Raw genomic sequence first — 54,988 nt, 5'->3', positions numbered from 1 at the left:
GGGCGCGGCCGAGCGCTACCGCGAGCTCGGCTACGCGGTGAGCCGCCTGGGCAGGCTTCCGCACACGGCCGTGTATCTCGACGGCGGCATCAAGGGCTGGCCCAGCCTCGTGGAGATCGCCGACCGGCTTCTGAAGGCCGGGGTGCGGCGAGCCGACGGCTTCTACCTGAACATGGCGGACTTCCAGGAGACCGACGAGCTCCTCGGCTATGGGGAAAGCCTGTCGCGCTGCCTCTACGTGAAGATGAACGACGGCACGAGCACCTGCACCGGCGCCGAGATCGACGCGGTGCCGGCCGGAGTGCCCCTGACCCACTTCGTCATCGACACCAGCAGGAACGGCAAGGGCGGGTGGCAGCCGCCGGAGGGCAAGTACGCCGACCCCCAGGCGTGGTGCAACCCCCCGGGCCGGGGCGTCGGCCGCCGCCCGACCACGGACACGGGCAGCGAGCTCGCCGACGCGTTCCTGTGGCTGCGCTCCCCCGAGCAGTCCAACGGCCAGTGCACGCGCGGCGGCAAGGGCCCCGAGGACCCCGTGTATCGCCAGGTCGATCCGATCGGCGGCACCTGGTGGCCGGTGCTCGCCCTCGACCGCGCCCGCAACGCCGTCCCCCCGCTGCGCTGAGTCCCTCGGCGGTCGGCCCGACATGGACAGGTCCCACTTCCCACACGAGGAGAGGCGAGGAAAGCCGTGGCAGAAATAATCCGCGAACTGCTCGATTGGCGCGAGATATTGAAATATCTGACCGGCATCGCGGACGTCGACGCGGAGTGGGAGCTGTACGAGATCGACAATGCCGGATGGGTCGCCACAGGCGACAACGGCATCGCGATCGATGAGGGCAGCGAAAGGTGTCTCATCAGATACGAGCTCTGGGATGGGCCGCCTCCTCCCCTGGACTCCTGGGACAGGTCCTGGTCCGGGAGCGTCCGGTTCACCTCCGGGAAGGTGTTCGCCGTGAGTGTTCATTCCGGCGATGCCTCCTACGGCGCGGAGTTCGACCTCGGCCGGCCGGACAGCGTCTGGCAGGTCAGAGTCCACCGCAAATCCCTCGGCCACGAAGAGTTCACGCCGGAAATCGTCGACTTCACTCTGCTCAAACTGCAATTCTGGCCGCAGCCGTAGCCGGCAGTGCGGTGATCGGTCCGAGACGGCGTTATGAGCACGCGCGATGCGAGACGCGATCAGCCGGAGTTGGCCTTGCGGAGGCGGCTGCGGACGGTGCGCCGTACGAGCGGGCCCATGTCCTCCAGCAGCGCGACCAGACCGGCGAGCTGCTCCAGGCTGTCGAACGCGCGCTCCGCACCGTCGCGGTCGACGCCCTCGTACAGTTCGAGGCCAACGAAGGCGGCCGCGGTGGCGCGGGCCAGTCCGGCGACGTCCACGAACTCCGCGAGGGGGGTGCCGGTCAGCACTCGATTGAGAACCTCCTCGACCTCGGCGACCCACAGGGCGAGCCCCCCGGCGGTCGCGGGCGCGAGCCGTTCGTCCGTCTGGCTCCCGGCGAGCATCTGGGCGAGCACCGTCAGGTTCCCCTCGGCGCGCTCCTCGGTGTGCAGGGAACGGCCGAGATCGAGCAGCTCCTTCAGAGAGGTCACGGACGCGAACCGGTCCCGGTAGACGGCGACCCGCTGCTCGGAGCCGTGCCGCATGGCCGCCGCGAGGAGCTCGTCGACGCTGCCGAAGTGGTAGAAGACGAGCGCCTGGTTGACCCCGGCGGCGGAGGCGATCGCCCGCGCCGAGGCCTTCGCGATGCCCTGAGTGCGCAGCGTCTCCAGCGCGCCTTCGAGCAGCCTCGTCCGGGTGTCGCCCATCGTCTCCCCTCTCAGCGGCGTACCTCTTCGCGCCGCGGCCTCACCGTAGCGGGCACGCCGTGCTCGGCGATGTCGACGTACTCGACCTGGAAGGCGCCTCGGTAGCCGAAGAACGGGCCCAACTTGGAGTGGGAAACCGTCACCTCGATGCGGAACTCCCCCGCCTCGTCGTCGTACGACTCCCGGACCAGGGCGCTTCCGGTGACGGCTTTCGGCAGCCGGCAGGAGAGCCACCTCTCGTGCAGCCGGAAGCCGCCGGTGCGGAAGGTCAGCCCGCCACGCTCGTCCACCTGGAGATCCAGGTCGACGGACACGTGCTGGTGCGACCCGACGTACTCGAGGATGCCGTTTCGAATGGGGTCGTACACCATCGTGGCGTCGAACCGTCTTCGGCGGCCCAGGTCGAAGGAGCGGACGAAGGTCACGGCCTCCCGCCCGTAGGAGTCGACGTACGGATAGTTCTCGATGGTGAACGGCACCTGCCGGCCCTGCTCGGGAACCAGGATGTTGCGCTGCGCGCCGAGCAGGAGGAACGGCCGGGTGAAGCCCGCGTGCCAGACGTGCGTCATCACCCCCGTGCCGACGCAGGCCCGGCCGTCGGTGACGCTCACGTCATAGCGACGCTGTAGTCGCGGGTGCATCCGGGAGAAGTCGCCGCCGAGGGCACGCTTGAAGATCGAGGTCATGGCGTCTCCAGTTCGGTCAGCTGATTGCCGTCGGGCGGGCTCAGAACGGCGTTTGGTGATCTCACAGGCGTGCCTCTTCGCGCCGCGGCCTGACGACGGCGGGCACGCCCTGCTCGGTGACGTCGACGTAGCGGGCCCGGAAGGCGCCCCAGTAGCCGAACATGGGGCCCAGCCTGGGGTGCGAGACCGTCACGCCGACGCGGAACTCCTCCGCGTCGTCGTCGTATGACTCCCTGACGACGGCCGTTCCCGTGATGGCCTTCGGGAGGCCGCACGAGAGCCGGCCCTCGTGGAAGCGGAACCCTTCGGAGCGGATGACGAGGCCGCCGAACTCGTCCACCTGGAAGCTCAGGTCAACGGCCAGATGCTGGTGCGAGCCCAGGTAGTCGACGATGCCTTTGGCGGGGTCGTACACCATCGTGGCGTCGAACCGCCTGGGACGGCCGGGCAGATCGAAGGTGCGCACGAACGTGACGGTTTCCCGCCCATAGGAGTCGACGTACGGGTAGTTCTCGATGGTGAACGGCACCTGCCGGCCCTGCTCGGGGACCAGGATGTTGCGGGTGCCGCCGAGGGCCAGGAACGGCCGGGTGAATCCGGCGTGCCAGATCTGCTCCATCACCCCCGTGCCCACGCAGGCCTGCCCGCCGCTGACGCTGACGCCGAAGCGGCGCTGCAGTTGCGGGTGCAGCCGGGCGAAGTCGGCGCCAAGGGCGCGTTCGAACATCGAGGTCATGGTGTCTCCAGGTGAGCGAGTGCGGCGGCCTTGCCTTGGTGTGGCGCGCGGCGCAGGCAGCGCCGGGCCGCCGGGGTCGACGGAAGCGGCGGCAGGAGGATCGCCGCCGCTCCTATCAGGCAGGCGACGGCAGTCGGGGTGGTGGTGACGGCGATGGCGGTCGTGAGGGTGCGCAGGCAGAGCTCGGCGAGGGCCTGCCACAGGGAGCGCTCGGGCGTCTGGCCTGTCTCCAGCCACAGGCGGAGCCGGTCGAAGGACCAGGCCGTCGCCCAGCCGATGAGCGGCCGGAACACGAGGTCGACGGCCTTGCCCCAGCCGGGGCGATAGCCGTACCGGGTGATGAAGCGGACGCCGTCGGGGGCCTGGACGTACCGCCAGTAGCCGGAGCCGGAGCGGATCAGCGAGAGCGGGTGATCGGAGGAGAAGCGCAGCGCCGACGTCCTGTCGTCGGTGTCGTGGCGGTCCCCCGCCGTGACGCCGGCGCCGGTGATGACAAGGCCGGGCAGGAGCCGGAAGGCGTACCGGAACCGCTGCGGCTCGCCGTTGGCCCGCGGCAGGTAGTCGATCTCCGTGAACCGCAGATCCCACCGCTGATGCAGCTCAGGCCGCTGCGTCCGCCGCCACAGCTCCTCGATGTCCGCCTTGATCAGGCACTCCACGTACACGAACCGCGCCATACGCATCTCCCACGTCTTGAGCGTTCGCTCAAAACCGAGAGTAGGCCGATTTGAGCGATCGCTCAAGCGCCCTAGTGAAGAGGTAGATTCCGGCGTCACTGCCGGGAGATGGGCACCACGCTCCGAGCCACTGACGGCGCCGAAAGGTGGGGCTTGGGTGGTGATGGCCGAGTCGGCCGCGTGTCACCCGAATCTCGGGGAGCGCGTACGTCGCGCTGATCCGCGATCGAAGCTTGGCGGGGGATCCGCACGACGCTGTCGCCTGCGGGCAGACGTTCAGATTCGTACCATCATCGTTTGACGAATCGAGTCAGAAAAGCGTGAAGCCGCACTGAATGGCGGCACTGTCATCGGCAAGTTTCCACATTTCACGAGTTGTCATCACTTGTCACTCTCCAACTGTCTCCCTGCTCCGGCCCTCACCCCTTCCGGCCGGAACCCTGACCGAAGGAGAAGACTCGTGACCCGAGTCCTCACTGCCGCCATCGCCATGGCGGCCGCGCTGGCCCTGTCCAGCGGAACGGCCCTGGCCTCTCCCCCCGATCCGGCGCCCGCCTCCTCGTCTCCCGCCGCCCGCGGCACGGTGGCCGCCGCCACCGACCGTCTCGCCGCACAGGTCGCAAGCGCCCTGGCCGACCGGGAGGTCCGCGACCGCGCCGTGTCGGCCACCGCCTCGGCGCCCGCGGACCTGCTGGCGCTCACCGCGAACACGGACCTCGCCCGGGCCGCCCTCACGGCCAACCAGGCCGTGCTCGCCGCCAAGGGTCTCCCCTCGAACAGCGGCTCACTCCTACAGCTGCGCGTCGCCACCGACGCGATGCGCGCCGGACTGACCCGCGGTGAGGTGCCGCTGGTAGCGGCGGCGCCCACGGACGACGAGGTCGCCTCGATCACCGCGTACGACCCGCTCGGCGGGAAGGTGACCCTCGACCCCGCCGTGGCGCCCACGCGGCCGGTGCTGGTGGTCGAGGTCGACGTGGCCAAGGCGTTACCCAAGGGGATCGACCTCATGCGCAAGACCCTGTCCCACAGCGGAGTCTCCGAGGCCAAGCCGCTCGCGAGCGTCCAGTCGTCAGGCGGATACTGGGCCACCAAGATCGGCGCAGTCCGCCTGTCGGACGACGAGGAGCCATGGATCAAGGGGGCCGCTGAGATCTACAGCATCGTCGGGGGTTTCGGCCTGGATGGTAAGGCGACCGTCACCATCGTCCAGATGCCCTACCTGGATCACGACGGCACGACCTACTCCCCCAACCAGCTCTTGGTCCACTTCAACGGCTACAAGTACAACCTTGCCGACGTCGTGATGATGGAGGACGACGGCGACACCAACTATCAGCAACTCGCCCAGGCGATCATCACCGCGCTGCTGACCATCGCCGACGCCGGCACCTACATCCCGCTGGTCGACCCGATCATCTCCGCCATCCCCACCTCCTGGTGGACCGACGACCCCGACTATGTGGACTCCTGGTACACGCTGTCCACCTCCAGCCGCGGCCGTCTGAACGGCGCGAGAGGGAACGGCTGGATGGACGTGGAACCGTACTGGGTCTCCGAGCTCTGACCCCTCCCCGGCCGGGTCGGGCACCCCCCGACCCGGCCGGGCCCCTCGATACCCGCCAACCAGCGGGCGAGGGCGACAGCGACTCTGTCCGACCCACAACCGTAACGAATTGGAGGACAATCCTATCCGACATTGTCCGATATGCCATGATGTTGCGACATGGGCATCCAGTTCGGACATATCCCGGGATACCCTGAAGGTTCTTCGTTCCGCAGGAGAGCAGAACTTCAGGCTGCAGGTCTACATTCGCAGAATATGGCAGGTATATCAGGTACCGCCAAAACAGGCGCAGACGCCATCGTAGTATCCGGTGGATATATAGATGACGCGGATTATGGAGATGTCATCGTTTATACCGGACACGGAGGGCGCGACCAGAGTTCAGAGCGCCAGGTTCGCGACCAAAAAATAACTGACTGGGGAAATGCCGCCCTCGTTCGCAGCCAGCTAGAGGGGTTTCCAGTACGCGTAATACGAGGACGCCATAAAAAGAAGCATCAACAGTCGCCGTACGCACCAATTTCCGGCTATCGATACGACGGCCTCTATCGAGTAGAAGACCACTGGTCGAAGTTGGGGGTGGACGGCTTTCGCGTCTGGCAATTCCGTCTCATCAAGCTACAGGACGACGAAATATCAACGCCGGAAGACTCTAGTCCTAAGCTCACCAGTCAGGGGGCCAACAAGCCCACACAAGTTGTCACCTCAGTCATACAACGCATCGTCCGAAACAGCATGGTCGCGCATATCGTTAAGTCCTGGTACTCCCATAAGTGCCAAATCTGCGGACTTGCCATAGAGGTGACTGGAGGACTCTACAGTGAAGGCGCTCACATCCGAGCCTTAGGGAAGCCTCATCATGGCCCCGATGTGCCAGAAAATGTCCTCTGCCTGTGCCCAAACGATCATGTACGTTTCGACAATGGAGCACTATATCTTACGGACGACTTAAGGGTTATTGACGCCCTGACTGGCCAAGCAGCTAGTCAACTTCACGTACATAAGGACCATAATATTGATCTGAGGCACGTTGCTTACCATCGGGACCACTGGAGCAAGAATTAAATTGATTGCCACCCCCTCTCGCTATGGCAATACTTCATTCCAATAAGGACTACATAACCCAATTCCCCATATCACACTCGACGAGGTTGTACGCATCACATCTGGGCGACAGATATATCCCCAGCAAGGCGTGCGTAATGCGGCGACTGAGCTCGAAGTTCTCAACAGTTGCCAGGTTTTCGCGTCGTGTGTTGACCACGAGACGGACTGCTGCCAGACAAGGAGGTGGTGAGCGACCTCCCGCGCGTTGGCGGCTACACGCATCGTCGTGTGGACGCTCGTGCGATACATGCTCGTAAACGTCAGGCGAAAGTGTCATCCTGACATTCCCACCCTGGTAGCTCCCTCAGGTGAGCGGCAATCGCTTCCTCGGGCAGCGACTGTGGGATTACTCTATTCCTTAGCCCATAGGGTCAGGCGAAGCGAGCGACGATATCGGCCGATGCAGGACCGAAGGCAATTGTTTGTCATCCCGCTATTTAATCCGACCAGATGTCGCGGCCAACTGACCACAACTCGTCCGCGTGATAGGCGAAGCGGTCGTAGAGGCCATCGTCTTGGTGGCGCTTTAGGTGCAGGAGCGGCGAGTCGTGGCCGACCAGCTTGGCCAAGTGCGGGGTGACCAGCATCTCGTCATCGAACTGGAACACCGACATGGCGATGTGCTCGTCCCCGAACCGCGCCTCGATGCCCGGCACGTCCTTGAGTTGGTCGAGCTCGGCCAGCGTGATTCGGATCCGAGTGGACACCGTGAGCGGGACGCCTTCAATCTCCTCACGTCGGCGGGTTACCTCGCTGTCGGGGTCCCCGATCAGGAAACGAATGCGGCATCCCTGCTCAGCTTTGTGCTTGAGCACCTTGGCGAGATTGGGGTGCTCAAGCCAGAGAAAGTAGTTCGTGTATCCAGCCAGGGTGATGTTCGACTTAGCTTCAGTGATGAGCGATCGCCATACGCTCTTGGGACAGGCGGACCGGTAAGGGTAGACCGACAAGACCTCTCGGTCAGGTCCGGTCTTAACCGTGTTGCGTATTGCCTCGGGCCATAACACGGACTCATCCACTCCCAACGCTGCGGCAGCGGCCCACCGATGACGGGGGTGCGGTACACGTGCCTCGTCAGTCAGCCAGCGGGACACCGTCTTCACGTCCACCTCGCATCGCAACGCGAGGTCCCTTTCGGTAAGTCTCGCACTACACATGGCTTGGCGTAGAGAGTGATTGGTCATCGGCAACCCCGTATCGGGAGGACCTTGAGGACGTATTCAGACGGTAACGCGAAACGTCCCGCACGTCCCGAGAACGCGGTGTGAATGCCCAGACACGATGAGTCACGCTGGCGCCATGCCCACGACGACAACCTTTGAGGACCTACAGGCGGCGTTCCCCACCTGGACGATCTGGCGGAGCTCAGCGGATCGCCTCTGGGCCACGCGCAATCAGCGGCTCACCGACGTGCAGTTGGATCACGGGTTGAGCCACACGGTCGACGGCGACGACGCGGAACAACTCATTGCACAGCTCCGCCACCAGGAGGAGCTCGCCGCCGGGTTGTCTCCCCGGTGAACACCCTCCGATCGTCCGCCGTCCGGGCGCTGGAGGCTGCGGCTCAGGCCGAGTCCGACTGTCCCGGGGTGCATGTAGCGCCCGAGCAGCCGGGGCATGTCGTGATCCGATGGATGCGCGAGACCAGGCGCACTGTTCGAGCCCGGGTCGTCGCCCACACCTGCGACCACTGCTCGCCACTGGCGTACGAACTCTGCGCGTCAGGCGGGCTGCTGTTCGTCCGCCGGACGGACCGGAGTGGCAACAAACCGGAGATCAGAGAGACCGAGCGGCTGCCGGACGCACGGGTGCTCCGGATGTGGCTTGACCTGCTGCTCGGTCGCGCCCGATAAAGCCCAGCCCAATGAAGCCCGGCCAAATGAAACCCAGCCCGATGAAGCCGCCCGCCCGCTGAACCCCACAAGACACCCGCACGGCAACCCGTCCGAGCGGGACCACCAACAGGAAAGGAACGCGATGGACCTGTACGACCACGACCTCGCCGGAGTGCGCTTCCGGCGGCTGTGTGGCGGCAACCAGCAGGAAGAAGACGTGGAGTCCTGCGTCGAGCTGGCCCCGATTCCGGGCGAGGCCGACGCCTTCGCCCTGCGTGACAGCAAGAACCCGGATGCCGGGACTCTCCGGTTCAGCGGTGCCGAGCTTCGCGCGGCCGGCCTGACCACACTGTAGGAGCACGGTGGCCCCTGCCCGGTGCTAGCAGGCAGGGGCCACCCCACTGTACGGAGCGCCATGCACCTGCACTGCTACCTGTGGAGCGGCATCGGGGCAGACCTGCGCAACGAGGCCGAGCGACGGCCGCCGCTGCCGCCCGCCGACCCCGGGCCGTTCACGAGTTCCCCGCTGCCGCCGATGCGTACCTGCGACTGGCTGCTGAAGCCGGCCCGCCGGATCGACGCCTCCCCTGCCGCACCGGACGACGCGCTCGCCTGGCTGGCCGAGCACTACCGGGCGACGCACAGAACCTTCCTCCGCCCGGCCGACGAGGCACGGCTCGGGCTGGACTTCCGGCTGGAGACCGCCCGCGAGGCGCTCTACAACGGCGTGGACGTGCAGTGGGGCATCTGGCTGACCGGCGGCCGGTTCCTCACGTGCGGCGTGGTCTGCTGCTCCCCCAACCGCCACGCCGCCTACCGCTGCCCCGCGTCCTGATCTCCTCAGGAAACCCTTGCTCGTCACCGGCGGAATGATCAGACTGATCGACATGCCGCGAATGACATCGAAAATCATCGACATCCAGCGGTGGGACGCACGTCTGTTCCGGAATCCCTCCACGGATGGTGCGCAGGGCAAGTGCAGCGCGCATGGCAAGAGCTCCTGTCACCGGCCGGCCGTCGCCTACGTCGCCCTCTCCGACGCGGGCACGGACCGCAAGGAGTGGGGCGCCTGCGACCAGTGGCTCGCCACGAACGAAGATGCGGTCGAGTACCTGAGGGCGCATCCCCTCGACTGAGAGCGTCCGGCAGGCCCACCATCGCGTCACGGTTCGGTGAGCCCTCATAGTGTCGGAGCGTCATGAGCGACTCTGCGTCATTCCTGGCCTACGTCGCCTCCGTACCGCGCCTGCGCGCCGGGGCGGGCGCATTGCTTCGAGACCAGGAGGGGCGGGTGCTGCTCGTGCACCCGGTCTACAAGGACGACTGGGAGATCCCCGGCGGGATCGTCGAGGCCGGGGAGTCTCCCGTCACTGCCGTGCTCCGTGAATTGCAGGAGGAGCTGGGCATCGCGCCGCCGGTGGTTCAGCTGGCATGCGTCGACTGGGTGCCACCGGCACCGCCGTGGGAGGCCGGGCTGATGTTCGTCTTCGACGCGGGCGTGCTCACCGACTCTCAAATCGCGGTGGTCCGCCTGCCGCCCGAGGAGCTCGACGACCATGTATTCGTTCCTCCCACCGACCTCGACACGTTCTTGCCGCCCGGCTTGGCACGGAGGATGAACGCGGCGATCTCGGCGGCGGACGCCGGCCGGACCGCCTACCTGGAGGACGGCCTCGTCCGCCTGCTCCCGTAGTCGCGATCCTCGCGGTCGGCGCGCATGGACGGCGCAGGCTCGAGCTCCCGGTCAGACCCCGCCGGTCACCTTGATGGCCTGGCCGGTGATGCCGGTGTTGGCGGTCGAGCCCAGGTAGACGACGGCGTTCGCGACCTCGGCCGCGTCGAGCAGGCGGCCGATCGGTGCCCGCGCGCTGTAGTGCCCGCCCCACTGCTCGGCCATCGCGACGTTGGTCTCGGTCCTGGTGAAGCCGGGCATGACGACGTTGGACAGGATGTCTCCGTCTTTCCCGAGCCCGAACGCGACGGACCTGCTGAAACCGTGCAGTGCCGCCTTGGCCGCGCCGTAGTACTCCCCACCGGGCATGCCGTCGACCGCGACGCTCGACGAGACGTGCACCATCCGGCCCCATCGGCGCTCCCGCATGGACGGCACGACCGCCCGGCTGAGCCGCAGCGCGCCCTCGACGTTGGCCCGGACGACCTTCTGCCACCTCTCGTCCGGCACCGCCTCGAAGGGGAGATTCGGCTCCGGCTCGGCGGCGCCCCAGTGCACGGCGTTGTTGACCAGCACGTCGATCCGGCCGGACCACTCCAGCACGGTCTCGACCAGGCCGCGGGCCGATCCTTCGTCGTCCAGCGCGTACGGCGCGACGAGCGAGCGTCCGTCGATTTCCTTGGCGAGCAGCTCCGCGCCCGCATGGGCCTGGTGATAGGTGAGCACCACGTCGGCCCCTTCGGCGGCGAAGCCACGGGCGATCTCGCGGCCGATGCCGCCGGAGGCCCCCGTCACGATGACCGTACGGCCGGTGAGTCCCAGATCCATGTCGACGCTCCTCGAATCAGTAAAACCGCGAACAGGACCGAGAATCCGGCGACGGGGACCGCTGCAGGGAGACCGGGCCGAGACTGGCCCCCGCAGGGCCACGATCGGGAACGAGGCCGCTCGGTAGCCTGCGAACCGTGAGCGACAACACTTTGGGCGAGTTCCTGCGGGCCCGCCGCGAGGCCGTCACCCCCGCCGAGGTCGGGCTGCCCGGCGGCGGACGGCGCCGCACCCCCGGCCTTCGCCGTTCCGAACTGGCCACGCTCGCCGGGATCAGCGTCGAATACCTCACCCGGCTGGAGCAGGGGCGTGACCGTCACCCCTCGGTGCCCGTGCTCGCCGCCCTCGCCGACGCGTTGCGCCTGTCCGCCGACGACCGCCTCCATCTGCTCCACCACTTCAAGGCGGCCGACGGCGCCGGTCGGCTCGTCGGCCCGTGCCAGGGACCGCCCACGCAGTCGGTCCGTCCCACCATCCGGGCACTGCTCGACCGGCTCGAGCCCGCCCCGGCGTTAGTGATCAACCGGCTCGGTGATGTGCTCGCTCACACGAACGGCTACGAACGGCTCGCCGGTCCCATCGGGGTGTTGGACATCCGGCCGGCCAACCTGGTGCGGTACGTCTTCGCCGATCCCCGGGCCAGAGCCGCCTATCCGGAGTGGGACCGCGTGGCCGACGAGCGGCTCGCCGGGCTGAAACTGGGCGTCTCCCGCGAGGATCCGCACATCGCGCATCTCGTCGACGAACTGACCCTCGCCGTCGGCGCTCCCTTCACCGACCGGCTGACGTCTCCGCCCGGCCCGTCCAGGCGTACCGGACTCGAACGGCTCGCGCATCCGGAGGCGGGCGAACTACGGCTGGCCTACGAGACCCTCGGCCTGTCCGGCGACGACAGCGAACTCCTGATCGTCTATCTCCCCGCGGACGACGTCACCGCCGCCAGGCTCGACCGTCTCACCGGCCGTCACCCCGGCTCCCTCCGCGCCGTCACCGGATGATGATCTTCGCGCTAGTGTCGAAGAGCATCGACGGGAGGCGGCACGGTGAGCGCACTTGAGGTACGACTACGGCCGGTGACAGAGGACGACCTCGTCATGTTCCGACGGTTCGTCACGGAGCCGGGATTGATCGGCCTCGACTGGGCGGCCTGGTGAGCTGGTCGGCGCGAGGCTTCGGCGTTTCCCGCTACTGGGAGATAGGGATCGGCCTGCTTCCGGACTGGCGCGGGCGTGGAATCGGCTGGCGCGCTCAGGCGATGCTGTGCGACTACCTGTTCACTCACACCCCTGTCGAGCGCATCGAGGCGGCCACCCATCCGGAGAACATCGCGGAGCAGAAGTCGCTGGAGAAGGCCGGCTTCACGCTGGAGGGCGTCCTGCGCGCGGTGGAGTTCCGTGCCGGTCAGTGGCGTGACGGCTGGATGTACAGCAGGCTGCGCAGCGATCCGTACCCGCTCAATCCGTGAGCGGACGGCGACCGCCGCCGTCCCGTCTCCTGATCGGGCTACGAGCCTTCCGACCAGAAGAGTTGGAGTCGTGCAAGAGCCTGGTCCTTCGACATCCCCGCGACCTCGGCGTCGGTAAGCCCCACCCGGTGAATGAGGAGGTGCACGAGATCCGCGGGAAGCGCCTTCGGTGGTATCTGAGAGCCGCCCCTGTCGGGCACGACCCCGTCTCGGACACAGCCCCAGAACTCCTCCTCGGAGACCTGGAGCTGGTCCCGCAGGATATGAGCCCAAAGGCTGGGCCCATAGGTCGTACGGTCAGGCGGATGTGAGATTCGCGTCCGCAGGATGCCGCCCGCAGGAAGGTCGAGCTCATACGTGACGTGATGGGTGCCCGTCCGTCCCCTGGCGTCCCGGATTCGCCGCCAGCCCTCGGCCTTGCAGAAGCGCTCGTGATCCTCTCGGGTCGGCTGGGGCCACGTCATGGAGCTACTCCGGTCAGCCACTCCCGTAGCTGGTCGTCGCTGCTCAGGCAGATCATCTGCACGAGACCCCAGTTGTCCCTGTGGTTGGCCGCGTTCAACAGGTGGTCCTGCCAGTCCTCGGCGTACTCCCGGAGGGCGTCGATCATCTCGTCGATGGCCTCGTCGAACGTCCGCCCGTCGGCAGCGACCGGCAATCCCGGAATGAACACCGACCATCCGCCATCCTCGGGCACCACTTGCGCATGGGATGGGCACACCCGGGTGAGGAAGTAACGGAGGCGCTCGCCGTCCACCACAGCAGCGGTCCGGTCATCACGGCTGACGGTCGCGCTGCGGCCTCGCTCCGCCGCGTCCAGAAGCTCCTTCAACTTCGCGCGAGCCTCGGTGTAGCTGGCGAAATGCACTCCCATACCAATCCCCTTCGCTCTCCCTCAGTATCCGATCCGCCGTCAGGTACGTCAAGTACGTGAAGTACTTAGCTCATGGCTTCGGCGTTCAGGCCGGGCGGTGCTCGTTCACCCGGTCGAGCCATTCGGTGATGAGCGCGGCGAACAGCCCGGACTGCTCGTGCGGCAGCGCGTGGCCGGCGCGGTCAAGGACGGCGTACGTGGCGCGCGGATACCGCTTCACCAGCTCCCACGCACCGGCGTACCCCACGGTGGCGTCCTGGCGCCCGGCGAGGATCAGAGCCGGGCCCGTGTACGGAGGGGTGTCCGCGGGAGCGTCGCTCAGCCGCCATCGTTCGAACACCCGCCCCAGGCCATCCCGGTCGACGAGGGGCAGGGCCGGAGCCACGTACTCCCGGAATCGCTCGACAGTGGCGGGCGTCTGCACCACGAAATAGTCCCGGAACTGGGCCTGCTCGGCAGGATCCAGCACATCGGCCACGTCGACCGAGGCATGTAGCACCGCGTGCGGGGGCACGTCGCGCGTCTCCTCGCCGAGTGGGCAGATCAGCGCCAGTCCCGCGACCTGGGCCGGCCGCCGGTCGGCGATGGCCGCGGCGAGATACCCGCCGAAGGAGTGGCCGACGACCGCGAACTCCTCGTCGCCGACGACGGCGTCGATCAGGCCGAGCAGGAGATCGAGGACGTCGTCGGAGCCACGCAACCAGTCCGGCACCGGAGTGCGTCCCATTCCCGGCAGGTCCGGGTAGACGCGCCGATAACCGGGCCGGTCGCGGAACACCGGCTCCAGCGCGCCGGCCATCTCGCGATGGTCGACCCCCGCGCCGTGCAACGCCACCACCGGGAGTCCGCTTCCGTGTTCGGCGTAATGCACCCTCACGCCGCCGACCTCTGCCTCCATTGCGACAACTATCGCGCTTTGGCAGCTCGGGAGGCGAGCCACTGCTCTCGGGTGATCGCGTACTCGACCTCACCGAGATCACTGCCGGGGAGCGGTTCTTCCCAGTCCGCGTGGAACGTGCGGACGTACCGCATGCCGATCGCGGTCATCGTGGCACGGGAAGCGGTGTTGACCGCCATGGTTTCAGCGAAGACGCGGGTCAGCCCGAGATCTTCGAATCCGTGGCGGAGAAGCTCGCGGGCTCCTTCACTGGCCAGGCCCTGACGCCAGTAGCGGCGCAGGAGCCGGTAGCCGAGCTCGGCCTGCCCTTCGACCGGGCCCTGGTCGGGACGCTCGGGCGGCTGCAGGATCCACCAGCCGACGAACTGCCCGTCCATGAAACCCGCCCAGAAGCCGAGCCCCGCAACGCGCTCCGCGGCGGCGAGCCGCCGGCGGTGAAAGTTGTCGACCTCCTCACGGCTGCGTGCCCGGCCGGCGAGGTAACGCATGACTTCGGGATCGGCGTCCAGCTCGACCTCGTGTTCCAGGTGCTCGTCGGACAGCGGGACGAGTGTGATGCGGTCGGTGCGCAGTGTCGCCTGAGACATGCGACGCATTATCGCGCTCCCGCCACCCGCCGGTCATTCGCTTTTCGGTCGGAAGGCGGCGGCAGTAATGGCCGCCGAGCGGCTCCGGAGAAATTCCGAATTTCCCGATTCCGACGCGATCACAGAATCATCCCAGGTGAGAAACGCGGACAATCGAATTCCGCTCCTTATTGGATGATGAATCGTCGGCCTATTTCGAGGAGTCTTTTGTGTATCCCACACCACCGTCCGCTCCCCTGCAACCCATAAGGGGCCTGGGCACGGCGGCCGTCGTGATGCTAGCCGTCGATTCCCTGATGTGCCTGATCGCCTCGGCCGTCGACGCGCAGCGGGTCGTGCTCGTCGACAGGTTCCAGGCCGACACGGATTCCGTCCCCCTCAGCGACCTCGAAGCCAATGACGCGCTTTACAGCCTGTCCGGCCTGGTGGGGACCGTCGTCTATCTCGCCACCGCCGTCATGTTCCTGGTCTGGCTGTTCCGCGCCCGCGCGAACGCCGAGACGCTGAGCCCGTGGCCGCACCGGCGGGCCAGGCCCTGGCTGATCTTCGGGTGGATAGTGCCGATCGTCAACTTCTGGTTTCCGAAACAAATCGTCGACGACATCTGGACATCGTCCGAGCCCTATGCGATCGAAGGGACCGGGAGTTTCGCGACCGCCCGCCGTTCCGGCCTCGTCTGGGCCTGGTGGCTGGCATGGCTGGTCGCCGTCATCATGGCGAGGATCGTGAGCCGGCAGTACGCGAATGCCGAGGAGCTGCCGGAGATCCGCGACGCCGCCGTTTTCGACATCGTCGCCAACGTCCTGACCATCGGCGCGGCCGCCCTGGCCGTCGCGGTCGTCCTGGCGATCACCCGCTTCCAGGAGGACCGCCGTCACACCGCGTCCTTGCCGTACACGGTGTGAGCCTCTAGAGCCAGCCCTGCTCCTCGGCTATCAGGGCGGCCTCGGCGCGGGTGCCGGCGCCGGTCTTGCCGATGGCCGCCGACAGGTGGTTGCGTACGGTCCCGGCGGACAGGTGCAGGCTCCGGGCGATCTCCGCCACCGTGCCGCCCTGCCGGGCCGCGCGCAGCACGTCGCGTTCCCGCCCCGTGAGCGGGCTCGCCCCGCTGGCGAGCGACTCGGCGGCCAGGGCGGGATCGACCACGCGCAGGCCCGCGTGGACCCGGCGCACCGTGTCGACCAGGTGCTCGGGTGGCGCGTCCTTCACCACGAAGCCCGAGGCGCCGTTCTCCATCGCGCGGGCGAAGTAGCCCGGCCTCCCGAAGGTCGTGCAGATCACCACCCGGCAGGACGGCAGCGCGGCGCGCAGGTCGGCGGTGACCTCCAGCCCGTCCTTGCCCGGCATCTGCACGTCCACCAGCGCCACGTCCGGCCGGCTGCGCCGCGCCGCCTCGACGACCTCCTCGCCCGTGCCGACCTGGGCGACCACCTCGATGTCAGGCTCCAGCGCGAGCATCGCCGCCAGCGCACCCCGTACGAGCGCCTGGTCGTCCGCCAGCAAGACCCTGATCATGTGCGGCTCGCCCGCAGCCGGAAGCCACCGGGAGGCAGCGGACCCGCCTCGATCCGCCCGCCCACGGCGCGCAGCCGTTCGGCCAGCCCGGAAAGGCCGTTGCCCGGCGCCGCCGCGCGTCGCCCGGGGCCGTTGTCGCGGATCTCCAGCCAGTCGTCTCCGAACAGCACCTCGCACCGCGTGGCGCCGCTGTGCCGGATCACGTTGGTGACCCCCTCTCTCAGGACGTACGCGAAGGGCTCGGCCAGGTCGGCCGGGACGTGGCCCGCGGACGGCGGCAGGGCGGCGGTGATCCCGGCGGCCCGCAGCGCCGCGCGGGCGCCCGCGAGCTCGGCGGCGAGGGAGGGCCGGCGGCGGCCGGCCACGGTGAGGCGCACCTCGCTGTGCGCCTGGCGCGACAGCCGCTCGACGTCGCGCAGCTCGGCCACCGCGCGTTCCGGGTCGCCGCCGCTCTCCAGCACCCGGCGGGCGAGGCCACTTTTCACCGTGATCGTGGTGAGGCTGTGCCCGAGCACGTCGTGGAGGTCCCTGGCCAGCCGGTCGCGCTCGGCCGCCGCCGCCAGCGCCTCGATCTCCTCGCGGGCGTGATTGAGCTGGACGACGAGCCGGATCAGCAACGTCACAGCCACCGGGATCACGATCCCGGGCACGAGCCCGCCCAAATGTCCCCAGTCGACGGGACCGGGGGCCGCATGGTGCGTGAGCACCTGAACTGCACAGTGCGCGAGCGCCTGAAGCGCCCAGGTGCCCAGCCCGAGCAGCACCCCCCACCGCGCCGGGAGCAGCCAGGCCGCCACCCCGAGCACGTAGCTGAACACTCCGGTGTGGCCGAGGTAGAGCGGGCCGTTGCGCAGCAGCGCCGCCACGGTCGCCAGCGCGAACAGCGCCCCGACGAGCAGGACCCGCCGCCGGGGCGTCAGGCGGATCCCGGCGATCATGGCGCCCAGCCAGCCCACGGCGTACAGGAGCGTGACGACGCCGATCGCGATCCGCACCGCGACGGCCTCCGGCCGGCCCCGGTCCGGCCGCAGCGCCTCCCACAGCGGCCAGAGCAGCAGGAGCGACAGCACGACGACGCCGCGAACGCGGGCCGTACGGGAGCCCGGTCTCGCCGGGTTCCACATCGGCCAGGCGGCCTGGCCCCACACGCCCTGATCGCCCACGTACGTCACCCTAAAACCTGTCTCGGAAGCTGGTCAGCCGGTCGTCGCCGGACGGGCGAGGCGGAGGGCGGCCTCGTGAAGACGCGGCGTAAGGCAGGAACCTCATGGAGCGGTCCGCGTGGTCACCGGCAGGTACGTTCCGCCACACGCCTCGGCCAGCGACGGGCCGAACAGGGCGGCCGGTGTGTACGCTCCGGGCCGGCCTTCGCCGGACAGCAGGCGGCGCACCACCTCGGCCGGGACGGCGCCGGTGAATTCCTGCGCCTCACCGACGCGCAGCCAGCCCTCCTCGACGGTGCCGTCGGCCCATTCCAGGCGCGCGTGTCCCCAGGAGTGCGGGCGTGGCTGCGGATGGGCCTTGACCTGCACCCGGGCCAGCCGGCGCCGGGCGAAGTCCCGGATCCGGGCGCTGGCCAGCAGCGCGGTGGCCGCAGGCAGGACCACCCGCATCAACGGCGAGGCGGGTGCCTCGCTGGACGCGGCGACGACGTCGGGGGCCCCGCTGGCCCGCTGGGCCGCGACCAGCTCTCCGGACGGCAGGCTCGCGGTGGTGACCCGCTCGCCGTCGGGGAGCACCAGGTGGGCCGGTTCGCCGCCGATGGGCGCCGGTGCGAGCCGGCCGTCCCGGTAACGGCGGCCCCCGTACCGGCGGCCCCCCTCGACCCCGGGGATGCCCTCGACGAGGGTGGCGGCGAACGCCTCGCCGATGGGCCCGGCGGCCACGGCGATCGAGGGCACCATGTCGACCCGTACCCGTACCGGCGCCGGACGGCCGGCGCACAGTTTGACCACGACGCTCTCGGTGGCCGTGACGCCGAACCCGGCCCCGGTCACCAGGCGTCGCCCCGCGGCCGAAGCCGCCTCGTGCAGGCCGAGCACGCCGGTCACGGCGGCCACGTCGTTGGCCAGGTCGACGTAGTCGCCGACGGCCAGGCAGGCGCGTGTGACCGTCGGCGCGGTCGCGGTGAACGGCCCGACCGTGTTGACCACCACGGCCGGTCCCTGCCGGCGGATCTCGCCGGCCATCGCTTCGGCCGAGCCGGCGACCACCGTGCGCGCGCCGCCGGTCCGCGCCGCCGCGGCGGCCAGCCGCTCGGCGTGCCGGCCGACCAGCACCGGCGCCACACCCCTGTGTGCCAGCTGCGCCGCGATCGCTTGGCCGCTGCGGCCGCTGCCGCCCAGGATCCAGACCTCGCCGCCCACGTTGTGCTCCTCTCCGCGGTCACCATCGGTGATGACACGTCGTGTCGTCACACTAATCGATGATGACACGACATGTCATCATCTAGACTGGCCCGGTGAGTAGATGGCGGCCGGACGCGCGCGAGCGCCTACAGCGGGCGGCGCTGGAGCTGTTCACCGAGCAGGGGTTCGCCGCGACGACCGTGCCCGAGATCACCGCCCGGGCGGGCCTGACCACGAGGACCTTCTTCCGTCACTTCGCGGACAAGCGCGAGGTGTTGTTCGCCGGAGACGAGTTCCCCCAGATGGCCGCCCGGCTGCTGGCCGACGCGCCTGCGTCCATGGACCCGATGACGGTGCTCGTGGAGAGCCTGCGCGCCGTGTCCGAGACCCGGTTCGACGGGCGGCGGGCCGAGCTGCGGCAGTTGCGCGCCATCGTCCAGTCCGACGACGGCCTGCGCGAGCGCGACCTGCGCAAGCGCGCCGCCCTGCGGGAGGCGGTCAGGGACGGCTTCGTGCGCCGCGGTCTGGCCCCGCTGACCGCGGCCATGCTCGCCGACACCGGCGTCACCGTGCTGACCGTGGCGCTCGACGAGTGGCTGGAGCGAGACGACGAGCGCACCCTGTTCGAGATCGCCATGGACGCCCTGGAGTCGCTGCGGGCGGCCCTGGCCGTAGGGAGCTAGTTGCGCGCGGCGTGGAGCCGATACCGGACGGCCACGGCGATGCCCAGCACCAGCGTGTACAACGCCAGGATCAGCGCGGCCCGCCCGCCGTCCCCGCTGCCGCCGCCGAAGGCGGTGGCGTGCCCGATCTGGGCGAGCCAGTAGCTCGGCAGGGCCTTGGCCACCGTCGCGAGCGTCTGCGGGAACGTGCTCACCGGGATGAACAGCCCGCCGAGGAAGCTGAGCAGCAGCACCACCGCCCCCTGATACGCCTGCAGGTTCTGCGCGGTGGCGAACTGGCCGATCAGCAGGCCGAGCAGGGCGAACGGCACCGTGCCCGCCCACACGCCGAGCACGGCCAGCGCCCACCCGCCGGCCGACAGGCGCACCCCGCTGACAAGCGCGGCGACCAGTGCCACCCCCGCCACCGGCGGCAGCGCCACGACCATCGCCACCGACGCCTTCGCCAGAAGGTAGCCGACGCCGCTGAGCGGGGTCAGCCGCAACTGGCGCTGCCAGCCGGCGCCGCGCTCCACCGCCGTGCGGGCACCGACGTCGAGCGCCGTCTTCACCGCCCCGAACGCCGCGACGCTGCCCATGACGTACGACGCGGGCAGGCCCATGTCGTCGAAGCGGTCGGCCATCAGGAGATACAGCCCCACCGGCAGGGCGACCGCGAACAGCAGGAACCTGGCGTCGCGCAGCGTCCGCCTGATCTCGAACGCGAGATACCCGGTCATCTGACAACCTCCACAGTTTCGGTGAGACGGAGGAACGCGTCCTCCAGGCCCAGCGCGCCGACCTCGACGTCGCGGGCGTGCGGATAACGGGCCAGCAGTTCCCGCAGGGCCAGGTCGGAGTCGGCGCAGTGCAGCTCGGCCCGGCCGTCGCGGACGTGCGCCGCCGTCACGCCCGGGAGCACGCCCAGGTCCACGGCCCGGGCGCCGGGCACGGTCGCGGTCACCGTACGGCCGGACACCTCGGCCATGACCGCGGACACCGGGCCGTCGGCCACGATGCGGCCCGCGTGCATGAGCACGACCCGGTCCGCGTACGCCTCGGCCTCCTCCAGATAGTGCGTGGAGAACAGCACGGTGCGGCCGGTCTCGGCGAAGGCGTGCATCGACCGCCAGAAGTCGCGCCGGGCCGCCACGTCCATGGCCGCCGTCGGCTCGTCGAGCACCAGCAGGCCGGGGCCGGGCACCAGTGCCATGGCGAACCGGACCCGCTGCTTCTGGCCGCCGGACAGCCGCGCGGCCCGCCGGTCGGCGAGGTCGGCCACCCCGGCGCGGCTCAGCGCCTCCTCCACCGGCAGCGGCGTCCGGTGCAACGACGCGATCAGCGCCACGGTCTCCCTGACGGTCACGTCGTCGAGCAGCGCGCCCTCCTGCGGCAGCACGCCCACCAAGCCGCGGCGCACCGCCTCGCGGGGGGACACGCCGGACACGGCGATCTCCCCGGCGTCCGGGCGGGAGAGCCCGACGACCATGTCGATGGTGGTGGACTTGCCCGCGCCGTTCGGGCCGAGCAGGGCCACCACCTCACCCCGGCCCACGACCAGGTCGACCCCGTCGACCGCACGGGTCTCGCCGTACGTCTTGCGCAGTCCCGCCACGGACAGGGCGGGGGCGCCGTCGTGAATGTCCATGCGGCAAGCCTCCGCCGCCGCCCCGGCGCGTACCTCCGCCGTCTGTCACGACCCGGCCACGACAGATGTCATGGGTCCTGAAACTTTCCCGCCGCGGCTCCGGTCTCTGCCGCGTCGTCCGAGGCCCTTTGCTGCGGCAGGAGCGTATGCGGACGGGTCTTTTCCTTACTGCGGACCCGAGCGTTCATGACTGAGTCTTGTCGACTCGCAACATTTCGGTGAGACTCCGAAACATTCGGTCACGGCGAAGACCAGGATTCTCAGGAGGAAGGACGGACGTCGTGAAACCCCTCGAGGTCATGGCACAACCCGCAGGTCGGCCCTTTCCAGGAGGAGACCGATGATCGGCCGACTCCTCTCCAGCAGCCGAGTCATCCGCCGCACGCTCGTCCTCGGCGCCGTCGCGGCACTGTCGATGGGCCTCGCGATGGCCGAGATCCCCCGAGCGAACGCCGCCGCCGACCCGCCCGGCACCACGCTGGGCGTCGCGGCGGCCCTCAGCGGACGCTACTTCGGCACCGCGATCAACGCGAGCAAGCTCGGCGACACGGCGTACACCACGATCACCGGGCGTGAGTTCGACATGGTGACGCCCGAGAACGAGATGACGATCGACGCCACCGAGCCGTGGCAGGGGCAGTTCGTCTTCACCAACGCCGACCGGGTCGTCGACTGGGCGGTGCGGAACGGCAAGCGGGTGCGCGGCCACGCCCTGCTCTGGCACTCCGGGCAGCCGCAGTGGTTGCTGACCCTCAGCGGCGCCGCGCTGCGCCAGGCGATGACCGACCACATCAACGGCGTGATGGCCCACTACAAGGGCAAGATCTACGCCTGGGACGTGGTGAACGAGGCGTTCGCCGACGGCAGCGGAGCCCGGCGTAACTCGAACTTCCAGCGCACCGGCGACGACTGGATCGAGGCCGCGTTCCGCACCGCGCGGGCCGCCGACCCGGCCGCCAAGCTCTGCTACAACGACTACGCCATCGAGAGCTGGACCTCGGCCAAGACGCAGGCCGTCTACACCATGGTCAAGGACTTCACCTCCCGCGGCGTGCCGATCGACTGCGTCGGCTTCCAGGCCCACCTGAGCAGCGGCAGCGACCCCTATCCCGGCGACTTCCGCACGACGTTGCAGAACTTCGCCGCCCTCGGGGTCGACGTGCAGATCACCGAGCTCGACGTCCCGGGCGCCCCGGCCGCGACGTACGCCGCCGTGGTCGGCGACTGCCTGGCCGTCTCCCGCTGCACCGGTGTCACCGTGTGGGGCGTACGCGACCCCGACTCGTGGCGAAGCGGCGACACCCCGCTGCTGTTCGACGGCGACGGCGACAAGAAGCCGGCGTACACAGCGGTGCTGAACGCCCTCAACGCCGCCGTTCCCGGCGCCTCGCCCAGCCCGACACCGCCCGGCGGGAGTTGCACCGCGACCCTCCTCCCGGGCGCGAAGTGGCCCGCCCGGTACAACCTCGGCGTCACCGTCACCGGTTCGGACCACTGGGTCGTGACCATGACCCTGTCGCGCACCCAGAGCGTCGTCGCGACCTGGAACGTCCGCGCCAGGTGGGACTCCGCGAGGAACGTGCTGACCGCCCGGCCCGGCGGCCACGGCGGCTCCTGGGGCGTGACGATCAAGCACCACGGCAGACCGGCCTTGCCCACGGTCTCCTGCCGTCCCGCCTGACGACCCGCTCCGCAGGGCCCGCTAGATCGGATCTAGCGGGCCCTGCCCCGCGTCTGGCGCCTCTTCTGTGTACGCGGACTGTGTGTACGCGGAACAGAAAGGAGACGGCAGATCATGCGGGACCGGACAACGGACCTGGCGATAGAGACATCGGGCTTGATCAAGACATTCGGCGAGAACCGCGCGGTGGACGGGCTCGACCTGAAGGTGGCCGCGGGCACGGTGTACGGCGTGCTCGGCCCCAACGGGGCGGGGAAGACCACCGCCGTCAAGATGCTGGCGACCCTGCTGCGCCCGGACGGCGGGGAGGCCAGGGTGTTCGGCCACGACGTGCTGCGCGAGCCCGACGCCGTACGCAGCCGGGTGAGCCTAACGGGCCAGTACGCCTCGGTGGACGAGGAGATGACCGGGATGGAGAACCTGGTCCTGCTCGGCAGGCTGCTGGGGCACAGGAAGCCCGCCGCCAAAGACAGGGCCATGGCGCTGCTCGAGGCCTTCGGGCTGACCGAGGCCGCCGGCCGGCAGGTCAAGACCTACTCGGGCGGCATGCGCAGGAGGCTGGACATCGCGGCCAGCATCCTCAACACCCCCGATCTGCTGTTCCTGGACGAGCCCACGACCGGTCTCGACCCCCGCAGCCGCAACCAGGTCTGGGACATCGTCAGGATCGTGGTCGCCCACGGCACCACCGTGCTGCTCACCACGCAGTATCTGGACGAGGCCGACCGGCTGGCCGGGCGCATCGCGGTCATCGACCACGGCAGGGTCATCGCCGAGGGCACTCCGGGCGAGCTGAAGTCGTCGGTCGGCTCGGGGGCGGTGCACGTGCGGTTGCGGAACGCGGCACAGCGGCCTGAGGCGGAGCGCCTGCTGGCCAGGGAGCTGAACGCGTCCGTCCACCTCGAAGCCGATCCGGTGGCCCTGACCACCCGCATCCCCGGCGAGGACGCCGACGCCGGGGCGGAGCGGGCCGCGCGCGCCCTCGCGGCGCTGGCCGCGTCCGGCATCGTCGTCGACTTCTCCCTCGGCCAGCCCAGCCTCGACGAGGTCTTCCTCACGCTGACTGGCGCGCCCGCCACGGACCCCGACGCCCCCGCCACCGACCAGGAGACGCAGGAGACAGCGGCATGAGTGCGACGACCACCGAGACCGGCACGTCCTTCGTCCCCGCGGCCGAGACGCTGGGCGCGGTTCTGGCCCCCGGGGCACGCCCGCCACGCCCCAGCGCGCTGTCGGCCTCGCTGACGTTCGGCTGGCGGGCGATGCTGAAGATCAAGCATGTGCCCGAGCAGCTCTTCGACGTCACCGCGTTTCCGATCATGATGACGCTGATGTTCACCTATCTGTTCGGCGGCGCGCTGGCGGGTTCGCCGACGGAGTACCTGCAGTTCCTGCTGCCGGGCATCATGGTGACGAGCGTCGTGATGATCACGATGTACACCGGGGTCGAGGTCAACAAGGACATCGAGAAGGGCGTTTTCGACCGCTTCCGTACGCTGCCGATCTGGCGGCCGTCGACCATGGTCGGCTATCTGCTCGGCGACGCGTTCCGCTACACGATGGCGGCGACGGTCATCCTCGTGGTCGGCCTGGTGCTGGGCTTCCGCCCGCAGGGCGGCGTCGCCGGCGTGCTGGCCGCGATCGCGCTGCTGGTGGCCTTCTCGTTCGCGTTCTCGTGGATCTGGACGATGTTCGGGCTGCTGCTGCGCAGCGAGAAGTCGGTGATGGGCATCAGCATGCTGGTGCTATTTCCGCTCACCTTCCTCAGCAACGTCTATGTGGACCCGCAGACCATGCCGGGCTGGCTGCAGGCGTTCGTCGGCGTCAACCCCATCTCCCACCTGGTCAGCGCGGCGCGGTCGCTGATGGCGGGCAGCCCGGACACCGGGGAGATCACCTGGGTGCTGGCCTGCGGCGCGGCGTCGATCGTGGTCTTCGGGGCGCTGACCATGCGCCTCTACAACCGCAAGTGAGCGCGGGTCACAGGCGCCAGGTGAGATCGTGCTCGGGCTGGTAGCGGCAGGTGGCGCCGGTGGAGACGGCGGCACGCAGGTGGGCGGCCATCGCGGGATGCAGCCGGTCGAGCTTGCGCAGCACGTCACGGATCCGGGCGGTGACGGCCTTGCGGGCGCGCTCCGCCTCGTCGCCGAGGCGGCGGTCGCGTCCGCCGAGCCCCGAGGCGGAGCGCAGCTCGGCCAGCAGGGCCGCCCGCTCCCGGTCGAACTCGGCCGCCCTGTCGTCGTCTCCCCGCTCGGCCGCCCGGTCGATCTCCTCGTCCAGCAGAGCGAGCCTGCGCCGGTATCGCGCCTTGGCCTCCTCGTCGAGGACCGCGTCGCCGCCCATCGCCCGGGCGGCGACGACGATCTCCCCACCCTCGGGGTCGAGCAGCCGTACGGCGGGCAGGTCGGCTCCGGGACGACTCAGCAGACGGTGCAGGTCGCGCAGTCCCTTGGCGTCGGGCAGGTGGACGGTGTGACCGCCGAACCCCAGGGTCCAGACCGCGCCGTCCCGCCGGAACTCGGCCGGAGGGCCGGCGACAGGACCGGACACAGCGGTGGACACAGGACCGGGCACAGTGGTGGACACAGTGATGGACACAGGACCGGGCGCGGGGCCCCGTGCCCTGAGACGAGCCAGGCGGACGCGCTCCGCGATGTGCCGCATCCCGAGCCGCGCCGCTTCGCCCTCCACGTCGTCGAGCAGCTTCCCGGCCTCCTCCGCGTCGCCCGGACGGCCCCGGCGCAGCAGCGCGTCGCCGAGATGGGCCCGCGCCTCGACGGACCACGGGCGGGCGAGGAGCAGATCGGCCGACTGCCAGGCGGCGGTGAACCCGTCGACCGCCTCGTCCCAGCGCTCCTGCGCCGCGTCGATCAGAGCGCGCTGGAGGATCACCGGGCCGCCGACGTCCCAGCCGTACATCGAGACCGTCCAGTCGCCGAGATACGGCTCGAGCGCGGCCCTGGCCCTCTCGCACAGCTCGGGGTCACGCGACCACGCGGCGACCATGGCCTGGAACCGCAGCCACAGGGGCTGCAGCGAGCGCCCCGGCTCGCCCCTGTCCATGGTGTCGCGCAGGTGGCGCAGTGCGGCGTCGCCGTCTCCCCTGTGCAGCGCGGTCATGGCCTCCAGCAGGCCCGGGCAGGGGTGCCGGCTTCTGCGCAGCGCACGGTGGATCTCGTCCAGGTCGTCGTAGCGGCCCTGGAGCAGCCGCATCGCCCAGCGGTGGTGATCCAGCATGTACGCGAAGTGGTCGTGCCCGTGCTCGAACCCGGCGAGCTCGTCGAGCAGGGTCTCCGCCTGGTCGAAGTCGCCCATGAGGGCGGCGATGATGCTGCGGTCGCTGGCCGTGGCCATGTCGATGCGCGGCAGGTCGGCGCGGCCGCCGAGCGTGACGAACTCGCGGAACTGGCCGAGATAGGCGGGGTCGCCCTGCTCGAGGAGAGCCACCCAGCGCAGCGAGGCGGCGATGCCCTCCATCTCCGCGTCGCCCGTGCGGTGGGCGAGGGTCAGCAGCTCCCCGGTGAGCTCCGCCCTCTCCGGTGCGGTGCCCGGCCCCCAGATGGCGTCGTGGCAGGCCCACAGGCTGAACGCCAGCGCCTCGTCGTCCTCGCCCCGCCGGGCGAGCACGGCCACGTGGATGGCCAGGTCCCGCGCGAGGCGGTCGAGGGAGCGATCGCCGTCGGGGGGCCGCCCGTCGCGGATCAGCTCGTCGTGCGCCTCCCGCAGCAGGTCGGCGCCCAGCGGGCCGCTCTCGCCGAGACAGGTCGCGTAGACGGACAGCGCCACCCGGGCGATCAACTCGGGATCGGCGGCCTCCCGCGCGACGGCGGCCGCCTCCTCGAAGGCACGCCGGCCGCTGTCGCGGTCGTCCCCGTGGTAGAGCTCACGGCCGAGCTCGAGTGCGATCACGACACGCCGGCGATGCTCCCCGGCGCCGGCGACGCGTTCGAGCGCCCTGCGGTAGTGCCCGAGCGCCTCTTCCGCGGCCAGGCGGGCCGCGGCGTCACGGGCCGCGGCGAGCAGCCGGTCCACCGCGTGGAGCGGCTCCACGTGGTCACCGGCGAGGTAGGCGTGACGTGCCATGTCGGCGGGGAGCACATGCTCCGCGAGGCCGGGAGTGCGGTCGACGGCGTGGACGACCGCGGCGTGCCGGCGGGGCGCCGCCCCGTCGTCGAGGGACTCGTAGAGCGCCTGGCGGACCAGGTCGTGCGCGAACGCGAAGACCTCTCCGCCCCTCGCACCCCTCGCCACGACAAGCCGGGCGGCGATCGCCTGGTCGAGCAGCCGCTCCACCTGGAGCACGGGAGCAGCGGTAACGGCGGCCAGCACCCGGCGGTGGAACTCGCGGCCGAGCACCGCGGCCGTGACGAGGAGGTCCACGACGGGCGCGGGCAGCAGGGACAGCCGCCGCATCAGCGTGTCGCGGACGCCGGGGGCGATCGTGGTGACCGAACCGCCGCTGCGCCACAGACGCGCCGTCTGCTCCACGAAGAAGGGGTTGCCGCCGGTGCGGCGGTGCACCTCGGCCACGAGGTCGGCGGACGGTTCGCGCCCCGCCGCGCGGGCCATCAGCGCGCCGACCTCCTCCCGCTCGAGCCCGGTCAGCGACACCGTGGTCGCCCGCGCCGCCAGCGGAAGCACGAGGGGCCGCAGTGGATGGTCGGCCGACTCCACCTCCACGTCCCGGTAGGTGCCGACCAGCAGCACCCGCTCGAACCAGGTGTGCTGGGCCGCGAACTCCAGCAGCCTGAGTGACGCCGTGTCCGCCCAGTGCAGGTCTTCCAGCACGACCACCAGGGGACGATGCTGCGACACCGCGACCAGGGCGCTCGTCACCGCGTCGTACAGCCGGAAACCCTCGGCGGCGTCGGCGCCGGGCGACTCGCCGAGCAGCGCGCCCAGGCCGGCGCCCGCGGCCTCCTCGGCCGCCGCCCATTCTCCGGGCCCGGCGCACCGCCGCATGCTCCGCAGGACCTGCACCCACGGCCAGTACCCCGGGGCGCTGTCGGAGTCCCAGCACGATCCGCCGAGGACCAGCACGCCCAGCCGCCTGGCCTCCTCCGCCGCATCGGCGACGAGCGCGGTCTTGCCGATGCCGGCCTCACCGGCGACCAGGATCAGGCCCCCGTGGCTGCCGACGACCCGTGTGATCTCGGCACGCAGCATCGCGGCAGGATGCTCCCTGCCGATCAGTCCGGTGCCGATCAGTTCGGTGCCCGTCAGCTCAGTGGTCGCGCCGTCGATTCGCATGCCGACTCGAAGGTAACCGCTCGCTCCGACAATTTCCCACCGTCCCGCGTGGGGCGTGTGCGCGGGCAGGCGCTCAGCCGAAGAACTTCGTCAGGATCTGCGCCAGTGCCGCCGGACGCTGCAACACCGCGTGGTCCTCTCCGGGCATCACCGTCAGCTCGGCACCGGGCACGGTCGCCGCGACGGCCTTCGTCCCCTCCGCCAGGTTCGGCGCGGTCCGGTCGCCGTAGACCGCCAGCACCGGCACGCCGACCCCGGCGAGCCGGTCGTACGGCATGACCTGCCAGGGCGCGCTGACCAGCACGTCGTACGGCAGGCTGGGCGCCTTGTCGGCCATGAACGCCCACCCCTCCCCCGCCTTCATCCCGGCGATGACCTCGGTCGGGACCCCGACCGCCTCGTGGAGGAACAGCTCCACCGCGCCGTCGCGGTCTCCCGCGGCCACCAGGGCCTTGAGCCGGTCGTAGATGTCGGCCGCCGGCCTCGGCTGGTTCTCGTCGGCGCAGTACGGCGGCTCGTATACGGCCACCCGGTCGACCGGCAGCCCGCGCATGGCCCCTTCGAGCACGAGGACCGCGCCCGAGGAGTGGCCGAACACCGAGGCCCGGCCGCCCACGTGCTCGATGACGGCCGCCAGGTCGTCGACCTCGTTGGCGACCGAGTAGTCCTCGCTCCTGTCGTCGCTGCCCACCCGGCCGCGCCGGTCGTAGGTCACGACGGTGAACGCCGACGCGAGCTCGGCGGCGAGCCCGGCCACCGTCGAGCGGTCGTTGAACGCGCCGCCGACGAGGATCACCGGCGCGCCCTGACCGGCCGTGTCGACGGCGAGCGTCGTGCCGTCCGTGGACGTGATGTTCGTGGACGTGATGTTCGTGGTCATGTCTTTCCGCCTTTCCGCGCCGCCGTACGCGGCGGCCGTCGAGTGATCGGGGGGGACGACGCGCAACCGTACGGGAGAGGTACGACACTCTCCCGGGATCACCGTCGCGTGAAGGTCATGTGGGTGACGCCGCTGGGACCGGTCACCGACTCGATCCGGAAACGCTTCTCGAGTCCTTCGAGACCGTCCCACAGCCGCTCGCCGCGGCCCAGGGTGATCGGGACGACGGCGATGTGCATGTGGTCGACCAGGTCCGCGGCCAGGAACTGGCGCACGGTGCCCGGCCCGCCGCCGATCCGCACGTCGAGGCCGCCCGCGGCCTCGCGGGCCTGACGCAGCGCCTCCTCCGGGGTGGCGTCGACGAAGTGGAACGTGGTGCCGCCCTCCATCTCCACCGAGGGCCGGGGGTGATGGGTCAGGACGAAGACCGGCGTGTGGAACGGCGGGTTCGGTCCCCACCAACCGGTCCACTCGTGGTCCTCCCACGGGCCGCGCTGGGGCCCGAACTTGTTGCGGCCCATGATCTCCGCGCCGATGCCCGCGTCCCACTGACGGACTATGGCGTCCTCGACCCCCTCGCTCCCGCCGGTCTTCCCCTGCATGGCGCGGAAGGTCCGCGTGTCGAAGAACCACTCGTGCAGCCGTCCGCCGGCGTGGCCGAACGGCTCTTCGAGGGTCTGTCCCTCACCGGTGGCGAAGCCGTCCAGGGAGACGGCGAAGTTGTGCACCCTGACACGAGACATGGCGTGATCTCCTGTTTTCGACGAGTGGTTGCGGATTGCAATCACTGAGAAGGAGCGTAAGCTAGGTAGTAGCAAAATGCAATCACTTTGGAGGTGGCCGTGCGAGAAGGACCGCGATCCGGCTGTGCGATCAACGCCGCGGTGGAGGCGCTCGGGGACCAGTGGAGCCTCATCGTGCTGCGTGATGTGATCTTCGGCGGGCGCCGGCACTTCCGTGACCTGCTCACCAACTCCGAGGAGGGGATCGCGTCGAACATCCTCAGCAGCCGCCTCAAGGCCCTCGTCGCCGCGGGCCTGCTGACCCACGAGGACGCCGGGCGGGGACGGCGGGGGACCTACAGCCTCACCGAGGCGGGCATCCAGACGGTGCCGGTCATGGTCGCGCTCGGCTCCTGGGGCCTGCGGCATCGGCCGACGACACCGGAGCTCGGCATCCGGTCCCGCCTGCTGGAGGAGGGCGGCCCACCCCTCTGGGACGACCTCATGGACGAGCTGCGCGAGCAGCACCTGGGCATCCCCCGCCCCGATCCCGATCGCCCGCGCGCGTCCCAGCTGCTGCGGGAGGCGTACGAACGCGCCCTGGCGACGTCGTCCTGATCACATAGGGTGATCCACGTGACATCTCACCCGGGCGGCCGTGTCGTCGACCTCAGCCACGTGATCCGGCACGGCATGCTCACCTATCCGGGCGTGCCCGGGCCGGAGATCGGCGACTATCTGACGCGCGAGGACTCCCGCGGCCGCTACGCCCCGGGCACCGAGTTCCACATCGGCCGCATCTCCATGGTGGCGAACACCGGCACGTACCTCGACACGCCGTTCCACCGGCTCGCAAACGGCGAGGACCTGGCCCAGGTCGACCTGTCCCGGCTGGTCGACGTCCCCGGTCTGCTGATCGACGCGTCCGGCGGCCCCGGGCGCGGCATCGACGCCGACGCGTTCGAGGGCCACGACGTCACGGGGCGCGCGGTCCTGCTGCGTACGGGCTGGGACAGGCACTGGGGCGGCCCGTCCTACGGCGACCCGGACCACCCCTTCCTGACGGCGGACGCGGCCGCCCTGCTGGCCGACCGGCGGCCGGCCGTCGTCGGCATCGACAGCGTCAACATCGACGACACGGCCGACGGCCTGCGCCCGGCCCACACCCCTGCTCACCGCGGGCATTCCGATCATCGAGCACCTGCGCGGGCTGGAACGGCTGCCGCGGACCGGATTCCGCCTCCACGCGGCGCCCGTCGCCGTGTCCGGCATGGGGACCTTCCCCGTCCGGGCGTACGCCCTCGTCCCCTGACCGCCTCACCCGCTGTGGCGCGAAAAGGAGGTTGGCGATGTCAGAGGGCGCCAACGAGCAGTACGACATTCACGAGGCGAAGACGAACCTGTCGCGCATCATTGACCGAGTCGAGCATGGCGAGGAGATCGTCATCAGCCGTGCCGGTCGTCCCGTGGCCAAGGTCATTTCCTTCCCGACCAAGGTGAGCCGCTGCGGCAGAGGCTCCTTGAAGGGACAGCTCCACATGACCGACGACTGGGACTCGTCGGAGGTCAACGACGCCATCGCGAGGGATTTCGGGTTGCTGCCAATGTAATGGTCAGCCGTACAGCATGGGCAGGTCGACCAGGAGGATACGGGGGTCGCGGGCGGCGGCGTCGGTGAGCGCGGCGTCGAAACCGAGGCCGCTGTAGAGCGCGAGCACGGTGTCGCGCGTGTCGAGCCCGCGCGTGTGCAGTCGGTCTCTGGCCTGCTCCAGGCGCTTCAGGTGACCCACGTTCATGATCTCGGACCACTTCGCCTCGCCCACGGACAGGAGCCGGCGCGTGTGGTTGTCCTGAGGCGCGAGGGCGATCACGTCGACCTCGATGTTCCGCCCTCTGCCGCCACCGGGTGCGACCCCCGCGGCGACCTCGACGGCGAGCTCGCCGTTCCAGTCGTGGGCGAGTGCGAACTCCCGGCACACGTGCTCGAAGTGCGGGCCCACCACCTGGGACGCGAACCTCGGCCCGGCGGCCTGCCACACCCGGTCGGCCCATCCCCTCTCCAACAGGCTCCAGGCCGGTCGCATGATCGCCTCGTAGAACGTCACGAGCGGCTCCGCGACGCGGTAGAGCGAGCGCTTACGGATCGGGTCCGTCTCCTTGCGGATGAGCCGGCAGTCCTCCAGTACGGCGAGCGGGTGGGCGATGTCCGTCGCCTTGCGCTCCATGTGCCCGGCGATGCCGCCCCGCGTGTTGTTCCCGGCGGCGATCGCACCGAGGACGGCGTGATAGAGCGCCTCGTCCCGGATCTCCATCTCGTTGGTCAGCAGGTATCGCGCCTCACGGAAGAGCGGCGTGTCGAGGCTGAGCACCCGCCGGATCACCCAGTCGTCGAGATCGTCGCCGGGCACCTCGTCGCCGACGAAGCGGGTCCGATAGGCCGGTGTGCCGCCCACGATCGCGTTCACCTGCAGCGCGAGACGCGGATCCTCGATGCCCCAGAATCGCCGGGCGAGACGGTGATCGAACGGTTGCACCACGAGATCGAGCGAGGCCCGCCCACGTAGCGGTGCCTGACCGGCCAGGAGCCTGCCCATAACGGACATGGCCGACCCGGCGAGGACCAGCCGGACCCTGCTGCCGGTGCGGCGGTGCGCGGCCCGCGCGTCGATCTCCCGCTGCAGGATCGAGGGGATCGAGGGATCGGCCTTCATGAGGTACGGGAACTCGTCGAGGACGATCAGCCGGTCCGGGCAGTGGTCGAGCAGGTAGGTGATCGCCTCGTCCCAGTGCGCGAACGCCAGCGTCCCCTGCACGCCCAGGTAGCTCGCCACGGCGGTGCCGAACTGCCGCAGTGCGTCCACCGACGTGGATTCGACGGCCACGAAGTAGAAGCCGCCGAACACGTCCGCGAGGGCCTGCAGAAGAAACGTCTTGCCCTGCCGGCGGCGCCCGCTCACCACGGCCAGCAGCATCTCGTCCGCCGGGTCCGCCGCGAATCCCGCCAGTGCGGCCCACTCCCGATCTCGAGCGAAGATCTGGGCAGGCTTCATCGGACCCCCATATAAGTACACTTCTTAGAAGTCGGCTTCTAAGAAGTGTACTTATACACGTTGCCGTCCTACTGCTGTGGCGCGAAATGGGGGAGGACCTCGGGGTTGGCCATGGCGTCGGGGTTGGCGGCCTTCTCGACCGGGGTGCCGAGCAGGATCTTCCGTACGGGGACCTCCAGCTTCTTGCCCGACAGCGTCTTCGGGATGCCGGGGACGACCTGGATCTCGTCGGGCACGTGCCGGGGCGACAGCTCGGTGCGCAGGGCCGTACGCAGTCGGGACACCAGCGAGTCGGACAGGGACGCGCCGTCGGCCAGGGTGACGAACAGCAGCAGCCTGCCCTCCCGGCCAAGCTGCCCGGTGTCGATGACCAGGCTGTCGGCGATCTCGTCGAAGCGCTCCACGACGCGGTAGAACTCGCTGGTGCCCATGCGCACACCGCCGCGGTTCAGCGTCGAGTCCGAGCGGCCGTAGATGACGCAGCCGCCGTCGGGGAGGATCTTGATCCAGTCGCCGTGCCGCCATACGCCCGGGTAGTCGGCGAAGTACGACTCCCGGTAACGGTCGCCGGAGGGGTCGTTCCAGAACATGACCGGCATGGACGGCATGGGCCGGGTGATGACGAGCTCCCCCACCTCGCCCACGATCGAGGCCCCGGTGGGGTCGAAGGACTCGACGGACGCGCCGAGGCAGCGGCACGGGATGACGCCGGCCCGGATCGGCAGCAGCGGCACCGCGCCGACGAACCCGGTGCACACGTCGGTGCCCCCGGAGAACGAGCCGAGCTGCACGTCGGGCTTCACATCCGAATAGACCCAGGCGAACCCCTCGGGCGGCAGCGGCGAGCCGGTCGAGCCGATGCCACGCAGCCGCTCCAGCCCTTCCGGCTTCACCCCGGCCTTCATCGACGCCATGATGTACGGCGCGCCGGTGCCGAAGTAGGTCACCCCCTCCTCGGCGGCCAGCCGCCACAGCGCGCCGGTGTCGGGGTGGGCCGCGCTGCCGTCGTACAGCACGACGGTGGACCCCACCAGCAGCCCGCCGATGAGGTAGTTCCACATCATCCAGCCGGTGGTGGTGTACCAGAAGAACACATCGCCCTCGCCGAGGTCCTGGTGGAAGGACAGCGACTTGAGGTGCTCCAGCACGATCCCGCCGTGACCGTGGACGATGGGCTTGGGCAGGCCGGTGGTGCCCGACGAGTACAGCACCCACAGCGGATGGCCGAACGGCACCCGCTCGAACTCCAGCGGCGCGGTCTCGGCGCGCAGGTCGTCCCAGCTCAACCCGTCATCACTCGCATCGGCGCCGAGGACGGGGATCCAGACGGTCGCCTCCAGCGTCGGCAGCTTCCCGGCGATCTCCCGCACCACCGCCGACCGGTCGTACGCCTTGCCGCCGTAGCGGTAGCCGTCCACCGCGACCAGCACCTTCGGCTCGATCTGCGCGAACCGGTCGGTCACGCTGGGCGCACCGAAGTCGGGCGAGCAGGAGGACCAGATCGCCCCTAGTGAGGCGGTGGCGAGGAAGGCGATGAGGGCCTCGGGGACGTTCGGGACGTAGGCGGCGACCCGGTCGCCACGCCCCACGCCCAGCCGCACGAGCCCCGCCCGGACCCGGGCGACCTCCTCACGGAGTTCGCCGAGCGAGTACTGCCAGCGGCTGCCCGACTCGTTGCGGAAAATCACCGCCGTCCGGCCGGGATGGCCGCGCAGCGCGTTTTCGGCGTAATTGAGGGTCGAGCCCGCGAACCATTCCGCGTCCGGCATCGTTGCCTGGATGACGGGCCCGTCGCCACGCGTACCCACCACGCCGAAGTAGTCCCATATGGAAGTCCAGAAGTCGGCCGGAGACTCGACCGACCACTTCCACACGTCCTCGTAGTCGCCCGTACGGCCCAGTCGTTCCATGTAACGGGTGATCCGGGCCGCGCGTACGACGTCGGGCGTGGGTTCCCAGAGCAGAGCGCCTTCCTCGACCATGCTCCCATCTTTGCCACGCTTGGGCCGCATGTCACCCTCCCGGCCCACATAGAAAGGGTCTGTCATATGTGGGTTCTGAGCTGGTCGATCGCCATCCGGGCGGCGGCCCCGATCGCGGCGTCGGCGCGCGGCTGGTTCTGCGCCGTGCTGAGCGACCGGGTGAACACGGCCACGGCGTAGCGCCCGCCGTCGGGATACTCCACCACCCCGACCTCGTTGCGGAGCGTGGGCAGCGTCCCCGTCTTGCCGCTCACCGCGACGTCGTCGAACGGGAAGCCCGAGGCGAGCCGGTGCGGCCACACCTGCAGTGCCATGAGGCGGCGGATCGCCGCGCAGGAGGCCGCTCCCGCCGCCTCGTCACGCCAGACCATGCCCAGCAGCCGGGTCATCTCGCGCGGCGTGCTCCGGTTGCTCAGCGCCGGGTCGAGCGCGCGCAGGCGTGCCACCACCTCGGGGTCGGCGCAGGCCTGGGCCACCGCGGACTCCTCCGCCACGCCCGCGTCCACCCACAGACTGGTGAGCATGTCGCGGCAGTCGTGCACCACCCGCGTCGCCGTCAGCCCGAAGCCGTCGAGCAGCGTGTTGACCGCGTCCCGGCCCACCCGGGCGAGCAGCACGTCGGCCGCCGCGTTGTCGCTCACCGCCATCATCAGGTAGGCCAGGTCGCGCAGCGACAGCGTGGCGTCGTCCAGCATCGCCGCCAGTCCGGTGCCCCCGCCCGTACGGTCCGCCGCCGGCACCCGGACGCGTTCGGCGAGATCGAGCAGGCCGCGATCGGCCTGGCGGTGCAGTTCCAGCAGCAGGGGCACCTTGAAGACCGACGCGAGCACCACCGGCTCGTCGGCCCGCAGGCCCACCTCGCGCCCGCCGTCGATGTCGACCGCGTGCAGCCAGCCGGTGACGCCGGCGTTGCGGAACACACGCTCCAGGGGACTCATGCCGGTGTTCATGCCAGGAACCCGGTCGCCGGGCGCGGCGCGACGCGAGGAGCGGGCGGCGCTCCTTCGTCCACCATGCCCGCGCTGCCTTTCAGCACCTCTACGGCCACGGCCGTGAAGTCTCGCACGTACGGGCTCGGCTCGCCCCGCCAGGCCGGTGAGCACCGCCACGCCAGGGGCGTGCCCGCGAGTGGCCGCCACACCACGCCCGGCACCTCGGCGGGGACACCGAAGGCGACGGCCGTGCCGGACAGGACCAGACCGAGGGCGAACTCCGCGCGGTCGGTGCAGGTGATCTCGGTGGGGACGAAGCCGCCGCGGCGGCAGGAGACCAGCGTGTCGTCGTACAGGCCGGGCTCCGCGTCGCGGGAGAACAGCACCAGGTCCCGCCCCGCCAGGTCGCCCAGGTGCACCGTCGCCCAGGCGGTCAGCTCGTCGTCCTCCGCCAGCAGGACACCCGGATGCCGGACGAGCACCGGCCCGTAGGCGAGCCCGTTGGCGGCGACCGGATGCCGCAGCAGCCCGACGTCGAGCCTGCCCTCCAGCAACGCGGCGACCTGCGGGGCCGTGCCCATCTCGGCCAGCGACAGCCGTACGTCGGGGCGCCGCTCACGGAACCTCGCGATGAGCGCGGCGAGCACGGCGGCGCCGAGGTCGGCGGGGACGCCCGCCCGCAGGACCGCCGTGCCGCCGCGCGCCAGGTCGGACATGAGGTCGCGCATCCGCTCGGCCCGGGCGACGATCTCGCGGGCCTCCGGCACGAGCAGCCGTCCCGCCTCGGTCAGCGCGACCCGCCGGCTGGACCGCTCGAACAGGCGCACGCCCAGTTCCTCCTCCAGACGCCTGATGCGCTGGCTCAGCGGCGGCTGGGCCATCCCCAGCCGCGCGGCCGCGTTCCCGAAATGCAGCTCTTCCGTAACGACGAGGAAGTAGCCGAGATGCCGGACCAGGTCCACGAGCTGGGATCATATCGGAACCGCACATGAAGCGCGTTGATATCCATATTGGACATACTCCCCGCGGGTCTGCTGCTCTTGGCGTGCACTCGACTCAAAGGGGGACGCATGCGAGAGCGACGGCGCTGGCCGTACGTCACGGCGGCGGTGCTCGTGCCGGTGGTGGCCGCGGGGGCGGTCGTGTGGGCGCTGCGCACGAAGGGCTCACCCGAACAGACCGCGCGGGACTTCCTCGCCGCCTGGTCGCGTTCGGACTACGCGACGATGCGGACGCTGACCGCCGACCCGCCGACCGGCTTCGAGAACACCTATCGCCGCTTTCACGACGACCTGAAGCTCACCGGGCAGCGCTTCCAGGTGACCGGTGTGCAGGAGGAGACGGTGCGGTTCCGTGCCCGGCTGACCGGCCCGCTGCCCATCGCGTACGACGGGAGGCTCCGCCTGGTCGAGCGCGACCGCGCCTGGAAGGTGGCCTGGACTCCGGCGGCCGTCCACCCCCGGCTGACCGGCGACGCGCGGGCCAAGCTCGCCACCGTGCCCGCCAAGCGCGCACCGATAACCGCCGCCGACGGCACCCGCATCGACACGCCGGACGCCCCCGGCTCCGTGCAGCAGATCGCGGAGGCACTCGGCGAGCAGTACGGCTCCCGCCTGAACGGCACCGCGTCCGCCCGGGCCGACCTGGTCGACGCCACGACGGGCGCGAAGATCGTCACGCTCGCCGAGGGCGGAGCGAAGCCGGGCAAGCCGCTGGCGACCACGCTCGACCTGCGGGTGCACCGGGCGGGGGCGCTGGCCCTTGACGGCGTGGACAAGCCCGCCTCGCTCGTCGCGCTGCGCCCGTCAACGGGCGAGATCCTCGCCGTGGTCAACAAGCCGGGCGGCTACAACCGAGCCCTGCTCGGCGCGTATCCGCCCGGGTCCACCTTCAAGATCGTGACCGCGTCCGCGCTGGTGGCGGGTGGCGTCACGCCCGGTCAGACCGTCGAGTGCCCGGCCGAGAAGACCATCGGCGGCTTCCCGTTCCACAACGCCGAATTCCACGACTACGGCACGCTGCGCTTCGTCGACGCCTTCGCTCACTCGTGCAACACGACGTTCGGGGCGATGGCGGTGGAGCGCCTCGGTGCGGATCGCCTGGCCAAGGTGGCCGCCGACTTCGGGTTCGGGGCCAGCATCAAGATCGGGGTGCCGGCCGTGGACGCCGCCTTCCCCGCGCCGCACGACGACACCGACCTCGCGTCCGCCGCGATCGGCCAGGGGCGCGTCCTGGCCAGCCCGCTCAACATGGCCGCGGTCGCGGGCGCCATCGCCGCGGGCACCTGGCGGCAGCCCCGGCTGGTCCCGGCCTCGCTCGCCCCGGCGGGCGGCACACCGCCACGGGCGCTGGAACCCGCGGTGGCGTCCGCGCTGCGCCGCCTCATGCCCGCCGTCGTCAGCGAGGGCACCGCGAGCGGTGTGTCCTTCCCCGCCGGTACGGCCGGCAAGACCGGGACGGCCGAGTACGGCTCGGCCGGGAACGGCGAGAACCCTCCGACGCACTCGTGGTTCATCGGCTACAAGGGCGACCTGGCCTTCGCCGTCGTGGTCGAGGGCGGCGGCACCGGCGCGCAGGTCGCCGCCCCGGCCGCCGCCCGCTTCCTCAACGCCCTGTGACGACGAAGCACTGTGACGTCAAAGCACTGTGACGTCAAAGCACTGTGGTCAAAGCACTGTGATGTTCAGTACGGCCAGCCGGGGACGTTCAGCCGGACGCGGTAGAGGCCGAAGTTGCCGGTGTTCCCGCCATGCGAGGGCGTGCCCGAGGTGATGTACAGCGTCTTGCCGTCGGGACCGCCGAAGGCGAGGTTGGTGGTGTTCTGCCCGGCGGAGATGGTGCCGATCTGGACGCCGGACGGCGCGTACACGTGGACCTTGCCGTCGTTGAAGGAGGCCTGGTAGAGGTTGCCGGCGCAGTCGATGGTCACGCCGTCCGAGCCGTTCAGGGACGCGAAGTCGGTGCGGGTGCCGACGCTGCCGTCGGAGTTGACGGGCCACTTGTAGATCCGGCCCGTGCCGTTGCCGCCGACGTAGAGCGTCTTGCCGTCGGGGGAAAGCGCGATGCCGTTCGGCTCTCGGATGGTGTCGTCGATCAGCGAGACGACGTTGTTCTTGACCCGGAACACGCCGGTGCGGCCGGACATCTGGTCGGCCCGGTTGGCGCGCTGGAAGTCGGGGTCGGTGAAGTAGACGGTGCCGTCGGCGCCGACGGTGAGGTCGTTGGGCGAGTTGAAGGCGCGGCCCTGGTAGGAGGAGGCGACCACTCCGCGCGTCCGGTCGGGCAGGTGGAAGGAGGAGACGCTGCGCTGGTCGTGCGTCGCGGCCAGCAGGGTGCCGCCGTCCCGGGTGAGGGCGAGGCCGTTGCTGCCGGCGTTGGGAATGAAGGTCTCGAAGGTGTTCGGCTCGGTGAACCGCAGGACGTCCGAGGGCTGGACGTTCTCCGACCCGGTGCCGTCACGCATGAGCGACAGCAGCAGGGTCTGGGTGGCGGAGTCCCAGACCGGGCCTTCCAGGAAGTTGAACCCGTCCCGGATCTTGGTGGCGGTCACCGACGACGACGGCAGCGGGTTGGGGTAGGTCGCGCCCGGCGTGCACGGCCCGACGCCGGGGCGCGGCGTGCCCGGCGTGGGGGTGACGGTCGGGCTCGGGGTGGGACTCGGCGTCGGGCTCGGCGTCGGACTTGGGGTGGGGCTCGGCGTGGGACTCGGCGTGGGACTCGGCGTCGGGCTGAGGGACACGGGGCCGCTGCACATGAAGCCGTTGAGCCAGAAGGTGGTGGGCACGGGGTTGGCGCCGGTGAGGTTCGCGGTGAATCCCATGCCACTGACCGTGGCGTTGGTGGCGATGGAGCCGTTGTAGGACAAGCTGGTGGCGGTCACGTGCGTGCCGGACTGCGTCCAGGTGGCGTTCCAGCCGGACGCGATCCTCTGGCCGGAGTCGGGGAAGTCGAATTCCAGCTTCCAGCTGCCGACCGGGTCGCCGAGGTTGGTGATGGCCACGTCGCCCTGGAAGCCGCCGCCCCATTGGCTGACCGTTTTGTACGTCACCTTGCATCCGGCGGCGGCCGCGGCCGGCATCGTCGCCATGGCGACTCCACCGGCGGCGACCAGCACGGTGGCCAGTCCGGTGGCCAGTCCGGTGGCCGCGACGGTGGCGAGACTTCGTCTCATCAGGAAGTCCTTTCGGGACACGACGACGGGCGGCTGCCGCCCGCGTCAGGGTGCCGGCCGAGGGCGGAAGGCCACCGGCACGCCACGCCGCGCACCGCCGGCCACACGTCCCGAAATTAGGTGACCACGTGGGCGGTCGCGATCGGCCGCCCGGTGCGGCGTTCAGCGGGTGAGACGCGGTGTGATCACCACCGTTGCGGTGACCGATCGTGCGCCGCGCCGCCGACCGCCGCGACCTGGGTGAACGCGGCGGCCCGCCCATCGGGCGAGCCGGCCGGCCGTCGGGAAGAACCCAGGCCGCGGCGGTGAAACGTTCAGCCCGCGCCGGGGGAACACGAGCGGCCCGGCGCGCGGGTCGCGGCCCGATTCCTGCGGGCCGTGCGTACGGCCCTGGTCAGTTCACGTACGCCCACAGGTCGTAGGTGGGGTTCCAGGGGTCGTTCTGCGGCTGATGCGTGCTGCACCACCAGGTGCCCCACTGGCCGTTCTGGTAGCCCGACTGTCCCCACGAGATGCACAGCGAGTAGGGCAGGCTGGAGTAGACGCGCTGGAGGGTCGAGGCGCTCGCGGGGGTGGCCGAGGCCACGGCCGGGACGACGACGGCCGTGGCGAGGATCAGCAGGGCTGCGAGTCGGTGACGCACGTGATCTCCTTTGGAGAAGGTGGCGATCAGACACTCGCATTGCACGGTGCGGAGGAACGCCTGGCAACGCCCCCGCGCGCCCGCCGCCGGCATGCAGCGCCGATGCCGGATGCCGTGACACGCGACGTGTAACTTTCACCCGGCGGAGCCCGCGGAGACCGGCCTGCCCGCCCCGAGCCCGGAACCGCGTCAGCGGGCCGCGCGGCCGGCCGGGGTGGTGAGGCGGGCGACGGCGGCGACGACCTCGGAGGGGTTGGACAGGTCGGGCAGCACGATGTCGGCGCCCGCCTCCCGCAACTCGGCGGACGTCGACCTGCCCGACGCGACGGCGATCATCGCCGCCCCGCCGATCTTCGCCGCCTGGACGTCACGGGTGGAGTCGCCGATCAGCACGGTGTTGCCGGCGGTGAAGACGGCGCCGTACCGGGCCTTGGCCCGCCCCTGGGCCACCTGGAGCAGGGTGGCCTTCGGGTACACCTCCTCGCCGTAGCCGCCCACCTCGACGTCGATCCACTTGTCCAGCCCGAACGCCTTGAGCTTGTGCACGGCGTTGCTCTTGATGGTGCCGGTGAGCACCGACTGCACGACGCCGTCGAGGCGGGACACCGCCTTGAGCGCGTCCTTGGCGCCGGGCAGGGCGCGGCCGTCCCTGGCCAGTCGGTCACGCCGCTCGGCGAAGCTCACGGCCAGCGCGTCGAGGAACCTCGGCAGGTGGTGGTCCTCGACGGCGATGCCGTTGACGGCCAGGGTCTCGAAGACGACCTCCGAGTCGGGACGGCCCGCCGCAGGCGCGAGCTTCACCAGCGGCCGCCCTGTCACCATCCGGAACGCGTCCGCGTAGGCGTCGCGGGTGACGATGGCGACGTCGACGAGCGTCAGGTCGATGTTCCAGAGAACGAGGCGGTTGATCGGGGCCTCCGTGGGGTGCGGTGTGGATCGTGCCCAGCGTACGGCCCACGCGGGCCGCCCGCTGTATCCGCAACCACCCCGTAAGCGAGAGACCGGCCGAAATCTGCCCCGGCGCTCGGCCACCGCGCCAGTGCTGGGCGTACGACAATGCCGTGATCAGCTGGAACGGGCGCGGCGGCGAGCTGATCCAGGCCTCCGACGGCACCTGGCGGCTGAAGACCGACGACGGCACCCGCGTCGAACGCCTGAAGGACACGGCCAAGGCCAACGGGGACGACGACGGCGAGTACTGGAAGCTCACCACGCCCGACGGCGTGCAGTTCTTCTTCGGGCTCAACCGGCTGCCCGGATGGAGCAGCGGCAAGCCCGAGACTAAGTCGGCCTGGACGCATCCCGTCTTCGGCGACGACGCGGACGAGCCGTGCCACGCCTCCACCTTCGCCTCCTCGTGGTGCCAGCAGGCCTACCAGTGGAACCTCGACTACGTCGTGGACCCGCGCGGCAACGCGATCTCGTACTACTACCAGCAGGAGGGCAACCACTACGGCCGCGACCTCAAGCCCGAGGACGAGACGCCGTACGTGCGCGGCGGCTGGCTCGACCGCATCGAGTACGGCCAGCGCTCCGACACCCTCTTCACCGCCGAGGCCCCGGCGCGCGTGATGTTCGGCGTCTCCGAGCGGTGCCTGAAGACCGACTCCTTCGACTGCGACCCGAGCAAGATCGGCTCGAACCCCACGAAGTGGCCGGACGTCCCGTACGACCTGAACTGCGCCTCGGGCACCGAGTGCAAGGCGACCCACGGCACGCTCGCGCCCACGTTCTGGTCGCGCAAGCGGCTCACCGGCGTCACCACGCAGGTGATCAAGGCCGACGGCACCTACCGCGACGTCGACAACTGGACGATCGACCACCTGTGGGGCGACGCGGACATCGACCAGGCCCTGCTGGTCAAGTCGATCACGCACAGCGGCCGCGCGACCGGCAGCCCGGTGGCGCTGCCCTCGGTGACGTTCAACCACGTGCAACTGCCCAACCGATTGGACAGGCGGGGCGACGACATCGCGCCGTTCATCAAGTACCGCCTCGGGGCCGTCTACGACGAGTCCGGCGGGCAGATCGACATCAACTACTCCGACGCCGACTGCACGCTCGACTCGCTGCCCACGCCGGAGACCAACGCCCGGCGCTGCTTTCCGGTGAAGTGGACGCCCGCCGGATACGACGACCCGATCACCGACTGGTTCCACAAGTACGTCGTCACACAGATCGTGCAGACCGACCGCACCGGCGGGTCCCCCGACGCGCTGACGACGTACGAGTACCTCGACGGCGCCGCCTGGCACTATGACGACGACGACGGCATGACCAAGGAGAAGTACAAGACCTGGTCGCAGTGGCGCGGCTACGGCCGCGTACGGGTGAGGACCGGCGGCTGGAACGACCTGCGCTCCCAGGTCGAGACGCGCTACCTGCGCGGCATGAACGGCGACCGGCTCGCGCCGAGCGGCGGGACGAGGAAAATCACCGTCTCCGACGGCGAGGGCGGCAGCGTGGTGGACGAGGACCCGCTGCAGGGCTTCGAGCTCAAGCGGACCGAATACGAGGGCGTGGACGGCGCGATCGCGGTCAAGACCGTCAACACGCCCTGGTATCAGGAGACGGCCAAGCGCACCCGGAGCTGGGGCACGGTCACCGCGAACATCGTCAACGTCGCGAAGTCGCACACGTGGACGGCGATGGACGGCGGCGGCTGGCGCGAGACCGAGACCGAGACGAAGTACGAGCCCGTCGCCGGCCTCACCACCCAGGTGGACGACAAGGGCGACCTGTCCACGACCGCCGACGACCGGTGCACCCGCACCATCTACGCCCAGAACACCAAGGCGTGGATGCTGAAATATCCGTCCAGGGTGGAGACCGTCGCCGTGGCGTGCTCGGCCACCCCCGACCGATCCAAGCACGTCATCGCGGACGACCGCAGCTTCTACGACAACGGGGCCTTCGGGGCCGCGCCCACCAGGGGCGACATCACCCGCGTCGAGACGATCGCCGCGCACGACGGCACTACCGCGACGTACGTCGCCAAGGAGGTCTCGACGTACGACTCCTACGGCCGCGAGCTGACCACCAAGAACGCGGCCGGGTACGTCACGACGACGGCTTACACCGACACCGGAGGGCTGAACACGGGCGTGAAGGTCACCGGCCCGCCGGTGGTGCCCGGCGACGCCTCGACCGCCCACGTCACCAGCCAGGAGAAGGACCCGGCATTCGGGTTCGAGACCGTCAAGATCGACGCCAACGGCAAGCGCACCGACCTGGAGTACGACGCGCTCGGCCGCCTCATGAAGGTGTGGATGCCCGACCGGTCGAAATCGGCGGGCCAGACGCCGAACCTGGAGTTCAGCTACCGCATCGTGGACGGCGAGATCGTCGCCATCGGCACGAAGAAGCTGGACGCCGAGGGCGGCCAGACCCCGCCGACGTACGAGCTGTACGACGGGCGGCTGCGGCTGCGCCAGACCCAGGACCTCGGGCCGGACGGCGGCCGCCTGGTCAGTGACAAGTTCTACGACTCCCGGGGCAACGTGGCCCGCGAGTACGGCCAGTACTACTCGACCAAGGCCCCCTCGACGACGTTGTTCGGCGCGTACGAGGGCGACGTCGAGTCGCAGAAGGTGTTCGACTACGACGGCCGCAACCGGGTGACGCTCGAGCGGTTCCTCGTCGGCAACGGCGAGACCAAGGAGAAGTGGCGCACGGTCACCAGCTACGGAGGCGGCAGGGTCACCGTCGACCCGCCCACCGGCGACACGCCGGTGACCACGCTGACCGACGCGCGCGACCAGATCGTCGAGCTGCGTCAGTACAGGGGCGACTCCCCCACCGGCGACTACGACAAGACGACCTACACCTACACGCCCGCCAGCAAGCTCTCCACCGTCAAGGACCCGGCGGGCAACGTCTGGACGCACTTCACGACCTGCGCGGGCGGGAGATCGAGGTCCGCGACCCCGACAAGGGAACGACGAAGACGACCTACGACGACCTCGACCACGTGCTGACCACCACCGACGCACGCGGCAAGACGATTTTCAACGTCTACGACTCGATGGGCCGCAAGACCGAGACCCGCGAGGGCTCGGCGACCGGCCCGCTGCTGGCGTCGTGGGCCTACGACACCGTGCGCAAGGGACAGGCCTCCAGCGCCACCAGGTATGTGAACGGTCAGGAGTACACGACCACGTTCAACGCCTACGACAACCTTTACCGGGCCATCCGCACGACCGTGATGATCCCGTCCGCGGAGGGCGCACTCGCGGGCAGCTACGTGTTCGACACGCGCTACAAGCTGGACGGCACCGTCCAGTCGGCCACCTACCCCGACGCGGGCGGCCTGCCGGCCGAGACCGTCGTCTACTCCTATGACGACCTGCGCCGGCCCACCACCATGTCGGGCCTGTCGCCGTACGTCACCGCCTCCGTCCACAGCCTCACCGGCAAGCCCGAGCAGTACGAGCTGTCGACCGGCGGCAAGAAGACGTGGTTCACCTACTCCTACGAGTACGGCACCCAGCGCCTGCGGTCGTCGCGGGTGGACCGCGAGGGCGTGGCGGGCGTGGACCGCGACGCCACCTACACCTACGACGCCGTGGGGAACATCGTCTCGATCTCCGACGTGTCCCGCGCCGGCACCGACACCCAATGCTTCACGTACGACTACCTGCGCCGCCTGACCGAGGCCTGGACGCAGGGCACCCAGACGTGCGCGGGCGCGCCGAGCGCGAGCGTCGTCGGCGGCGTCGCGCCCTACTGGCAGTCGTTCGGCTACGACGTGACCGGCAACCGGACGGAGGAGGTCGAGCACGGCGTCGGCGGCGCGGCCGACACGACCCGGGCCTACGACTACCCGGCCCCGGGCTCGTCGCATCCGCACGCCCTGTCGGGAGTGACCCAGACAGGCGCGGGCGCCCGCACCGAGTCCTACGCCTACGACGAGACCGGCAACACCACCGGCCGCACGATCGGCGCCACGGACCAGACCCTGGAGTGGGACGTCGAGGGCCACCTGGCCAAGGTGACCGAGGGCACGAAGGTCACCTCCTATGTGTACGACGCCGACGGCAACCGGCTGGTCCGCCGTGACCCCGGCGGCACCACGCTCTACCTGCCGGGGATGGAGCTGCGCCTCGACAACGCCACGGCGAAGGTACAGTCGACGAGGTACTACACCCACGACACCGTGACGGTCGCGGTGCGCACCACCTCGGGCGTGAAGTTCCTGGCCGCCGACCAGAACGGCACGGCGGAGCTGGCGATCGACGCGGCGAACCAGTCGCTGACGCAGCGGCGGTTCAAGCCCTTCGGCCAGTTGCGGGGATCGCCCCCGGGCTCCTGGCCGAGCGAGAAGGGCTTCGTCGGCGGCACCGTGGACGAGTCGACCGGTCTCACCCACCTCGGGGCGCGCGAGTACGATCCCGCCACCGGCAGGTTCATCAGCGTCGACCCGATCACCGACCCGCACGACCCGCAGCAGATGAACGGCTACGCCTACGCCGGCAACAACCCCATCACGTTCACCGACCCCGACGGCAAGTTCTGGGGCAGCTGGCTGGCGATCCTGCTGGCGATCATGCGGGCCCTGCTGGCCGCGCTCAATCACGGCGGCGGCGGGAGCCACGGCGGCGGGGGCGGAAACCACGGCGGTGGCGGCGGCTACACCGGCGGAGGCGGCGGCGCCCCGCACCGCTCCGGCCCGAGCTTCGGCTCCACCGTCAAATCCAACACCTGGTCCAGCGTCAACCCGGCTAAGTTCACCGCCCTGGGCTGGCTGGCGTACGGACTGGGCGGCCCCGAGACCATGCTCAAAACCTGGGCCGAGAACTTCAAGGAGACCCGCCGCGTCATGGCCGGCCTCTACAAGCTCAAGTCGGTCAGCTACCCCGAGGGCAACTGGCTGACCAAGTGGCTGTGGCAGGGGCTCAGCAAGTGGTACGACTCCAAGGCCACCCGAATCGAGGCGCGCGGCATCAAGTGGGGCGGCCGGATCGCCAAGGCGGGCAAGTTCGTCGGCTAGGCAGGCGTCGCGGCCACCGCCATCGACGGTGGGATCACCCAGTGGAAGAGCGACTCAGGCTCCGGCCTCAACGGTGGCGAGAAGTTCGCGCGGGCGGCCATCCGCGGCGTGGCCGTGGCGGGCGGCGCCTACGCCGGCGCCACGATCGGCGCGGCCGCGTGCAGCCCGGGCGTCGTGCTCGCCGCCGTCTGCGGCGCCGCCGGCGCCTACGTCGGCGGTATGGTCGGCGGCGTCGTCGGCGACACCGCGATCGCCGCGTACAACCACGCGCGCAAGCCGGTGATCAACACCGTCAAGTCGGTCGGATCGGGTATCAAGAAGGGATGGCACAGTCTCTTTGGTTAGCATGACGGGCGCCCTGGCCGGTCTGGCCGATGCCCCCGCCGAGGTCGCGGGCTACCCGCACGCGCCGGTCTGGGCGGTGCTCGCCGCCGCCCTGCTCGCGATCCTCGGCTTCGTCAACCACGTCAGGTTCGTCCGCAGCGGGCCCGGCGGCACCTGGGCGGCGCGCTACCTCGACACCGACAACCCCAAGGAGCTGCGCAACCTGCCGTTCGCGCAGCTCCCCGGGGCCGTCATGCTCGCGATGTGGGCCGTGATGCTCGCCTACACCCGGGTCTCCGGCCAGGAGACCTGGGACGCGCTCATGGGCCTGTTCCTGTTCGCGTCGTTCGTCTTCGGCGGTGTGGCGGTCAAGCGGCTCTACTGGCCGCCGCGCAGGGCCAGGCCCCGCTGGCTCCTGGAGATGGAGCGCGCGGAGGAGGAACGCCAGGCCCGCTGACGCGTCAGACGAGGTCGAGGGCGTCGGCCAGCGAGTCCACCACCGGGACCCCGACGCCCTCCAGTTCGGCCCGCCTGGTCATGCCGCCGGTGTAGAGGATGGCGCGGGCGCCGACGTGCTGCGCCGCGTGGGCGTCGTCCACACTGTCACCGATGACGACGACCTTCGCCGAGTCGAGGCCGAGCGCGCGCAGGTGCTCGACCATGTGCTCGGCCTTGTGGCCGCCGGTCGCCGAGCGCGACCCGTCGATCCTGGTGAAGTGGCCGTCGATGCCGAACTCGCCGGTCTTGCGTACCAGCCGTTCGTGGCCCCACATGGACAGCAGCGACTGCGTGCGGCCCGACTCCTCCCAGGCGCGCAGGCTCGACAGCGCCCCCTCGGCGAGGCTGCAGGCCTCCATGAGCCGGTGGTAGTGATCGTGGAAGCCCGTGTCGAGCAGCTCCCATTCGCCCTCCCTGAGCGACCGCCCGAGCATCCGCTCGTACGCCACCCAGATGGGGCGGGTGTACACCTCGCGGAAGCCCTCCACGTCGTACGGCCCCAGGCCGTACGGCAGGAAGAGCTCGTTGGTCGCGCCGACGACGGCGTCGATGTCGTGGAAGAGCGTTCCGTTCCAGTCCCAAACTATGTGTGTCATCTCGCATCCAGCTTAGACGCCGACTGTGACGAAACCATGAACGCTGCTGGTCAGGTGAGCAGATCCGGGATCTCCTGCGTGGCGTACCACAGCAGTTCGTGGTCCTCCGTGCCGTCCACGACGAACTGCGCGTCGTCGTCTCCGGCGTCGGCCGCGGGCAGCGCCGCGATCGCGGCCTCCACGTCGGGTACGGCATCCGCGTCGTCCACGTGGACCGCGGCGACCAGCCGCATCGGGATCGGCTCCAGCACCCGCACGCGGGCGCGCTCCTCCAGATCGGCGCCGGCCTTGACGGTCTCGTCCGGCACCTCGGCCGCGATCACCACGCGCCGCGCGGCCGCCTCGACGCCGTCCTTGCGGTCGGCCGCCAGCATGCGCAGCGAGGCCCGCGCGGCCTCGGTCAGCGCGACGTACTCCAGTTCCTCGGTGTCACCCGAGACGTACCACTCGATCAACGCGGGAGTGACGGCGAAGCCGGTCAACGGGGCCGGTGCCAGCTCCCCGGCGGCGACGACGCGCGCCAGCGCGGGGATCGTGGACGGCAGATACACGCGCATGCGTTCCTCGACTCGGTCTCTTGATGGTTGCGGCTACAGACGGGCGGCGGCGCCGGGCTCGCGGAGAGGCAGGCCGAACAGGCGCTCCAGCTCGTCGATGGTCGCCGCGGGATCGCTGTGGTGGAGGCCGACCAGGCCGATCGTGCGGGCCGCCAGGATGTTCGCCTCGATGTCGTCGACGAACACGCACTGCCCCGGCTCCAGCCCCAGCAGGCCGAGCGCGTGGCGGAAGATGCGCTCCTCGGGCTTGCGCATGCCGACCTCGCCGGAGATGACGACCGCGTCGAAGACGGCCTCCCAGCCCTCGCGCGCGTAGTGGTCGCCCCACGAGTTGGACACCAGGCAGGTGCCGAAACCGGCCGCGCGGGCCAGGCGCAGCATCTCGTTCATCTCCTCGACCGGCCGGAACCCGGCGAACATCCGGGCCAGCAGGCCGTTCGCCTCCGGCGGCCCGCCGTCGAGGGTCACCAGCCGGGCCGCCAGGGCGCGCTCGAACTCGTGAACGGGGATCTCACCCCGCTCCAGCGCGTGGATCGGGTTCTCCGCGCCCGGCTCGGCGTCCTCCCGGTACGCCTGCGCGACCAGGGCGCGCATCACCTCCCGGTAGTGCCGTGGGTCGATGCGGTCCGCCTCGATCCACTCCGCGATGGACTCGGCCAGGCTCGTCGTCAGAACCCCGCCCCAGTCGATCAGCACACCCTTGAGCACCGCGCCTCCCAGCCGACGTGCCTCAAATACTAGGTCGTGCGGCCCGCCGGCCCGCTCATCCGGCGGCGGCGTGGACGCGTTCCGCGACCTTGAGGTGCGCGGCGGACTTCAGCGCGCCGGGGTCGGTGCGGATCGGCCCGAAGACGCCGCGTTTCTCCTTCAGCCGCAGGATCCGCAGCACCGACTCGTCGATCCTGCGTTCGGTGATCCGTCCCGACTTCACCGCGTCGAGGACGGCGTCGTACGCCTTGCGCAGGTTCGGCGGCATGAGCAGCATGTCGGCCCCGGCGAGCACGGCCCGCACGGCGACCTCGGCGTCGCCGTACTTCTCGCGCACCCCCGCCATGTCGAGCGCGTCGGTGCTGATCACACCGTCGAAGCCGAGCTCCTCGCGGAGCAGGCCGGTGAGGATGCGGGGGGACAGTGTCGCGGGGTCCCCCGAGGGGTCGAGCTTCGGCATCACCACGTGGGCCGACATGATCGCGTCGACGCCGTGCTCGATCGCCGCGCGGAACGGCGGCGCGTCCAGCTTCCGCCACTGCGTCTTCGAGTGCGTGATGACCGGCAGGCCGGTATGACTGTCGACCGAGGTGTCCCCGTGGCCGGGGAAGTGCTTGGCGACGGAGGCCACGCCGGCCGCGTGGAAGCCGTCGACGGCCGCCCCGACCATCGCGGCCACCTTCCCCGGGTCGGAGCCGTACGCGCGTGGGCCGATCACGGGGTTGTGGGGGTTGATGTTCACGTCGGCGACCGGCGCGAAGTCGAGCGAGATGCCGAGGTCGCGCAGCTCTTCCCCGGTCGCCCTGGCGACGTCGCGCGCGTTCGCCGTCCTGCCGGTCGCGCCGATCTCCGACGCGCCGGGGAGCTTGGTGATGAGCGGCTTGAGCCGGGAGACGAGGCCGTTCTCCTGGTCCACGCCGATCATGAGCGGTGCCTCGCCGGACCTGGCCGCCGCCTCACGCAGGCCGGTCGTGAGCGCGGCCACCTGGCTCGCGCCGGAGACGTTGCCCGCCCAGTCGAACAGGATCACTCCGCCGGGGCGGAACTTCTCCACCACCTCCGCCGGCGTCGCCACGCCGTACCTCGCCTCGTTCTCCCTGCTCCCCGCCTCGGCCTTCGGGCCCCACACCACGATGGTGAAGAGCTGGGCGACCTTGTCCCGCAGGCTCATCGCCGCGAGCGTCCGCTCGGCCTGGCCGCCCGAGGGGCGGACCGCCGGCGAGGGGGACGACAGAGGCACGGACGACGGTGACGACGTGGACGACGTGGACACGGACGACGCCGGTGTCTGCGACGCCGCCGGTGACACGGCGACCGGCGAAGAGGCCGAGCAACCGGTCACGAGGAGGGCGAGCATGACGACACCGTGTCTGATTCGTGGCACGTTCTTTACCGTAGCCGTGCCCGGCCGTGACCGGGCCAGGAACCCGGTCACGGCCCTGCTGTGGGCTGTCAGAGCGCGAGTGCCTCCAGGCCCGGCAGCTCCGCGCGGGCGGCGGCCTTGGCCGCGGGCGCCGAAGCGGCCGAGCGCGCCGCGGCGGCGGCGGCGCGGCACTGCGCGAGCGTGTGCCGCGCCAGGCAGGCCCGCACCCAGGGCAGCGCGGGGGCGCCCATGGACAGCGAGGTGACTCCCAAGCCGACGAGCACGCAGGCGAGCACCGGATCGGCCGCGGCCTCACCGCAGACCCCGCAGCCCTTGCCCGACTCGGAGGCGGCCGAGGCCGCCATCGCGATCAGGTCGAGCACGGCCGGATGCCACGGGTCCTGCAGCCCGGCGACGGCGCTGACCTGGCGGTCGGCCGCGAGCGCGTACTGCGTGAGGTCGTTGGTCCCGATCGAGAAGAAGTCGACCGCCCGGATGAGGTCCGCCGCCCGCAGCGCCGCCGACGGCACCTCGATCATGACACCCGCCTCGCCCAGCCCCGCCGTACGGCAGGCCTCGGCGAACCACTCGGCCTCCTCCACGGTGGCCACCATCGGCGCCATGACCTGGACCTTGGCCGACACGCCCGCCGCGGCCCGGGCCAGGGCGCCCAGCTGGGCGGTCATGATCTCCGGATAGCGGCGGAACATGCGCAGGCCGCGTTCGCCGAGCGCCGGGTTCGGCTCCTCCTCCGGGGGCGGCAGGAACGCCAGCGGCTTGTCGGCGCCGGAGTCGAGCGTGCGCACCACCACCCGGCCCCCCGGGAACGCCTCGAACACCGCCCGATAGGCCTCCTCCTGCTCGCGCCCCGACGGCGCGGTCTCGCGGTCGAGGAAGAGGAACTCGGTGCGGTAGAGACCGACGCCCTCGGCGCCGTTGGCGAGCGCGCCGTCCAGGTCGCGGGGGCCCCCGACGTTGGCGAGCAGGGGCACGGGATGGCCGTCGGCGGTCGCGCCGGGGCCGGTGGCCGCCGACAGCGCCGCGTGCCGCGCCTCGTCGGCGGCGCGCGCCTCGGCGACACGGGCCGGGTCCGGCGCGACCAGCACCTGCCCGGACGCGCCGTCGACCAGCACGGGAGCGCCGGGGGCGATCGCGGTGGCGCCGGCGCAGCCCACGACGGCGGGCACGCCCATCGACCGGGCGAGGATCGCCGTGTGGCTGGTGGGCCCGCCCTGCTCGGTGACGAACGCGGCGACCACGTCCTTCGACAACAGCGCGGTGTCGGCCGGGGCGAGGTCCTTGGCGACGAGCACGAACGGCTCGGCGGCACCGGTCGGCACCCCGGGCATGGGCATGCCGGTGAGCACGGCGATCACCCGGTCGCGGATGTCGTCGAGGTCGGTCACGCGCTCGGCCAGATAACCACCGGCCGCCGCGAGCAGGTCCCGATACTTGCCGAACGCGTCGAAGACGGCGCGCGGGGCCGCCACACCCCGATCGATGAGCTCGCCGACCTCCACGGCCAGGCTCGGGTCGCGGGCCATCAGCGCCTGCGCGCCGAGCACGTCCTGGGCCTCGCCGCCCGCCCTGGCGCCCCGCGCCTCCAGGTCGGCGGCCACCTCCTCGACCGCCCGCTCGGCGCGGGCCCGCTCGGCGGCGGCGTCGCCGTCGTGGCGCGCCTCCTTGTCGGGCTCGGGGATCTCACCCGCGAGCACATGGGCCGGGCCGTACCCGGCTCCGGGGCTGACCCCCGTACCGGCCAGCGCCCGCGCGCCGTTCTCGTCCCCCGCCGTCGTCCCCGTCTTCTGCTGTCCGTCCACCGGCGTCAGGAGGCCGAGGCGATCTGGGCGAGCTCGTCGAGCAGCTCTTCGGCGCCCTCACCCTCCGCGCTGATGACGATCGACTCCCCCTGCCGTACGTCGAGCGCCAGAACCGACAGGATGCTCTTCGCGCTCACGGGCGCGCCGCCCGCCTTCGCGATGGTGACGTCGAAGGACGCCTTCGCCGCGGTCTGCACGAACGCCGCCGCCGGACGGGCGTGCAGCCCGACCTCCGACTCGACGCTGACTGTGCGTTCGGCCACGTTTCCTCCTCCTGCGGCGGTGGTCTAGACCGCCGATAGTTCCGTCAAAGGCCAGTCAATACCCGACATATCGGGGATTACCAGGTCCGCGTGCGACAGTTCATCCGCATGATGGGTGGTGGCCACCGCAACGCAGGTCATACCCGCGGCCCGCGCCGCCGCTATCCCGGCGAGCGAGTCCTCGAACACCACGCACTTGGCCGGGTCCACCGCGAGCAGGTCGGCCGCTATGAGATAGCCGGACGGATCGGGTTTGCCCACGGTCACGTCCTCGGCGGAGACGATGGTCCGTACCACCTCCACGACGCCGATGTCGGTGAGCCGCTCCAGCGCCCACCATCGCTGGGCCGAGGTGACCAGCGCCAGCGGAGCCCCCTGCTCCGCGACCCGGGACACCAGCTCTGCCGCCCCCGGAACAGGCACGATGTCCGGCAGGTCCGGGTGGTCGTAGTAGGAGCGGATCTCCTCTATCAGCGCCTCCGGATCCACACCGGGCAGCACCTCGGGGATGACGTCGACGCCGCGGCGTCCCATGAAGCGCCGCAGCAGCGTCTCGTCGTAGGAGATGCCGTGGTTGTCCAGGAGCATCCGCCACAGGGCCAGGCTGCGGATCTCCGTATTGATCAGGGTGCCGTCGAGATCGAAAAGCGCCGCCTCCATCACGACCACTCGAACAGGTCGTCACCGGCGTTCACCACGCCCTCGGCGACGCCCCCGATCGAGCCGGCCGCCGCATCGAGCGCCACCACCGGGCAGACCGGCGAGCGCCCCCCTGCCTCGACCGCCGCGGGGTCCCAGGCCACGACGGGCCGCCCGGCGGCGACGCGGTCCCCCTCGGCCACGAGCAGGCGAAACCCCTCCCCCTTGAGCTGCACCGTATCGATGCCGAGATGCACGAGCACGCCCCTGCCGTCGTCCCCCACCACGACGTACGCGTGCGGGTGCAGCTTCACGATCGTGCCGCTGATCGGGGCCAGAGCCTCGACGGGCCGCCGGAGGGGGTCGATCGCGGTTCCCGGGCCGACCATCGCCTGGGAGAACACCGGGTCCGGCACGGCGGCCAGGCCGATGGCCACCCCCGCGACCGGGGTGAGAACAGTCGTCAATGAAGCGCCCTTCCTTGGGACCGGGCAGGCGTCACCGATAGGTCCGCCGGATACCGGCGGACCTGCCGTGACCTCCCGGTCAGCCGATGATGTCCTCGATGTCGCTGGCGATGGTGTCGGCCTCGGGGCCCACCACAACCTGGACGACGTTGCCCGCCGCCATCACTCCGTGGGCGCCGGCCGCCTTGAGCGCGGCCTGGTTCACCTTGGAGGCGTCGTGCACCTCGGTGCGCAGCCGGGTGATGCACGGCTCCACCTCGATGATGTTGTCGGCGCCACCGAGCCCGGCGATGATCGCCTCGGCGTCTGCAGCCATGGGGGGTCCTCCTGTTGTTCGGCCGGTCTGTCGTTCGGTCGGTCCCGGTCGTTCAGTCGGTCTGGGTGACCTTCTTCAAACCGCGGGGGGAATCGGGGTCGATACCGAGCCTGCGCGCGAGCGCTTCGGTGAGCAACTGCCCGGGGACGATGAGTCCCAGCGGCGCCACCCACTCGGGCAGGTCCGGACCGTTCAGTGCGGCGGTCGAGGCGGCGGCGAGCCGTTCGCCGCCCCCGACGCCGAAGGCGGCGGCGCCCGCGCCGGTGACCCGCTCGGCCAGCGCGACCGTGCCCGCCAGGGTCGGGCCCTGCCCCGCCGCCACCAGGATCGCCGGAGTCTCGGCGTCCACGACCGCGATCGGGCCGTGCAGCAGGTCGGCGTACGACAGGCCCATGGCGTGCAGGTAGCACGCCTCCTTGAGCTTGAGCGCCAGCTCCAGCGCGGTCGAGAACGCCAGGCCGCGGCCGGAGACGACGACCCCGGGCTTGTCGGCGAGGCCCTCGACCACGGCGTCCAGGTCACCGGGGTCGGAGATCAGCTTCTCCACCGCGTCCGGCACTGCGCGCAGGTCGTCGGGGTCGACGTCGGCGCCGAGGCCGATCGCGAGCACGGCGAGCGCGGCGAGCTGCGTCGTGTAGGTCTTCGTGGCCGGGACGGCCTTCTCCTCGCCGGCGAGCGTGCACAGCGCGAGGTCGGCGGCCTGGGCCAGCGGCGACTCCTCGCCGCCGTTGGTGATCGCGACGGTCTTCGCGCCGCAGTCCTTCGCCCACTGGAGGGTCTCGACGATCTCCTCCGTACGGCCGGACTGCGACAGGCCCACGGCCAGCACGCCGTCGAGGTCGAGCCTGCGGCGGTAGGTGGTGGCGACCGAGGGAGCACCCATCGCGGCCATCCGGCCCGCCCGGGCTTCGATCAGGTAGCGGCCGTAGACCGCCGCGTTGTCCGAGGTCCCGCGGGCGACGAACAGCAGGTGGCGGGTGCCGCGTGCGACCGCCTCGACGTCGCCGGTCCTCGGGAGGAGGGCGTCCAGCGTCGCCTGGATCGCCGCCGGCTGCTCGGCGATCTCACCGCGCATTCTGGTCGTCATCGTTGATCATCCCTTGCTTGGCGAGATTTGTCCGTTACCGATCCGTCGCCGGCCCATACATTGACACACATTTCCCGGCTGTGGTCTAGTCCGGACTAGACCAGTAAGAACCATAACTTATTCGGACGAT

At 70.5% G+C, this 54,988-nt stretch carries 58 protein-coding genes and 1 pseudogene (1 of these 59 running past the window's edge); 25 read left to right on the top strand and 34 right to left on the bottom strand.

From position 1 onward, the window contains the following. Together ACQPZZ_RS08245 and ACQPZZ_RS08240 are read left to right on the top strand one after the other, a co-directional pair. Window positions 1-625 carry the end of a glycoside hydrolase family 6 protein gene (locus tag ACQPZZ_RS08245; RefSeq protein ID WP_432930411.1) on the top strand. It extends 1,739 nt beyond the left edge of the window, so only the last 625 of its 2,364 coding nucleotides appear in the window; its start codon lies off the left edge, out of view; the stop codon is at window positions 623-625. 66 nt (window positions 626-691) lie between these two features. Continuing rightward, on the top strand, window positions 692-1,126 hold the full coding sequence (locus ACQPZZ_RS08240) for a hypothetical protein (RefSeq protein WP_432930409.1): 435 nt from the start codon (window positions 692-694) through the stop codon (window positions 1,124-1,126). Between the two features lie 59 nt (window positions 1,127-1,185). Here the strand turns inward: ACQPZZ_RS08240 and ACQPZZ_RS08235 are convergent, their stop codons facing one another. The 4 genes from ACQPZZ_RS08235 to ACQPZZ_RS08220 all read right to left on the bottom strand — a co-directional run bounded on the left by ACQPZZ_RS08235 (window position 1,186) and on the right by ACQPZZ_RS08220 (window position 3,914). Beyond that, window positions 1,186-1,815, bottom strand: a complete 630-nt coding sequence (locus tag ACQPZZ_RS08235; protein ID WP_432930407.1) for a TetR family transcriptional regulator — start codon at window positions 1,813-1,815, stop codon at window positions 1,186-1,188. Window positions 1,816-1,826: 11 nt separating this feature from the next. After that, entirely contained in the window at window positions 1,827-2,501 is a 675-nt protein-coding gene (locus ACQPZZ_RS08230) for a DUF4166 domain-containing protein (protein ID WP_432930405.1), read from the bottom strand. A gap of 61 nt (window positions 2,502-2,562) precedes the next feature. Further along, the gene (locus tag ACQPZZ_RS08225; protein WP_432930403.1) at window positions 2,563-3,237 is read right to left on the bottom strand and encodes a DUF4166 domain-containing protein; all 675 of its coding nucleotides are present in this window, start codon (window positions 3,235-3,237) and stop codon (window positions 2,563-2,565) included. Then, entirely contained in the window at window positions 3,234-3,914 is a 681-nt protein-coding gene (locus ACQPZZ_RS08220; RefSeq protein ID WP_432930401.1) for a hypothetical protein, read from the bottom strand. The genes ACQPZZ_RS08225 and ACQPZZ_RS08220 overlap by 4 nt, the downstream gene beginning before the upstream one ends. Before the next feature lie 460 nt (window positions 3,915-4,374). On the opposite strand from ACQPZZ_RS08220, the gene ACQPZZ_RS08215 reads away from it, so the two are divergent. Together ACQPZZ_RS08215 and ACQPZZ_RS08210 are read left to right on the top strand one after the other, a co-directional pair. Next, window positions 4,375-5,481: a DUF3103 family protein gene (locus tag ACQPZZ_RS08215; RefSeq protein WP_432930399.1), complete on the top strand. Its 1,107-nt coding sequence runs from the start codon at window positions 4,375-4,377 to the stop codon at window positions 5,479-5,481. 159 nt (window positions 5,482-5,640) lie between these two features. Continuing rightward, window positions 5,641-6,546, top strand: coding sequence for a YDG/SRA domain-containing protein (locus ACQPZZ_RS08210; RefSeq protein ID WP_432930397.1), 906 nt, complete (start codon window positions 5,641-5,643; stop codon window positions 6,544-6,546). A gap of 479 nt (window positions 6,547-7,025) precedes the next feature. On the opposite strand, the gene ACQPZZ_RS08205 is transcribed toward ACQPZZ_RS08210, so the two are convergent. After that, on the bottom strand, window positions 7,026-7,691 hold the full coding sequence (locus ACQPZZ_RS08205; protein WP_432930395.1) for a hypothetical protein: 666 nt from the start codon (window positions 7,689-7,691) through the stop codon (window positions 7,026-7,028). 196 nt (window positions 7,692-7,887) lie between these two features. Between ACQPZZ_RS08205 and ACQPZZ_RS08200 the strand changes: the two genes are divergently transcribed. The 6 genes from ACQPZZ_RS08200 (at window position 7,888) to ACQPZZ_RS08175 (ending at window position 10,116) form a co-directional block, all read left to right on the top strand. Then, complete coding sequence (locus ACQPZZ_RS08200) at window positions 7,888-8,109, top strand: hypothetical protein (protein WP_432930393.1); 222 nt, start codon at window positions 7,888-7,890, stop codon at window positions 8,107-8,109. Window positions 8,110-8,222: 113 nt separating this feature from the next. Then, window positions 8,223-8,441, top strand: coding sequence for a hypothetical protein (locus tag ACQPZZ_RS08195; protein WP_432930391.1), 219 nt, complete (start codon window positions 8,223-8,225; stop codon window positions 8,439-8,441). Between the two features lie 124 nt (window positions 8,442-8,565). After that, a complete protein-coding gene (locus tag ACQPZZ_RS08190) occupies window positions 8,566-8,778 on the top strand; it encodes a DUF397 domain-containing protein (protein WP_432930389.1) in 213 nt (70 codons plus the stop codon). A 60-nt stretch (window positions 8,779-8,838) separates the two neighbouring features. Next, on the top strand, window positions 8,839-9,258 hold the full coding sequence (locus ACQPZZ_RS08185; RefSeq protein WP_432930387.1) for a hypothetical protein: 420 nt from the start codon (window positions 8,839-8,841) through the stop codon (window positions 9,256-9,258). Between the two features lie 16 nt (window positions 9,259-9,274). Continuing rightward, the gene (locus tag ACQPZZ_RS08180; RefSeq protein WP_432930385.1) at window positions 9,275-9,559 is read left to right on the top strand and encodes a hypothetical protein; all 285 of its coding nucleotides are present in this window, start codon (window positions 9,275-9,277) and stop codon (window positions 9,557-9,559) included. A 62-nt stretch (window positions 9,560-9,621) separates the two neighbouring features. Continuing rightward, window positions 9,622-10,116, top strand: a complete 495-nt coding sequence (locus ACQPZZ_RS08175; protein WP_432930383.1) for an NUDIX domain-containing protein — start codon at window positions 9,622-9,624, stop codon at window positions 10,114-10,116. A gap of 51 nt (window positions 10,117-10,167) precedes the next feature. Here the strand turns inward: ACQPZZ_RS08175 and ACQPZZ_RS08170 are convergent, their stop codons facing one another. After that, window positions 10,168-10,923 (bottom strand): SDR family NAD(P)-dependent oxidoreductase, encoded by a 756-nt coding sequence (locus tag ACQPZZ_RS08170; RefSeq protein ID WP_432930381.1) that lies wholly within the window; start codon window positions 10,921-10,923, stop codon window positions 10,168-10,170. A 137-nt stretch (window positions 10,924-11,060) separates the two neighbouring features. On the opposite strand from ACQPZZ_RS08170, the gene ACQPZZ_RS08165 reads away from it, so the two are divergent. Beyond that, window positions 11,061-11,921 (top strand): helix-turn-helix domain-containing protein, encoded by an 861-nt coding sequence (locus tag ACQPZZ_RS08165; RefSeq protein WP_432930379.1) that lies wholly within the window; start codon window positions 11,061-11,063, stop codon window positions 11,919-11,921. Between the two features lie 152 nt (window positions 11,922-12,073). Continuing rightward, window positions 12,074-12,388: a GNAT family N-acetyltransferase gene (locus tag ACQPZZ_RS08160; protein WP_432930377.1), complete on the top strand. Its 315-nt coding sequence runs from the start codon at window positions 12,074-12,076 to the stop codon at window positions 12,386-12,388. 460 nt (window positions 12,389-12,848) lie between these two features. Here ACQPZZ_RS08160 and ACQPZZ_RS08155 read toward each other — a convergent pair whose 3' ends face one another. The 3 genes from ACQPZZ_RS08155 to ACQPZZ_RS08145 all read right to left on the bottom strand — a co-directional run bounded on the left by ACQPZZ_RS08155 (window position 12,849) and on the right by ACQPZZ_RS08145 (window position 14,747). Further along, the gene (locus ACQPZZ_RS08155; RefSeq protein ID WP_363645986.1) at window positions 12,849-13,262 is read right to left on the bottom strand and encodes a prevent-host-death protein; all 414 of its coding nucleotides are present in this window, start codon (window positions 13,260-13,262) and stop codon (window positions 12,849-12,851) included. A gap of 85 nt (window positions 13,263-13,347) precedes the next feature. Further along, window positions 13,348-14,160, bottom strand: coding sequence for an alpha/beta fold hydrolase (locus ACQPZZ_RS08150; RefSeq protein WP_432930375.1), 813 nt, complete (start codon window positions 14,158-14,160; stop codon window positions 13,348-13,350). Window positions 14,161-14,168: 8 nt separating this feature from the next. Continuing rightward, complete coding sequence (locus ACQPZZ_RS08145) at window positions 14,169-14,747, bottom strand: GNAT family N-acetyltransferase (RefSeq protein ID WP_432930373.1); 579 nt, start codon at window positions 14,745-14,747, stop codon at window positions 14,169-14,171. Window positions 14,748-15,022: 275 nt separating this feature from the next. On the opposite strand from ACQPZZ_RS08145, the gene ACQPZZ_RS08140 reads away from it, so the two are divergent. Continuing rightward, on the top strand, window positions 15,023-15,652 hold the full coding sequence (locus ACQPZZ_RS08140; RefSeq protein ID WP_432934314.1) for a DUF4328 domain-containing protein: 630 nt from the start codon (window positions 15,023-15,025) through the stop codon (window positions 15,650-15,652). A gap of 4 nt (window positions 15,653-15,656) precedes the next feature. Here ACQPZZ_RS08140 and ACQPZZ_RS08135 read toward each other — a convergent pair whose 3' ends face one another. The 3 genes from ACQPZZ_RS08135 to ACQPZZ_RS08125 form a co-directional block, all read right to left on the bottom strand. Continuing rightward, window positions 15,657-16,262: a response regulator transcription factor gene (locus ACQPZZ_RS08135; protein ID WP_432930371.1), complete on the bottom strand. Its 606-nt coding sequence runs from the start codon at window positions 16,260-16,262 to the stop codon at window positions 15,657-15,659. Continuing rightward, entirely contained in the window at window positions 16,259-17,425 is a 1,167-nt protein-coding gene (locus ACQPZZ_RS08130; protein ID WP_432930369.1) for a sensor histidine kinase, read from the bottom strand. Before ACQPZZ_RS08130 ends, ACQPZZ_RS08135 begins: the two co-directional genes overlap by 4 nt. Window positions 17,426-17,527: 102 nt before the next feature. Further along, the gene (locus ACQPZZ_RS08125; RefSeq protein ID WP_432930367.1) at window positions 17,528-18,679 is read right to left on the bottom strand and encodes a hypothetical protein; all 1,152 of its coding nucleotides are present in this window, start codon (window positions 18,677-18,679) and stop codon (window positions 17,528-17,530) included. A gap of 44 nt (window positions 18,680-18,723) precedes the next feature. On the opposite strand from ACQPZZ_RS08125, the gene ACQPZZ_RS08120 reads away from it, so the two are divergent. Next, window positions 18,724-19,293: a TetR/AcrR family transcriptional regulator gene (locus ACQPZZ_RS08120; RefSeq protein WP_432930365.1), complete on the top strand. Its 570-nt coding sequence runs from the start codon at window positions 18,724-18,726 to the stop codon at window positions 19,291-19,293. Here ACQPZZ_RS08120 and ACQPZZ_RS08115 read toward each other — a convergent pair. Continuing rightward, the gene (locus ACQPZZ_RS08115; protein ID WP_432930363.1) at window positions 19,290-20,012 is read right to left on the bottom strand and encodes an ABC transporter permease; all 723 of its coding nucleotides are present in this window, start codon (window positions 20,010-20,012) and stop codon (window positions 19,290-19,292) included. The two genes, ACQPZZ_RS08120 and ACQPZZ_RS08115, sit on opposite strands and share 4 nt — an antisense overlap. Next, on the bottom strand, window positions 20,009-20,920 hold the full coding sequence (locus ACQPZZ_RS08110) for an ABC transporter ATP-binding protein (RefSeq protein WP_432930361.1): 912 nt from the start codon (window positions 20,918-20,920) through the stop codon (window positions 20,009-20,011). Before ACQPZZ_RS08110 ends, ACQPZZ_RS08115 begins: the two co-directional genes overlap by 4 nt. Window positions 20,921-21,260: 340 nt before the next feature. On the opposite strand from ACQPZZ_RS08110, the gene ACQPZZ_RS08105 reads away from it, so the two are divergent. The 3 genes from ACQPZZ_RS08105 (at window position 21,261) to ACQPZZ_RS08095 (ending at window position 24,574) form a co-directional block, all read left to right on the top strand. Further along, the gene (locus tag ACQPZZ_RS08105; RefSeq protein ID WP_432930359.1) at window positions 21,261-22,601 is read left to right on the top strand and encodes an endo-1,4-beta-xylanase; all 1,341 of its coding nucleotides are present in this window, start codon (window positions 21,261-21,263) and stop codon (window positions 22,599-22,601) included. A gap of 114 nt (window positions 22,602-22,715) precedes the next feature. Continuing rightward, window positions 22,716-23,732 carry an ATP-binding cassette domain-containing protein gene (locus ACQPZZ_RS08100; protein ID WP_432930357.1) on the top strand — a complete coding sequence of 339 codons (1,017 nt, stop codon included), beginning with the start codon at window positions 22,716-22,718 and terminating at the stop codon, window positions 23,730-23,732. Continuing rightward, entirely contained in the window at window positions 23,729-24,574 is an 846-nt protein-coding gene (locus tag ACQPZZ_RS08095) for an ABC transporter permease (protein ID WP_432930355.1), read from the top strand. The genes ACQPZZ_RS08100 and ACQPZZ_RS08095 overlap by 4 nt, the downstream gene beginning before the upstream one ends. A 7-nt stretch (window positions 24,575-24,581) precedes the next feature. Here ACQPZZ_RS08095 and ACQPZZ_RS08090 read toward each other — a convergent pair whose 3' ends face one another. The 3 genes from ACQPZZ_RS08090 to ACQPZZ_RS08080 form a co-directional block, all read right to left on the bottom strand. Next, complete coding sequence (locus ACQPZZ_RS08090; RefSeq protein ID WP_432930353.1) at window positions 24,582-27,851, bottom strand: ATP-binding protein; 3,270 nt, start codon at window positions 27,849-27,851, stop codon at window positions 24,582-24,584. A gap of 73 nt (window positions 27,852-27,924) precedes the next feature. Beyond that, window positions 27,925-28,731 carry an alpha/beta fold hydrolase gene (locus ACQPZZ_RS08085; RefSeq protein ID WP_432930351.1) on the bottom strand — a complete coding sequence of 269 codons (807 nt, stop codon included), beginning with the start codon at window positions 28,729-28,731 and terminating at the stop codon, window positions 27,925-27,927. Between the two features lie 98 nt (window positions 28,732-28,829). Then, complete coding sequence (locus ACQPZZ_RS08080; RefSeq protein ID WP_432930349.1) at window positions 28,830-29,474, bottom strand: dihydrofolate reductase family protein; 645 nt, start codon at window positions 29,472-29,474, stop codon at window positions 28,830-28,832. 99 nt (window positions 29,475-29,573) lie between these two features. Between ACQPZZ_RS08080 and ACQPZZ_RS08075 the strand changes: the two genes are divergently transcribed. The 3 genes and pseudogenes from ACQPZZ_RS08075 to ACQPZZ_RS08065 all read left to right on the top strand — a co-directional run bounded on the left by ACQPZZ_RS08075 (window position 29,574) and on the right by ACQPZZ_RS08065 (window position 31,063). Continuing rightward, a complete protein-coding gene (locus tag ACQPZZ_RS08075; protein WP_363646002.1) occupies window positions 29,574-30,071 on the top strand; it encodes a winged helix-turn-helix transcriptional regulator in 498 nt (165 codons plus the stop codon). Between the two features lie 75 nt (window positions 30,072-30,146). Beyond that, window positions 30,147-30,765: pseudogene (locus ACQPZZ_RS08070) on the top strand (cyclase family protein). A gap of 37 nt (window positions 30,766-30,802) precedes the next feature. Then, on the top strand, window positions 30,803-31,063 hold the full coding sequence (locus ACQPZZ_RS08065; protein WP_432930346.1) for a type II toxin-antitoxin system Phd/YefM family antitoxin: 261 nt from the start codon (window positions 30,803-30,805) through the stop codon (window positions 31,061-31,063). Window positions 31,064-31,066: 3 nt separating this feature from the next. Here the strand turns inward: ACQPZZ_RS08065 and ACQPZZ_RS08060 are convergent, their stop codons facing one another. The 4 genes from ACQPZZ_RS08060 to ACQPZZ_RS08045 form a co-directional block, all read right to left on the bottom strand. Next, window positions 31,067-32,503 (bottom strand): ATP-binding protein, encoded by a 1,437-nt coding sequence (locus ACQPZZ_RS08060; RefSeq protein ID WP_432930344.1) that lies wholly within the window; start codon window positions 32,501-32,503, stop codon window positions 31,067-31,069. Window positions 32,504-32,571: 68 nt separating this feature from the next. After that, the gene (locus ACQPZZ_RS08055) at window positions 32,572-34,485 is read right to left on the bottom strand and encodes an acetoacetate--CoA ligase (protein WP_432930342.1); all 1,914 of its coding nucleotides are present in this window, start codon (window positions 34,483-34,485) and stop codon (window positions 32,572-32,574) included. 62 nt (window positions 34,486-34,547) lie between these two features. Next, window positions 34,548-35,435, bottom strand: a complete 888-nt coding sequence (locus ACQPZZ_RS08050) for a serine hydrolase (protein WP_432930340.1) — start codon at window positions 35,433-35,435, stop codon at window positions 34,548-34,550. Further along, window positions 35,432-36,379: a LysR substrate-binding domain-containing protein gene (locus ACQPZZ_RS08045; RefSeq protein WP_432930338.1), complete on the bottom strand. Its 948-nt coding sequence runs from the start codon at window positions 36,377-36,379 to the stop codon at window positions 35,432-35,434. The genes ACQPZZ_RS08050 and ACQPZZ_RS08045 overlap by 4 nt, the downstream gene beginning before the upstream one ends. A 108-nt stretch (window positions 36,380-36,487) precedes the next feature. Here ACQPZZ_RS08045 and ACQPZZ_RS08040 point away from each other — a divergent pair, with 108 nt between their 5' ends. Next, a complete protein-coding gene (locus tag ACQPZZ_RS08040) occupies window positions 36,488-38,035 on the top strand; it encodes a penicillin-binding transpeptidase domain-containing protein (RefSeq protein ID WP_432930336.1) in 1,548 nt (515 codons plus the stop codon). 65 nt (window positions 38,036-38,100) lie between these two features. On the opposite strand, the gene ACQPZZ_RS08035 is transcribed toward ACQPZZ_RS08040, so the two are convergent. From ACQPZZ_RS08035 to ACQPZZ_RS08025, 3 genes are all read right to left on the bottom strand, one after another. Continuing rightward, window positions 38,101-39,588, bottom strand: coding sequence for an SMP-30/gluconolactonase/LRE family protein (locus tag ACQPZZ_RS08035; protein WP_432930334.1), 1,488 nt, complete (start codon window positions 39,586-39,588; stop codon window positions 38,101-38,103). A gap of 394 nt (window positions 39,589-39,982) precedes the next feature. Continuing rightward, a complete protein-coding gene (locus ACQPZZ_RS08030; protein WP_363646008.1) occupies window positions 39,983-40,231 on the bottom strand; it encodes a hypothetical protein in 249 nt (82 codons plus the stop codon). 189 nt (window positions 40,232-40,420) lie between these two features. Continuing rightward, entirely contained in the window at window positions 40,421-41,140 is a 720-nt protein-coding gene (locus ACQPZZ_RS08025; protein WP_432934312.1) for an HAD family hydrolase, read from the bottom strand. A gap of 152 nt (window positions 41,141-41,292) precedes the next feature. Between ACQPZZ_RS08025 and ACQPZZ_RS08020 the strand changes: the two genes are divergently transcribed. The 4 genes from ACQPZZ_RS08020 (at window position 41,293) to ACQPZZ_RS08005 (ending at window position 47,001) form a co-directional block, all read left to right on the top strand. After that, window positions 41,293-44,208, top strand: a complete 2,916-nt coding sequence (locus ACQPZZ_RS08020) for a hypothetical protein (RefSeq protein WP_432930332.1) — start codon at window positions 41,293-41,295, stop codon at window positions 44,206-44,208. Next, window positions 44,202-46,220, top strand: a complete 2,019-nt coding sequence (locus ACQPZZ_RS08015) for an RHS repeat domain-containing protein (protein ID WP_432930330.1) — start codon at window positions 44,202-44,204, stop codon at window positions 46,218-46,220. The genes ACQPZZ_RS08020 and ACQPZZ_RS08015 overlap by 7 nt, the downstream gene beginning before the upstream one ends. Before the next feature lie 108 nt (window positions 46,221-46,328). Continuing rightward, on the top strand, window positions 46,329-46,565 hold the full coding sequence (locus ACQPZZ_RS08010; RefSeq protein ID WP_432930328.1) for a hypothetical protein: 237 nt from the start codon (window positions 46,329-46,331) through the stop codon (window positions 46,563-46,565). A 1-nt stretch (window position 46,566) separates the two neighbouring features. After that, the gene (locus ACQPZZ_RS08005; protein WP_432930326.1) at window positions 46,567-47,001 is read left to right on the top strand and encodes a hypothetical protein; all 435 of its coding nucleotides are present in this window, start codon (window positions 46,567-46,569) and stop codon (window positions 46,999-47,001) included. A 4-nt stretch (window positions 47,002-47,005) separates the two neighbouring features. On the opposite strand, the gene ACQPZZ_RS08000 is transcribed toward ACQPZZ_RS08005, so the two are convergent. The 10 genes from ACQPZZ_RS08000 to ACQPZZ_RS07955 form a co-directional block, all read right to left on the bottom strand. Further along, window positions 47,006-47,638 carry an HAD family hydrolase gene (locus tag ACQPZZ_RS08000; RefSeq protein ID WP_363646012.1) on the bottom strand — a complete coding sequence of 211 codons (633 nt, stop codon included), beginning with the start codon at window positions 47,636-47,638 and terminating at the stop codon, window positions 47,006-47,008. Window positions 47,639-47,688: 50 nt separating this feature from the next. Continuing rightward, the gene (locus ACQPZZ_RS07995) at window positions 47,689-48,195 is read right to left on the bottom strand and encodes a DUF6912 family protein (protein ID WP_432930323.1); all 507 of its coding nucleotides are present in this window, start codon (window positions 48,193-48,195) and stop codon (window positions 47,689-47,691) included. A 33-nt stretch (window positions 48,196-48,228) separates the two neighbouring features. Continuing rightward, window positions 48,229-48,903 (bottom strand): HAD family hydrolase, encoded by a 675-nt coding sequence (locus ACQPZZ_RS07990; RefSeq protein ID WP_432930321.1) that lies wholly within the window; start codon window positions 48,901-48,903, stop codon window positions 48,229-48,231. Between the two features lie 55 nt (window positions 48,904-48,958). Beyond that, window positions 48,959-50,287, bottom strand: coding sequence for a glycoside hydrolase family 3 protein (locus ACQPZZ_RS07985; RefSeq protein WP_432930319.1), 1,329 nt, complete (start codon window positions 50,285-50,287; stop codon window positions 48,959-48,961). Window positions 50,288-50,355: 68 nt separating this feature from the next. Continuing rightward, entirely contained in the window at window positions 50,356-52,086 is a 1,731-nt protein-coding gene (ptsP, locus tag ACQPZZ_RS07980) for a phosphoenolpyruvate--protein phosphotransferase (protein WP_432930317.1), read from the bottom strand. 5 nt (window positions 52,087-52,091) lie between these two features. Continuing rightward, a complete protein-coding gene (locus ACQPZZ_RS07975) occupies window positions 52,092-52,349 on the bottom strand; it encodes an HPr family phosphocarrier protein (RefSeq protein WP_363646017.1) in 258 nt (85 codons plus the stop codon). Between the two features lie 24 nt (window positions 52,350-52,373). Further along, entirely contained in the window at window positions 52,374-53,009 is a 636-nt protein-coding gene (locus ACQPZZ_RS07970) for an HAD family hydrolase (protein ID WP_432930315.1), read from the bottom strand. Beyond that, entirely contained in the window at window positions 53,009-53,455 is a 447-nt protein-coding gene (locus tag ACQPZZ_RS07965; protein ID WP_432930313.1) for a PTS sugar transporter subunit IIA, read from the bottom strand. The genes ACQPZZ_RS07970 and ACQPZZ_RS07965 overlap by 1 nt, the downstream gene beginning before the upstream one ends. A 79-nt stretch (window positions 53,456-53,534) precedes the next feature. Continuing rightward, window positions 53,535-53,771 (bottom strand): glucose PTS transporter subunit EIIB, encoded by a 237-nt coding sequence (locus ACQPZZ_RS07960; RefSeq protein ID WP_036329147.1) that lies wholly within the window; start codon window positions 53,769-53,771, stop codon window positions 53,535-53,537. Window positions 53,772-53,823: 52 nt separating this feature from the next. After that, window positions 53,824-54,858 (bottom strand): SIS domain-containing protein, encoded by a 1,035-nt coding sequence (locus ACQPZZ_RS07955; protein WP_432930310.1) that lies wholly within the window; start codon window positions 54,856-54,858, stop codon window positions 53,824-53,826. Window positions 54,859-54,988 lie beyond the last annotated feature (130 nt).

The organism is Microbispora sp. CA-135349, assembly GCF_050947365.1.
GTDB lineage: Bacteria > Actinomycetota > Actinomycetes > Streptosporangiales > Streptosporangiaceae > Microbispora.
Note: the sequence above shows the minus strand (reverse complement) of the source record. Positions and strands in the feature narration are given on the sequence as shown.

What these genes read in the sequence shown, in the direction of transcription:
- ACQPZZ_RS08235 (WP_432930407.1), bottom strand. Translation starts at nt 1,815, where the DNA reads ATGGGCGACACCCGGACGAGGCTGCTCGAAGGCGCGCTGGAGACGCTG.
- ACQPZZ_RS08230 (WP_432930405.1), bottom strand. Translation starts at nt 2,501, where the DNA reads ATGACCTCGATCTTCAAGCGTGCCCTCGGCGGCGACTTCTCCCGGATG.
- ACQPZZ_RS08225 (WP_432930403.1), bottom strand. Translation starts at nt 3,237, where the DNA reads ATGACCTCGATGTTCGAACGCGCCCTTGGCGCCGACTTCGCCCGGCTG.
- ACQPZZ_RS08220 (WP_432930401.1), bottom strand. Translation starts at nt 3,914, where the DNA reads ATGGCGCGGTTCGTGTACGTGGAGTGCCTGATCAAGGCGGACATCGAG.
- ACQPZZ_RS08210 (WP_432930397.1), top strand. Translation starts at nt 5,641, where the DNA reads ATGGGCATCCAGTTCGGACATATCCCGGGATACCCTGAAGGTTCTTCG.
- ACQPZZ_RS08200 (WP_432930393.1), top strand. Translation starts at nt 7,888, where the DNA reads ATGCCCACGACGACAACCTTTGAGGACCTACAGGCGGCGTTCCCCACC.
- ACQPZZ_RS08195 (WP_432930391.1), top strand. Translation starts at nt 8,223, where the DNA reads ATGCGCGAGACCAGGCGCACTGTTCGAGCCCGGGTCGTCGCCCACACC.
- ACQPZZ_RS08190 (WP_432930389.1), top strand. Translation starts at nt 8,566, where the DNA reads ATGGACCTGTACGACCACGACCTCGCCGGAGTGCGCTTCCGGCGGCTG.
- ACQPZZ_RS08185 (WP_432930387.1), top strand. Translation starts at nt 8,839, where the DNA reads ATGCACCTGCACTGCTACCTGTGGAGCGGCATCGGGGCAGACCTGCGC.
- ACQPZZ_RS08175 (WP_432930383.1), top strand. Translation starts at nt 9,622, where the DNA reads ATGAGCGACTCTGCGTCATTCCTGGCCTACGTCGCCTCCGTACCGCGC.
- ACQPZZ_RS08170 (WP_432930381.1), bottom strand. Translation starts at nt 10,923, where the DNA reads ATGGATCTGGGACTCACCGGCCGTACGGTCATCGTGACGGGGGCCTCC.
- ACQPZZ_RS08155 (WP_363645986.1), bottom strand. Translation starts at nt 13,262, where the DNA reads ATGGGAGTGCATTTCGCCAGCTACACCGAGGCTCGCGCGAAGTTGAAG.
- ACQPZZ_RS08150 (WP_432930375.1), bottom strand. Translation starts at nt 14,160, where the DNA reads ATGGAGGCAGAGGTCGGCGGCGTGAGGGTGCATTACGCCGAACACGGA.
- ACQPZZ_RS08145 (WP_432930373.1), bottom strand. Translation starts at nt 14,747, where the DNA reads ATGTCTCAGGCGACACTGCGCACCGACCGCATCACACTCGTCCCGCTG.
- ACQPZZ_RS08140 (WP_432934314.1), top strand. Translation starts at nt 15,023, where the DNA reads ATGCTAGCCGTCGATTCCCTGATGTGCCTGATCGCCTCGGCCGTCGAC.
- ACQPZZ_RS08135 (WP_432930371.1), bottom strand. Translation starts at nt 16,262, where the DNA reads ATGATCAGGGTCTTGCTGGCGGACGACCAGGCGCTCGTACGGGGTGCG.
- ACQPZZ_RS08115 (WP_432930363.1), bottom strand. Translation starts at nt 20,012, where the DNA reads ATGACCGGGTATCTCGCGTTCGAGATCAGGCGGACGCTGCGCGACGCC.
- ACQPZZ_RS08110 (WP_432930361.1), bottom strand. Translation starts at nt 20,920, where the DNA reads ATGGACATTCACGACGGCGCCCCCGCCCTGTCCGTGGCGGGACTGCGC.
- ACQPZZ_RS08105 (WP_432930359.1), top strand. Translation starts at nt 21,261, where the DNA reads ATGATCGGCCGACTCCTCTCCAGCAGCCGAGTCATCCGCCGCACGCTC.
- ACQPZZ_RS08100 (WP_432930357.1), top strand. Translation starts at nt 22,716, where the DNA reads ATGCGGGACCGGACAACGGACCTGGCGATAGAGACATCGGGCTTGATC.
- ACQPZZ_RS08095 (WP_432930355.1), top strand. Translation starts at nt 23,729, where the DNA reads ATGAGTGCGACGACCACCGAGACCGGCACGTCCTTCGTCCCCGCGGCC.
- ACQPZZ_RS08090 (WP_432930353.1), bottom strand. Translation starts at nt 27,851, where the DNA reads ATGCGAATCGACGGCGCGACCACTGAGCTGACGGGCACCGAACTGATC.
- ACQPZZ_RS08085 (WP_432930351.1), bottom strand. Translation starts at nt 28,731, where the DNA reads ATGACCACGAACATCACGTCCACGAACATCACGTCCACGGACGGCACG.
- ACQPZZ_RS08080 (WP_432930349.1), bottom strand. Translation starts at nt 29,474, where the DNA reads ATGTCTCGTGTCAGGGTGCACAACTTCGCCGTCTCCCTGGACGGCTTC.
- ACQPZZ_RS08065 (WP_432930346.1), top strand. Translation starts at nt 30,803, where the DNA reads ATGTCAGAGGGCGCCAACGAGCAGTACGACATTCACGAGGCGAAGACG.
- ACQPZZ_RS08060 (WP_432930344.1), bottom strand. Translation starts at nt 32,503, where the DNA reads ATGAAGCCTGCCCAGATCTTCGCTCGAGATCGGGAGTGGGCCGCACTG.
- ACQPZZ_RS08055 (WP_432930342.1), bottom strand. Translation starts at nt 34,485, where the DNA reads ATGGTCGAGGAAGGCGCTCTGCTCTGGGAACCCACGCCCGACGTCGTA.
- ACQPZZ_RS08050 (WP_432930340.1), bottom strand. Translation starts at nt 35,435, where the DNA reads ATGAACACCGGCATGAGTCCCCTGGAGCGTGTGTTCCGCAACGCCGGC.
- ACQPZZ_RS08040 (WP_432930336.1), top strand. Translation starts at nt 36,488, where the DNA reads ATGCGAGAGCGACGGCGCTGGCCGTACGTCACGGCGGCGGTGCTCGTG.
- ACQPZZ_RS08035 (WP_432930334.1), bottom strand. Translation starts at nt 39,588, where the DNA reads ATGAGACGAAGTCTCGCCACCGTCGCGGCCACCGGACTGGCCACCGGA.
- ACQPZZ_RS08005 (WP_432930326.1), top strand. Translation starts at nt 46,567, where the DNA reads ATGACGGGCGCCCTGGCCGGTCTGGCCGATGCCCCCGCCGAGGTCGCG.
- ACQPZZ_RS08000 (WP_363646012.1), bottom strand. Translation starts at nt 47,638, where the DNA reads ATGACACACATAGTTTGGGACTGGAACGGAACGCTCTTCCACGACATC.
- ACQPZZ_RS07995 (WP_432930323.1), bottom strand. Translation starts at nt 48,195, where the DNA reads ATGCGCGTGTATCTGCCGTCCACGATCCCCGCGCTGGCGCGCGTCGTC.
- ACQPZZ_RS07970 (WP_432930315.1), bottom strand. Translation starts at nt 53,009, where the DNA reads ATGGAGGCGGCGCTTTTCGATCTCGACGGCACCCTGATCAATACGGAG.
- ACQPZZ_RS07960 (WP_036329147.1), bottom strand. Translation starts at nt 53,771, where the DNA reads ATGGCTGCAGACGCCGAGGCGATCATCGCCGGGCTCGGTGGCGCCGAC.
- ACQPZZ_RS07955 (WP_432930310.1), bottom strand. Translation starts at nt 54,858, where the DNA reads ATGACGACCAGAATGCGCGGTGAGATCGCCGAGCAGCCGGCGGCGATC.